At 56.8% G+C, this 55,702-nt stretch carries 60 protein-coding genes and 1 tRNA gene (2 of these 61 cut by a window edge); 14 read left to right on the forward strand and 47 right to left on the reverse strand.

Translation table 11 applies throughout. The features are described from left to right. The 4 genes from K5R89_RS10010 to yfbV form a co-directional block, all read right to left on the reverse strand. Positions 1 to 962, reverse strand: partial view of an SLC13 family permease gene (locus K5R89_RS10010; RefSeq protein ID WP_044524269.1) — the 5' portion only. It extends 871 nt beyond the left edge of the window; the window shows 962 of its 1,833 coding nt (coding positions 1–962); it begins with the start codon at positions 960 to 962; its stop codon lies off the left edge, out of view. 76 nt (positions 963 to 1,038) lie between these two features. Continuing rightward, positions 1,039 to 1,698 (reverse strand): sugar phosphatase, encoded by a 660-nt coding sequence (locus tag K5R89_RS10015; protein WP_023290514.1) that lies wholly within the window; start codon positions 1,696 to 1,698, stop codon positions 1,039 to 1,041. Between the two features lie 11 nt (positions 1,699 to 1,709). Continuing rightward, entirely contained in the window at positions 1,710 to 2,204 is a 495-nt protein-coding gene (locus K5R89_RS10020) for a YfbU family protein (RefSeq protein ID WP_023290515.1), read from the reverse strand. Between the two features lie 87 nt (positions 2,205 to 2,291). Then, entirely contained in the window at positions 2,292 to 2,747 is a 456-nt protein-coding gene (gene yfbV / locus K5R89_RS10025) for a terminus macrodomain insulation protein YfbV (RefSeq protein ID WP_002913194.1), read from the reverse strand. 338 nt (positions 2,748 to 3,085) lie between these two features. Here yfbV and ackA point away from each other — a divergent pair, with 338 nt between their 5' ends. Both ackA and pta read left to right on the forward strand, forming a co-directional pair. Next, positions 3,086 to 4,288, forward strand: a complete 1,203-nt coding sequence (ackA, locus tag K5R89_RS10030; protein WP_008803940.1) for an acetate kinase — start codon at positions 3,086 to 3,088, stop codon at positions 4,286 to 4,288. A gap of 199 nt (positions 4,289 to 4,487) precedes the next feature. Further along, positions 4,488 to 6,635, forward strand: coding sequence for a phosphate acetyltransferase (gene pta / locus K5R89_RS10035; protein WP_032453599.1), 2,148 nt, complete (start codon positions 4,488 to 4,490; stop codon positions 6,633 to 6,635). A 90-nt stretch (positions 6,636 to 6,725) separates the two neighbouring features. Here pta and yfcD read toward each other — a convergent pair whose 3' ends face one another. From yfcD to yfcF, 3 genes are read right to left on the reverse strand one after another with little or no spacing between them, the layout of a single operon-like run. Continuing rightward, positions 6,726 to 7,277 carry an NUDIX hydrolase YfcD gene (gene yfcD / locus K5R89_RS10040; protein ID WP_002913197.1) on the reverse strand — a complete coding sequence of 184 codons (552 nt, stop codon included), beginning with the start codon at positions 7,275 to 7,277 and terminating at the stop codon, positions 6,726 to 6,728. A 57-nt stretch (positions 7,278 to 7,334) separates the two neighbouring features. Continuing rightward, entirely contained in the window at positions 7,335 to 7,886 is a 552-nt protein-coding gene (gene yfcE / locus K5R89_RS10045; RefSeq protein ID WP_023290517.1) for a phosphodiesterase, read from the reverse strand. 56 nt (positions 7,887 to 7,942) lie between these two features. After that, complete coding sequence (gene yfcF / locus K5R89_RS10050) at positions 7,943 to 8,587, reverse strand: glutathione transferase (RefSeq protein ID WP_048336248.1); 645 nt, start codon at positions 8,585 to 8,587, stop codon at positions 7,943 to 7,945. 180 nt (positions 8,588 to 8,767) lie between these two features. Here yfcF and yfcG point away from each other — a divergent pair, with 180 nt between their 5' ends. From yfcG to K5R89_RS10065, 3 genes are all read left to right on the forward strand, one after another. Beyond that, positions 8,768 to 9,397 (forward strand): GSH-dependent disulfide bond oxidoreductase, encoded by a 630-nt coding sequence (gene yfcG, locus K5R89_RS10055; protein ID WP_023290519.1) that lies wholly within the window; start codon positions 8,768 to 8,770, stop codon positions 9,395 to 9,397. Between the two features lie 65 nt (positions 9,398 to 9,462). Further along, positions 9,463 to 9,825, forward strand: coding sequence for a dihydroneopterin triphosphate 2'-epimerase (folX, locus tag K5R89_RS10060; protein WP_002913200.1), 363 nt, complete (start codon positions 9,463 to 9,465; stop codon positions 9,823 to 9,825). A gap of 18 nt (positions 9,826 to 9,843) precedes the next feature. Beyond that, the gene (locus K5R89_RS10065; protein WP_017899519.1) at positions 9,844 to 10,737 is read left to right on the forward strand and encodes a TIGR01777 family oxidoreductase; all 894 of its coding nucleotides are present in this window, start codon (positions 9,844 to 9,846) and stop codon (positions 10,735 to 10,737) included. On the opposite strand, the gene K5R89_RS10070 is transcribed toward K5R89_RS10065, so the two are convergent. Continuing rightward, on the reverse strand, positions 10,717 to 10,824 hold the full coding sequence (locus K5R89_RS10070; protein ID WP_032429195.1) for a hypothetical protein: 108 nt from the start codon (positions 10,822 to 10,824) through the stop codon (positions 10,717 to 10,719). The two genes, K5R89_RS10065 and K5R89_RS10070, sit on opposite strands and share 21 nt — an antisense overlap. Positions 10,825 to 10,949: 125 nt before the next feature. Between K5R89_RS10070 and K5R89_RS10075 the strand changes: the two genes are divergently transcribed. Beyond that, positions 10,950 to 11,477, forward strand: a complete 528-nt coding sequence (locus K5R89_RS10075) for a GNAT family N-acetyltransferase (protein ID WP_023290520.1) — start codon at positions 10,950 to 10,952, stop codon at positions 11,475 to 11,477. Between the two features lie 5 nt (positions 11,478 to 11,482). On the opposite strand, the gene hisP is transcribed toward K5R89_RS10075, so the two are convergent. From hisP to argT, 5 genes are all read right to left on the reverse strand, one after another. Beyond that, on the reverse strand, positions 11,483 to 12,256 hold the full coding sequence (gene hisP, locus K5R89_RS10080; protein ID WP_002913206.1) for a histidine ABC transporter ATP-binding protein HisP: 774 nt from the start codon (positions 12,254 to 12,256) through the stop codon (positions 11,483 to 11,485). 7 nt (positions 12,257 to 12,263) lie between these two features. Beyond that, positions 12,264 to 12,980, reverse strand: coding sequence for a histidine ABC transporter permease HisM (gene hisM / locus K5R89_RS10085; protein WP_002913207.1), 717 nt, complete (start codon positions 12,978 to 12,980; stop codon positions 12,264 to 12,266). Continuing rightward, positions 12,977 to 13,663 (reverse strand): histidine ABC transporter permease HisQ, encoded by a 687-nt coding sequence (locus tag K5R89_RS10090; RefSeq protein WP_023290521.1) that lies wholly within the window; start codon positions 13,661 to 13,663, stop codon positions 12,977 to 12,979. Before K5R89_RS10090 ends, hisM begins: the two co-directional genes overlap by 4 nt. Before the next feature lie 66 nt (positions 13,664 to 13,729). Next, the gene (gene hisJ / locus K5R89_RS10095) at positions 13,730 to 14,512 is read right to left on the reverse strand and encodes a histidine ABC transporter substrate-binding protein HisJ (RefSeq protein ID WP_002913209.1); all 783 of its coding nucleotides are present in this window, start codon (positions 14,510 to 14,512) and stop codon (positions 13,730 to 13,732) included. A gap of 267 nt (positions 14,513 to 14,779) precedes the next feature. Continuing rightward, positions 14,780 to 15,562 (reverse strand): lysine/arginine/ornithine ABC transporter substrate-binding protein ArgT, encoded by a 783-nt coding sequence (argT, locus tag K5R89_RS10100; protein WP_048336249.1) that lies wholly within the window; start codon positions 15,560 to 15,562, stop codon positions 14,780 to 14,782. Positions 15,563 to 15,602: 40 nt separating this feature from the next. Between argT and K5R89_RS10105 the strand changes: the two genes are divergently transcribed. Next, positions 15,603 to 15,764, forward strand: a complete 162-nt coding sequence (locus tag K5R89_RS10105) for a hypothetical protein (RefSeq protein ID WP_032424512.1) — start codon at positions 15,603 to 15,605, stop codon at positions 15,762 to 15,764. Between the two features lie 65 nt (positions 15,765 to 15,829). On the opposite strand, the gene K5R89_RS10110 is transcribed toward K5R89_RS10105, so the two are convergent. The 10 genes from K5R89_RS10110 to pdxB form a co-directional block, all read right to left on the reverse strand. Continuing rightward, positions 15,830 to 16,414, reverse strand: coding sequence for a UbiX family flavin prenyltransferase (locus tag K5R89_RS10110; RefSeq protein WP_023290522.1), 585 nt, complete (start codon positions 16,412 to 16,414; stop codon positions 15,830 to 15,832). Between the two features lie 137 nt (positions 16,415 to 16,551). Next, the gene (gene purF / locus K5R89_RS10115) at positions 16,552 to 18,069 is read right to left on the reverse strand and encodes an amidophosphoribosyltransferase (protein WP_004180758.1); all 1,518 of its coding nucleotides are present in this window, start codon (positions 18,067 to 18,069) and stop codon (positions 16,552 to 16,554) included. A gap of 33 nt (positions 18,070 to 18,102) precedes the next feature. Then, entirely contained in the window at positions 18,103 to 18,591 is a 489-nt protein-coding gene (gene cvpA / locus K5R89_RS10120; protein WP_023290523.1) for a colicin V production protein, read from the reverse strand. 218 nt (positions 18,592 to 18,809) lie between these two features. Further along, positions 18,810 to 19,505, reverse strand: a complete 696-nt coding sequence (dedD, locus tag K5R89_RS10125) for a cell division protein DedD (RefSeq protein WP_023290524.1) — start codon at positions 19,503 to 19,505, stop codon at positions 18,810 to 18,812. After that, positions 19,495 to 20,763: a bifunctional tetrahydrofolate synthase/dihydrofolate synthase gene (gene folC / locus K5R89_RS10130; protein WP_217259342.1), complete on the reverse strand. Its 1,269-nt coding sequence runs from the start codon at positions 20,761 to 20,763 to the stop codon at positions 19,495 to 19,497. Before folC ends, dedD begins: the two co-directional genes overlap by 11 nt. A gap of 75 nt (positions 20,764 to 20,838) precedes the next feature. After that, positions 20,839 to 21,759, reverse strand: a complete 921-nt coding sequence (gene accD / locus K5R89_RS10135) for an acetyl-CoA carboxylase, carboxyltransferase subunit beta (protein WP_004201773.1) — start codon at positions 21,757 to 21,759, stop codon at positions 20,839 to 20,841. A 186-nt stretch (positions 21,760 to 21,945) separates the two neighbouring features. Further along, a complete protein-coding gene (locus K5R89_RS10140; protein ID WP_002913221.1) occupies positions 21,946 to 22,605 on the reverse strand; it encodes a DedA family protein in 660 nt (219 codons plus the stop codon). Between the two features lie 26 nt (positions 22,606 to 22,631). Then, entirely contained in the window at positions 22,632 to 23,444 is an 813-nt protein-coding gene (gene truA / locus K5R89_RS10145) for a tRNA pseudouridine(38-40) synthase TruA (RefSeq protein WP_032453605.1), read from the reverse strand. Then, positions 23,444 to 24,457 (reverse strand): aspartate-semialdehyde dehydrogenase, encoded by a 1,014-nt coding sequence (locus K5R89_RS10150; RefSeq protein WP_023290529.1) that lies wholly within the window; start codon positions 24,455 to 24,457, stop codon positions 23,444 to 23,446. Before K5R89_RS10150 ends, truA begins: the two co-directional genes overlap by 1 nt. Positions 24,458 to 24,520: 63 nt before the next feature. Beyond that, positions 24,521 to 25,657 (reverse strand): 4-phosphoerythronate dehydrogenase PdxB, encoded by a 1,137-nt coding sequence (gene pdxB / locus K5R89_RS10155; RefSeq protein ID WP_048297940.1) that lies wholly within the window; start codon positions 25,655 to 25,657, stop codon positions 24,521 to 24,523. Positions 25,658 to 25,767: 110 nt separating this feature from the next. Here pdxB and flk point away from each other — a divergent pair, with 110 nt between their 5' ends. Further along, complete coding sequence (flk, locus tag K5R89_RS10160) at positions 25,768 to 26,745, forward strand: flagella biosynthesis regulator Flk (protein WP_109547083.1); 978 nt, start codon at positions 25,768 to 25,770, stop codon at positions 26,743 to 26,745. A gap of 86 nt (positions 26,746 to 26,831) precedes the next feature. Here the strand turns inward: flk and K5R89_RS10165 are convergent, their stop codons facing one another. Then, positions 26,832 to 28,007, reverse strand: coding sequence for an MFS transporter (locus K5R89_RS10165; RefSeq protein ID WP_064157280.1), 1,176 nt, complete (start codon positions 28,005 to 28,007; stop codon positions 26,832 to 26,834). Positions 28,008 to 28,216: 209 nt separating this feature from the next. After that, on the reverse strand, positions 28,217 to 29,437 hold the full coding sequence (gene fabB / locus K5R89_RS10170) for a beta-ketoacyl-ACP synthase I (protein WP_002913291.1): 1,221 nt from the start codon (positions 29,435 to 29,437) through the stop codon (positions 28,217 to 28,219). Positions 29,438 to 29,595: 158 nt separating this feature from the next. On the opposite strand from fabB, the gene mnmC reads away from it, so the two are divergent. After that, entirely contained in the window at positions 29,596 to 31,584 is a 1,989-nt protein-coding gene (gene mnmC / locus K5R89_RS10175) for a bifunctional tRNA (5-methylaminomethyl-2-thiouridine)(34)-methyltransferase MnmD/FAD-dependent 5-carboxymethylaminomethyl-2-thiouridine(34) oxidoreductase MnmC (protein ID WP_217259343.1), read from the forward strand. A 159-nt stretch (positions 31,585 to 31,743) separates the two neighbouring features. On the opposite strand, the gene K5R89_RS10180 is transcribed toward mnmC, so the two are convergent. Genes K5R89_RS10180 through prmB form a run of 6 tightly spaced genes read right to left on the reverse strand, consistent with a single transcriptional unit; the run spans position 31,744 to position 36,301 of the window. Further along, on the reverse strand, positions 31,744 to 32,025 hold the full coding sequence (locus tag K5R89_RS10180) for a YfcL family protein (RefSeq protein WP_023290534.1): 282 nt from the start codon (positions 32,023 to 32,025) through the stop codon (positions 31,744 to 31,746). Positions 32,026 to 32,056: 31 nt separating this feature from the next. Further along, on the reverse strand, positions 32,057 to 32,605 hold the full coding sequence (locus K5R89_RS10185; protein WP_032453614.1) for an elongation factor P hydroxylase: 549 nt from the start codon (positions 32,603 to 32,605) through the stop codon (positions 32,057 to 32,059). Beyond that, entirely contained in the window at positions 32,605 to 33,414 is an 810-nt protein-coding gene (locus K5R89_RS10190) for a sulfite exporter TauE/SafE family protein (RefSeq protein ID WP_004201787.1), read from the reverse strand. Before K5R89_RS10190 ends, K5R89_RS10185 begins: the two co-directional genes overlap by 1 nt. Next, positions 33,414 to 34,238 (reverse strand): penicillin-insensitive murein endopeptidase, encoded by an 825-nt coding sequence (gene mepA, locus K5R89_RS10195; protein WP_023290536.1) that lies wholly within the window; start codon positions 34,236 to 34,238, stop codon positions 33,414 to 33,416. The genes K5R89_RS10190 and mepA overlap by 1 nt, the downstream gene beginning before the upstream one ends. 2 nt (positions 34,239 to 34,240) lie before the next feature. Then, on the reverse strand, positions 34,241 to 35,326 hold the full coding sequence (gene aroC / locus K5R89_RS10200; RefSeq protein WP_023290537.1) for a chorismate synthase: 1,086 nt from the start codon (positions 35,324 to 35,326) through the stop codon (positions 34,241 to 34,243). 42 nt (positions 35,327 to 35,368) lie between these two features. After that, entirely contained in the window at positions 35,369 to 36,301 is a 933-nt protein-coding gene (gene prmB, locus K5R89_RS10205) for a 50S ribosomal protein L3 N(5)-glutamine methyltransferase (protein ID WP_023290538.1), read from the reverse strand. A gap of 167 nt (positions 36,302 to 36,468) precedes the next feature. On the opposite strand from prmB, the gene smrB reads away from it, so the two are divergent. Next, a complete protein-coding gene (gene smrB, locus K5R89_RS10210; RefSeq protein ID WP_004201792.1) occupies positions 36,469 to 37,020 on the forward strand; it encodes an endonuclease SmrB in 552 nt (183 codons plus the stop codon). Positions 37,021 to 37,038: 18 nt separating this feature from the next. Here smrB and sixA read toward each other — a convergent pair whose 3' ends face one another. From sixA to K5R89_RS10230, 4 genes are all read right to left on the reverse strand, one after another. After that, a complete protein-coding gene (gene sixA, locus K5R89_RS10215) occupies positions 37,039 to 37,524 on the reverse strand; it encodes a phosphohistidine phosphatase SixA (protein ID WP_004201794.1) in 486 nt (161 codons plus the stop codon). Positions 37,525 to 37,733: 209 nt separating this feature from the next. Then, positions 37,734 to 39,878, reverse strand: coding sequence for a fatty acid oxidation complex subunit alpha FadJ (gene fadJ / locus K5R89_RS10220; protein ID WP_060590092.1), 2,145 nt, complete (start codon positions 39,876 to 39,878; stop codon positions 37,734 to 37,736). Next, the gene (fadI, locus tag K5R89_RS10225) at positions 39,878 to 41,188 is read right to left on the reverse strand and encodes an acetyl-CoA C-acyltransferase FadI (protein WP_087827436.1); all 1,311 of its coding nucleotides are present in this window, start codon (positions 41,186 to 41,188) and stop codon (positions 39,878 to 39,880) included. Before fadI ends, fadJ begins: the two co-directional genes overlap by 1 nt. Positions 41,189 to 41,346: 158 nt before the next feature. Next, positions 41,347 to 41,631, reverse strand: coding sequence for a YfcZ/YiiS family protein (locus K5R89_RS10230; protein WP_023290542.1), 285 nt, complete (start codon positions 41,629 to 41,631; stop codon positions 41,347 to 41,349). A gap of 373 nt (positions 41,632 to 42,004) precedes the next feature. On the opposite strand from K5R89_RS10230, the gene fadL reads away from it, so the two are divergent. Further along, on the forward strand, positions 42,005 to 43,327 hold the full coding sequence (fadL, locus tag K5R89_RS10235) for a long-chain fatty acid transporter FadL (protein WP_023290543.1): 1,323 nt from the start codon (positions 42,005 to 42,007) through the stop codon (positions 43,325 to 43,327). A 58-nt stretch (positions 43,328 to 43,385) separates the two neighbouring features. Here fadL and mlaA read toward each other — a convergent pair whose 3' ends face one another. Continuing rightward, a complete protein-coding gene (gene mlaA, locus K5R89_RS10240) occupies positions 43,386 to 44,147 on the reverse strand; it encodes a phospholipid-binding lipoprotein MlaA (RefSeq protein ID WP_032453618.1) in 762 nt (253 codons plus the stop codon). A 289-nt stretch (positions 44,148 to 44,436) separates the two neighbouring features. Here mlaA and K5R89_RS10245 point away from each other — a divergent pair, with 289 nt between their 5' ends. From K5R89_RS10245 to K5R89_RS10255, 3 genes are all read left to right on the forward strand, one after another. Further along, positions 44,437 to 45,366: a formate/nitrite transporter family protein gene (locus K5R89_RS10245; RefSeq protein ID WP_217259344.1), complete on the forward strand. Its 930-nt coding sequence runs from the start codon at positions 44,437 to 44,439 to the stop codon at positions 45,364 to 45,366. A gap of 89 nt (positions 45,367 to 45,455) precedes the next feature. Next, positions 45,456 to 45,527, forward strand: a tRNA-Arg gene (locus K5R89_RS10250). 165 nt (positions 45,528 to 45,692) lie between these two features. Next, on the forward strand, positions 45,693 to 46,853 hold the full coding sequence (locus tag K5R89_RS10255) for a tyrosine-type recombinase/integrase (protein WP_217259345.1): 1,161 nt from the start codon (positions 45,693 to 45,695) through the stop codon (positions 46,851 to 46,853). Positions 46,854 to 46,887: 34 nt separating this feature from the next. Here the strand turns inward: K5R89_RS10255 and K5R89_RS27400 are convergent, their stop codons facing one another. The 11 genes from K5R89_RS27400 to K5R89_RS10310 form a co-directional block, all read right to left on the reverse strand. After that, on the reverse strand, positions 46,888 to 47,574 hold the full coding sequence (locus tag K5R89_RS27400; protein WP_254242813.1) for a hypothetical protein: 687 nt from the start codon (positions 47,572 to 47,574) through the stop codon (positions 46,888 to 46,890). Positions 47,575 to 47,585: 11 nt separating this feature from the next. Continuing rightward, positions 47,586 to 47,903, reverse strand: a complete 318-nt coding sequence (locus tag K5R89_RS10265) for a hypothetical protein (protein ID WP_217259346.1) — start codon at positions 47,901 to 47,903, stop codon at positions 47,586 to 47,588. Continuing rightward, on the reverse strand, positions 47,903 to 48,142 hold the full coding sequence (locus K5R89_RS10270; protein WP_217259347.1) for a hypothetical protein: 240 nt from the start codon (positions 48,140 to 48,142) through the stop codon (positions 47,903 to 47,905). The genes K5R89_RS10265 and K5R89_RS10270 overlap by 1 nt, the downstream gene beginning before the upstream one ends. Positions 48,143 to 48,248: 106 nt before the next feature. Next, positions 48,249 to 49,016, reverse strand: coding sequence for a hypothetical protein (locus K5R89_RS10275; RefSeq protein ID WP_217259348.1), 768 nt, complete (start codon positions 49,014 to 49,016; stop codon positions 48,249 to 48,251). After that, positions 49,016 to 51,193, reverse strand: a complete 2,178-nt coding sequence (locus K5R89_RS10280; RefSeq protein WP_217259349.1) for an SGNH/GDSL hydrolase family protein — start codon at positions 51,191 to 51,193, stop codon at positions 49,016 to 49,018. The genes K5R89_RS10275 and K5R89_RS10280 overlap by 1 nt, the downstream gene beginning before the upstream one ends. Positions 51,194 to 51,261: 68 nt before the next feature. Next, the gene (locus K5R89_RS10285) at positions 51,262 to 51,894 is read right to left on the reverse strand and encodes a hypothetical protein (RefSeq protein WP_217259350.1); all 633 of its coding nucleotides are present in this window, start codon (positions 51,892 to 51,894) and stop codon (positions 51,262 to 51,264) included. Between the two features lie 55 nt (positions 51,895 to 51,949). Then, positions 51,950 to 52,654, reverse strand: a complete 705-nt coding sequence (locus tag K5R89_RS10290; protein ID WP_065801578.1) for a hypothetical protein — start codon at positions 52,652 to 52,654, stop codon at positions 51,950 to 51,952. Position 52,655: 1 nt separating this feature from the next. Continuing rightward, positions 52,656 to 54,074: a ubiquitin-activating E1 FCCH domain-containing protein gene (locus K5R89_RS10295; RefSeq protein ID WP_217259351.1), complete on the reverse strand. Its 1,419-nt coding sequence runs from the start codon at positions 54,072 to 54,074 to the stop codon at positions 52,656 to 52,658. Next, on the reverse strand, positions 54,071 to 54,403 hold the full coding sequence (locus K5R89_RS10300; protein ID WP_004884185.1) for a hypothetical protein: 333 nt from the start codon (positions 54,401 to 54,403) through the stop codon (positions 54,071 to 54,073). Before K5R89_RS10300 ends, K5R89_RS10295 begins: the two co-directional genes overlap by 4 nt. Then, positions 54,400 to 55,116 (reverse strand): hypothetical protein, encoded by a 717-nt coding sequence (locus tag K5R89_RS10305; protein WP_217259352.1) that lies wholly within the window; start codon positions 55,114 to 55,116, stop codon positions 54,400 to 54,402. The genes K5R89_RS10300 and K5R89_RS10305 overlap by 4 nt, the downstream gene beginning before the upstream one ends. Before the next feature lie 2 nt (positions 55,117 to 55,118). After that, positions 55,119 to 55,702, reverse strand: partial view of a hypothetical protein gene (locus tag K5R89_RS10310; protein WP_217259353.1) — the 3' portion only. Its footprint extends 385 nt past the window's final position; the window shows 584 of its 969 coding nt (coding positions 386–969); its start codon lies off the right edge, out of view; the stop codon is at positions 55,119 to 55,121.

The following is a 55,702-nucleotide window of genomic DNA, read 5'->3' on the forward strand; positions in this document are numbered from 1 at the left end:
GCCTGATCGGCAAAATACTCGCCGCGCAGCACCATCGGCTCGAGCATTTGCTCGCCGCAGAACTGGCGCAGGTCGACATCGGAGGCGGACATATCGATCAGCAGGACGTCGCGGGCGCGAAATTCCGATACCCCGTTGACGTTAACAATCACCCGACGGAACCGCCGCCAGCGCTCAACGCCGATGACGTTGGCACAGTAGCGCTCACGCAGCTTTAAATCATCCAGCCGCTGACCGATCATCGGCGAACCGGGTCGGATCGCCAGCCGGCGGGCGCGGCCGGTGAGGTGATATTCGCGAATCAAATCGCGGAAGGTGCTTCTTTTTCGTCCATCGCGCGCGGATTCGCCATTATCCGTCTTCAGCATAAAGCGCACCGCCAGCATATAGACGATGCCCAGGATCAGCACCACCAGGCCAATCGGCGTGACGCTGAAAAAACTGAAGCCGTGCAGCCCTTCGCGCAGCAGTTCGCTGTTGACCACCAGGTTGGGCGGCGTCGCCACCAGGGTCATCATCCCGCTGATAAGCCCGGCAAAGCTCAGCGGCATCATCAGCCGCGAGGGGGAGGTATTCATCCGCGCCGAGACGCTAAGGACCACCGGAATGAAAATGGCGACCACGCCGGTGGAGCTCATAAACGCGCCCAGCCCGGCGACGGTGAGCATCAGGTAGATCAGCATTTTGGTTTCGCTGTTGCCTGCTACGCTCACCAGCCAGGCGCCCATCTTGGTGGCTACCCCGGTACGCACGAGGCCGTCGCCGATAATAAACAGGGCGGCAATCAGGATCACGTTAGGATCGCTGAACCCGGAAAAAGCTTCGGTCAGCGTCAGCGTGCCGCTGAGGACAAAGGCGACAATGACCATCAGGGCGATAGCATCCATGCGCACCTTGCCGGTAGCAAACAGCACAACCGCGATGGCCAGGAGGGATAAAACCCAAATCAATTCACCGTTCACAACGTTTCCTTGTCACAAGTGGGAGTCGACATAGTGGCATAAAAAAGCCCCGACGACGCGGGGCGAAATCATGGGTTTACGCTTTAAGACGCACATTCACCACGCCGTCGGCCTGGCGTTCAACCAGCAGATCTTCCAGGCTGCTCAGCACGAGGTCGGCTTCATCCAGACGGGGGGCATCGGCAGGCACCTTGACCGCGATGGTGCGACAGCCTGCCGTCAGCCCGGAGAGCAGCCCCGCCGGCGCATCTTCCACCACCGCGCACTCCCCGGCAGGCAGCCCCAGCCGCTCGGCGCCCAGCAGATAGGCGTCCGGCGCCGGCTTGCCGTGCTTCACTTGCTCAGCGGTGACAAACACCTCCGGCATCGGCAGGCCCGCCGCGCGGTGACGCGCGTGCGCAACCGGAATCGAGCCGGAGGTGACAATCGCCCACGGGATCCCAGCCTCATTGAGCGAATTCAGCAGGGCTAACGCCCCCGGCAGGGCGACGATGCCTTCGATATCAGTGGCTTCCATCTGCTCGAGATAACGGAATTCGGCCTGGATATCCTCCTCGCTGCGACCCGGCATAAAATGGCGAATGGAGGTAATGGCCTGCTTGCCGTGAATAAAACTGAGAATTTCATCATGGTCGATGGCGAAACGATCCCCCCACTTGCACCATGAACGCTCCACCACCGGCAAGGAATCCACCAGCGTCCCGTCTAAATCGAACAGGAAACCTTTACACTGCACGGGCACCTCCCTCAGGCATTGATGATTTGGTTAATTTCGTTACTGCTCAGATGATACTGGCGCGGGCAGGCGTGCCAGACGCTCAGCATCCGCTGATATTTCTCCCACATCGGGGTCTGCGAGTTAAAGCCATGGGTGCCGGCGTCAAAGTGGCTGTAACGGCCTTCAACATTGACCATAAAGCGCACGTAGCCGAGAAAACGCGCTTCGGTGGCGGCATCAAAGCCGAGGAAGGTGACCCGACGCTCGTCGATACCCTCCGCGTCTTTCAGGTTGGTCCAGGAGACGTGTAGCGCGTGGTACATCTCCATGATGTCGATAACGGTACGGCAGGTTTCTTCCGTCAACTGGCCGAACTCGCGGTCCAGTTCACGCATCTGCAGCCCATACCCACGCTCAATGATGGTTTGCAGACGACGGTAGCGCTCCGCATTGTCCGGGTCGAGCATCGTCATCATTTTGTACTGATTGGATAAAATCAGACGCTGCGCATTGGTCATTTCCATGTTGTGACTCCTGTAGCACGGTAGGGCGTGAAATAAAGAAGGCGCATAAATCATGCGCCTTCTTTTATATGCGTTTTCCGTAGTGAATTACAAATCATCAAGGAAAGTTTTATCGAGTTGTTTGAAGGCGCGCTTAAGCGTGTCAGCCAGCGCCTGATAATCGGGCTTGCCTTCGACAGGCGCCAGCGCCTGCCCCGCCTCCTGCAGTTTGCCGCGTACTTCGTAGAACCAGTTAAGAATGGAAGGCGGCAGCGGCGTCACTGAACGTTTACCCAACCACCATAACCCCTGCATCGGCAGGCTCAATGCAAACAGCGCGGTGGCCACGGCGGGACCCAGCTGGCCGCCCAGCGCTATCTGCCAGCAGAGAGTGAAAATGGCGATCGGCGGCATGATGCGGATGGCGTAGCGGGTGGCACGAATGATGCGGTTTTCGATAAATACCGGCGCGAGGCGCTTGTCGAGAGGCCAGGTCTTGGCGTAGTGCTGCCCGCGGTTGAACAAGCTAAAGAAGCTAACGGGGCGTTTCTCAGGGGTCGACATGGCTTTACCTCAACTTTACATATAAAACTTAAAAAATTCGTGCAAAACACCAACTATGCATGACATCGTTCAAAAGATTTTGGCAAAGGATACCGCAATCAGGTATCCTGTGCCCGCCTGAAAGGGCGGATAGACTCTTTTGCCAGGCTAGTCAAATTATCGCATATTCTGCCATTGGCTGAAAATTATGCAAAATGGCATAAAATCAAATGTACTTATCTCATCGTGCCTGAAAACAGAACAAGGCATGATGTTAATCATAAATGTCGAGGTCATCCTGCGCTACGCTAATGACACACTGACGTTTTTTTAGCCACGTATCATAAAAAGGTACTTCCATGTCGAGTAAGTTAGTACTGGTTCTGAACTGCGGTAGCTCCTCTCTGAAATTTGCTATCCTTGACGCCGTGAACGGCGACGAATACCTGTCCGGTTTAGCGGAATGCTTCCACCTGCCGGAAGCCCGTATCAAATGGAAAATTGACGGCGGCAAACAAGAAGCCGAATTAGGCGCGGGCGCCGCGCACAGCGAAGCACTGAACTTTATCGTTAACACTATTCTGGCACAAAAACCAGAACTGTCTGCTCAGCTGACCGCAATCGGCCACCGTATCGTCCACGGCGGTGAAAAATACACCAGCTCCGTAGTCATCGACGAGTCCGTGATTCAGGGCATTAAAGACGCCGCGTCCTTCGCCCCGCTGCACAACCCGGCACACCTGATCGGCATCGCTGAAGCGCTGAAATCCTTCCCGCACCTGAAAGACAAAAACGTGGCAGTATTCGATACGGCGTTCCACCAGACCATGCCGGAAGAATCCTATCTCTACGCCCTGCCGTACAGCCTGTACAAAGAGCACGGCGTTCGTCGTTACGGCGCGCACGGCACCAGCCACTTCTACGTGACTCAGGAAGCCGCTAAGATCCTGAACAAGCCGGTTGAAGAGCTGAACATCATCACCTGCCACCTCGGCAACGGTGGTTCGGTTTCCGCTATTCGTAACGGCAAGTGCGTTGACACCTCCATGGGTCTGACCCCGCTGGAAGGCCTGGTGATGGGTACCCGCTCCGGCGATATCGATCCGGCCATCATCTTCCATCTGCACGACACCCTGGGCATGAGCGTTGACGCCATCAACAAAATGCTGACCAAAGAGTCCGGCCTGCTGGGCCTGACCGAAGTCACCAGCGACTGCCGCTACGTGGAAGACAACTACCAGGAAAAAGCCGACGCTAAACGCGCGATGGACGTCTACTGCCACCGCCTGGCGAAATACATCGGCTCCTACACCGCGCTGATGGACGGCCGTCTCGACGCCGTGATCTTCACCGGTGGCATCGGTGAAAACGCCGCGATGGTGCGTGAGCTGTCGCTGGGCAAACTGGGCGTACTGGGCTTTGAAGTTGACCATGAGCGTAACCTGGCTGCCCGCTTCGGCAAGTCTGGCTTCATCAACAAAGAAGGCACCCGTCCTGCCGTGGTTATCCCGACCAACGAAGAGCTGGTCATCGCGCAAGACGCCAGCCGTCTGACCGCATAATTCCACACCGCCAGCCCTGACCCGCAATACTTCGAGCTGCAGGAAGGCGGCGACACAGCAGATCCCCGGCGCGTACAGCGCGTACGCGACCGGGGTGAGCAAGTAGAGCCAACGCACGTGCAACGTGGAGTATGACGGGTCGCTGGTGGTGCTGTTTTGTATCCCGCCTGATACTGGCGGTAACGAAAGAGGATATACCGTGTCCCGTACTATCATGTTAATTCCTACCGGTACCAGCGTAGGCCTGACCAGCGTCAGCCTCGGTGTGATCCGCGCTATGGAACGCAAAGGCGTTCGTCTGAGCGTCTTTAAACCTATCGCCCAGCCGCGCTCCGGCGGCGATGCCCCGGACCAGACCACCACCATCGTTCGCGCCAGCTCCTCCACCACCACCGCTGCTGAACCGCTGAAGATGAACCACGTTGAGTCTCTGCTCTCCAGCAATCAGAAAGATGTGCTGATGGAAGAGATCATCGCCAACTACCACGCGAACACTCAGGACGCGGAAGTGGTACTGGTGGAAGGCCTGGTGCCGACCCGTAAGCATCAGTTCGCCCAGGCGCTGAACTTTGAAATCGCCAAAACCCTGAACGCGGAAATCGTCTTCGTGATGTCGCAGGGCACCGATACGCCAGAACAGCTGAACGAGCGTATTGAACTGACCCGCAACAGCTTTGGCGGCGCGAAAAACACCAGCATCACCGGCGTTATCATCAACAAACTGAATGCGCCGGTCGACGAGCAGGGCCGTACCCGTCCTGACCTGTCAGAAATCTTCGACGACTCATCCAAAGCGAAAGTCGTGAAGATCGACCCGGCTCAGCTGCAAAACGGCAGCGCGCTGCCGGTGCTGGGCGCCGTACCGTGGAGCTTCGATCTGATCGCCACCCGCGCGATCGACATGGCCCATCACCTGAATGCGACCATCATCAACGAAGGCGACATCAACACCCGCCGTGTCAAATCCGTGACCTTCTGCGCGCGCAGCATCCCGCACATGCTGGAGCACTTCCGCGCGGGCTCGCTGCTGGTTACCTCCGCAGATCGTCCTGACGTGCTGGTTGCCGCCTGCCTGGCTGCGATGAACGGCGTGGAAATCGGCGCCATCCTGCTGACCGGCGGCTATGAAATGGACGCGCGCATCAGCAAGCTGTGCGAACGCGCCTTCGCCACCGGCCTGCCGGTATTCATGGTCAACACCAACACCTGGCAGACCTCCCTGAGCCTGCAGAGCTTCAACCTCGAAGTACCGGTTGACGATCACGAGCGCATTGAGAAAGTTCAGGAATACGTCGCCAACTACATCAACGCCGACTGGATCGAATCGCTGACCGCGACCTCCGAGCGCAGCCGTCGTCTCTCCCCGCCAGCCTTCCGCTACCAGCTGACCGAGCTGGCGCGCAAAGCCGGCAAACGCGTGGTTCTGCCGGAAGGCGACGAGCCGCGTACCGTGAAAGCCGCCGCTATCTGCGCCGAACGCGGGATCGCCACCTGTGTGCTGCTGGGTAACCCGGATGAGATCAACCGCGTTGCGGCAGCGCAGGGCGTTGAGCTGGGCGCCGGTATCGAAATCGTCGACCCGGAAGTGGTACGCGAAAGCTACGTGGCTCGCCTGGTCGAACTGCGTAAGAGCAAGGGCATGACCGAAGCGGTCGCCCGCGAGCAGCTGGAAGATAACGTGGTTCTCGGCACCCTGATGCTGGAACAAGACGAAGTCGACGGCCTGGTGTCCGGCGCGGTACACACCACCGCCAACACCATTCGTCCGCCGCTGCAGCTGATCAAAACCGCACCGGGCAGCTCGCTGGTCTCTTCGGTGTTCTTCATGCTGCTGCCGGAACAGGTTTACGTTTACGGCGACTGCGCGATCAACCCGGATCCGACCGCAGAGCAGCTGGCGGAAATCGCGATTCAGTCCGCTGACTCCGCGATTGCCTTCGGCATCGAACCGCGCGTGGCGATGCTCTCCTACTCCACCGGTACTTCCGGCGCGGGTAGCGATGTAGAAAAAGTCCGCGAAGCGACCCGCCTGGCGCAGGAAAAACGTCCTGACCTGATGATCGACGGTCCGCTGCAGTATGACGCCGCGGTGATGGCTGACGTCGCGAAATCCAAAGCGCCGAACTCGCCGGTAGCTGGCCGCGCGACCGTGTTCATCTTCCCGGATCTGAACACCGGTAACACCACTTACAAAGCGGTACAACGCTCTGCCGACCTGATCTCCATCGGGCCGATGCTGCAGGGTATGCGCAAGCCGGTCAACGATCTGTCTCGTGGCGCGCTGGTAGACGATATCGTCTACACCATCGCACTGACCGCGATCCAGTCAGCTCAGCAGCAGAAGTAATCGCTCGCTGAGAGAAAAGCAAAAGGCAGCCAGATGGCTGCCTTTTTTTGTCAGGAGGCGAACAGCGTTTGCTGCCACGCGTTCGCGCGATTATTCGCGCTCGCTCTCTTCCGCGTCATCATACTCGTTACCGGCGTTGCGGGTCATCCACAGCGCCAGCGCTTTCAGGGAGTCGGGCGTGAACTCATCGCAGCGGGCGGTGATCTCTTCCGGCGTTAACCAGCACACCTCGCTTACCTCTTCTTCCTGCAGGGCAAACGGCCCGTGGGAAACGCAGCTGAACAGGCTTCCCCAGACGCGGCAGAATTTATCTTCGTAGTAGAACTGGCCGTGATCGGCGAACGGCACCCCGGCGATGCCTAACTCCTCTTCCGCCTCGCGGCGGGCCGACTCCAGCAATTGCTCATCAGCCTGCACGACGCCGCCGGCGGTGGCATCCAGCATGCCCGGATGAAAGTCTTTTGTCTCGGTGCGTCGCTGCACCAGAATTTTCCCCATTCCGTCGTGAACGACGATATAGGTCGCCCGGTGGCGCAGGCACTGCGCGCGCATCTGCTCGCGGCTGGACTGTGCTATCACCTCATTGTTTTCATTAACAATATCGACCCATTCTGTGCTTGCCAAATGATTCTGTTCCGCCATCAGGAAACCTTACTTTAAAAGCGCTCTTGCGGCGCGTCTTTATGATTGAGGGCTAAATTACGGGTAAATTGCGACCTCTGCAATAACCTGATTATCATTGAGTGCTAAAACCTGCAGACGCCCCTCATCCAGTAGCCCATAGCTGGCGGAATATCCCCCTTTCGGGATACTCACTGAGCCTGGATTAAACAGAGAGATCGCCCCGCGTTTTTCAGCAACCGGAATATGAGTATGGCCATACGCCAGGACATCGCCAGCGGCAAGTGGCGGCAAATTGTCCGGGCTATACAGATGACCGTGGGTCAGAAACAGGCGATAGCCTTCGCCAAGCACCTGCTGCCAGGGTGCGGTCATGGGAAAACGAAGCAGCATTTGATCCACTTCGCTGTCGCAGTTACCGCGGACGGCAATGATGCGCTCCGCCACGCTGTTCAGCCGCTCGGCCACCTCCGCCGGCGCATAGCCCTCCGGCAACGCGTTGCGCGGTCCGTGATTAAGCACATCGCCGAGGATGATCAGCCACCTGGCGCCACTTTGCGCGAACCGTTCAAGCACGCGTTCCGTGGCGGGCAGCGAACCATGAATATCGGAGGCAAACATCAGCTTCATAGGTTCCATCTCCACTGGTTACGATGCCTCTATGATAGCGGAAGCGCAGCGGGTTATCAGCCTCCGCGTTTGGCGGAAAGCGCCACGTAACGCTGGATTGAGGCCCGCTGCCACTGGAACGCCGCATAATCCGCCAGCGCCTCCGGCACCTCATCGCCATTGAGAACCAGACGATTGAGCATCAGCGCCAGGTCGGCGTCGGCTATAGACCATTCGCCGAATAAATTTTGCCCGCCGTGGGCCAGCAGTGTGGTCGCGGTGGCAAACAGTTTTTCCGCCGACCGCTTGCCTGCCTCGCTGAGCGCCGGCATTTTCACTCCGCCAAACACCACGGCGGTGGATCGCTCTTCACGAATGGGCACCAGATCGCTGCGCAGCCAGGCCTGGATCTGCCGGGCGCGGGCCCGCTTTTGCAGATCGTGTGGATAAAGGCGCTCCCACTCAGGCGGCGCGAAACGCTCATCCAGATATTCGGTAATCGCCGAAGACTCGCTCAGCGCGAAATCGTCAACCTCCAGCAGCGGTACGCGACGGGTGGCGGTATAGCCCGTCCAGCCGGCCTGCAGATGTTCGCCGCGGTTCAGGTCGATGGTTTTAAGGCTAAAAGGCAGGCTCTTTTCCTGCAGCGCGACATAGACAGACATCACGTACGGTGAGAAAAAATCGGCATCGGACCACAGGGTAATCACAGGCTGGCTCATAGCTTCCTCAGGGTTGGTAGACAGGGCAATAAACCAACATAGCCTGTCTTACAGGCGATGTCACTGCTCGCCCGCTGCGTGGCTGGCGACAGACCGACGCGCCGCTCGCGGATTTTCTCCCGGGTCGCGCAGCTTCACCTATACTCGATCAGTTTGCGACCCACGACGGCGGGAAATATTATGATCGATCTCTACTATGCGCCCACCCCAAACGGCCACAAAATCACCCTCTTTCTCGAAGAGGCGCAGCTGGCTTATCGGCTAATCCGGGTCGATATCGGTAAAGGGGAGCAGTTTCATCCGCAGTTTCTGGCGATTTCGCCGAATAACAAAATTCCGGCTATCGTCGACCACATGCCTGCTGACGGCGGCGCGCCGTTGAGCGTCTTTGAGTCCGGCGCCATTCTGCTCTATCTGGCGGAAAAAAGCGGCAAGCTGCTGAGCGGGGAGCTGCGGGCGCGCTATACCACCCTGCAGTGGCTGTTCTGGCAGGTCGGCGGCCTGGGACCGATGCTGGGGCAAAATCAGCATTTTTCCCACTCAGCGCCGCAAACCGTGCCCTACGCGATTGAGCGTTTTCAGGTGGAAACCCAGCGACTCTACGGGGTACTGAATCACCGCCTGGGATCCAGCCCGTGGCTGGGCGGGGACCACTACAGCATCGCCGACATCGCCGCCTGGCCCTGGGTGAACTGCCATGTCCGCCAGCGGATCGATCTGGCGAACTATCCGGCGGTGCATAACTGGTATGAGCGCATTAAGCAGCGGCCGGCGACAGTGGAAGCGATGCTAAAAATTCAGTCTTATTAACCCCCTGCTCGCCCGTCGCGCTTTGTTGTATGATTGCAGGACTTACACCACGGAGGAAGCCTGCAATGTCTCAACCAGACGCCATTATTCGTATTAAGAACCTGCGCCTGCGTACTTTTATTGGTATTAAAGAGGAAGAGATCGCCAACCGCCAGGACGTGGTGGTGAATGTGGCCATTCACTACCCTGCCGATAAAGCGCGCGACAGCGAGGACATTAATGATGCGTTGAACTACCGCACCATTACCAAACGCATCATCAGCCATCTTGAGAATGGTCGTTTTTCATTGCTGGAAAAATTAACTCAGGATGTGCTGAATATCGCATGCGAACATCACTGGGTCACATATGCTGAAGTGGAGATCGATAAACTTCACGCGCTGCGCTATGCCGACTCGGTATCCATGACCATGAGCTGGCGGCGCTAACCATGTCAGGGAGGTGGTATGAAGATCCTGCTTACTGGTGGTACCGGCCTGATTGGCCGACATCTGATACCCAGATTGCTGGAGCTCGGGCATAGCGTCACGGTCTCCACCCGGCATCCGGATACCGCCCGCGCCCGTCTCGATCCGCGCGTCACGCTGTGGCGCGATTTCGAGGGCCATCACCACCTCAATGACATCGATGCCGTCATCAATCTGGCGGGCGAGCCCATCGCCGATAAACGCTGGACCGCCGAACAGAAACAGCGCTTATGCCATAGTCGCTGGGATCTCACTCAGCGGTTGGTGGGCCTGATCCACGCCAGCGACACCCCTCCCTCCGTGCTGATCAGCGGGTCAGCCACCGGCTATTACGGCGACCTCGGCGAAGTGGTAGTGACCGAAGAAGAGCCGCCGCACAATGAGTTTACCCATAAGCTCTGCGCCCGCTGGGAGCAAATTGCCTGCGAAGCGCAAAGCGAGCGCACTCGCGTCTGTCTGCTGCGCACCGGCGTGGTACTGGCGCCGCGGGGCGGTATTCTCGGCAAAATGACCCCAGCCTTTAAGCTCGGCCTCGGCGGGCCTATCGGCAGCGGCAGACAGTACCTGGCCTGGATCCATATCGACGATATGGTTAACGGCATTCTGTGGCTGCTGGATAACGATCTGCGCGGCCCGTTCAATATGGTTTCGCCCTATCCCGTGCATAACGAGCAGTTCGCCCACGCGCTGGGTCATGCGCTCAATCGACCGGCGATTTTCCGCGTCCCCGCCGCCGCCATCCGCCTGCTGATGGGCGAATCCGCCGTCCTGGTGCTCGGCGGTCAGCGCGCGCTGCCTAAGCGGCTGGAAGCCGCCGGCTTCGCCTTCCGCTGGTACGATCTCGACGAAGCGCTAAAGGATGTGCTGAGTTAATGGCTGACACGGGGGAGCATTGGCTCCCCTGATTCCATTCTGCTGGCTAATGCCCCACGCCAGGATGGTCTCAGCCTGGCGCTGCAGCGTCGCCCTATCCCGGACAACCCGCGCCCTGAAGCGCCTGAGTTCATCGCCAGCGGGCCGGGCCGGTGTTAACAGGCGGAGTAAAGTGCTAAGGTAGGCCTTTCCTTCTTTGTATTGACTGCTTTATGACGACCATCACCACGCCTCGCCTTTCGCTTACCCGCTTTGTTACCGATGACTGGCCCTTTTTTCTGCGCCTGCGCCAGGATCCGCAGGTGATGCGTTTTATGGGCGAAATGTTAAGCGAGGAGGCGTTGCGCAGCGTGTTTGCCAGTCGCTGCGCCGATCCCGGCGTGTATGTTCTGCGTAATCAGCGCGGCGATGCGCTGGGCGATATTGGGCTTCGCGTCAGCCCTAAAAATCCGCACGAGGCCGACGTCGGCTATGCGCTGCTGCCCGAGGCTCAGGGAAAAGGGTATGCCAGCGAAGCGCTGCGGGCGATCTGCGATTATGGTTTCAGTACGCTGGGGGTGCGGGCTATCAATGCCTGGGTTTTGGCAGAGAATCGTGGCTCATCGCGCCTGCTGGAGAAGCAGGGCTTTGTACGCACGCAGGTGCTGGAGAAAGCCTATCATCTGAACGGCGTCGATTACGATGACTGGATCTACCGGCTGGAGCGTGGATCCCACCCGGCGCCCGCGGACGCCGGGTGAGCCGTTTATTTCAGCGACCCTTTCAGAAACTGCTGCAGGCGCGGGCTTTTCGGCGCGCCGAACAGCGCGTCCGGATGCCCTTCTTCTTCAATTTTTCCCTGATGCAGGAAAATGACATGCGAAGAGACGTGGCGGGCAAAGCCCATTTCGTGGGTCACCACCACCATGGTTTTCCCCTCTTCCGCCAGCTGCTGCATAATGCGTAACACTTCGCCCACCAGCTCCGGATCCAGCGCGGAGGTCGGCTCATCAAACAGCAGCACCTCCGGCTCCATCGCCAGCGCGCGGGCAATAGAGACACGCTGCTGCTGGCCGCCGGAAAGATGCACCGGGTATTTCGCCTGCTGACGTTCGTCTATCCCGACCTTGGCCAGGTATTTTACCGCCCGTTCGCGCGCTTCCTGTTTGCTTAAGCCCAGCACCTGAATCGGCGCCTCCATGACGTTCTCCAGCACCGTCATATGGCTCCACAGATTGAAATGCTGAAACACCATGGTCAACCGGGTGCGCAGCAGGCGCAGCTGGTTCTTGTCGGCTACCTTCAGCTGGCCGTCTTTATCCCGTACCAGGCCAATATTCTGGCCGCTGACGACGATCGTGCCTTCGCTCGGTTTTTCAAGGAAGTTAATACAACGCAAAAAGGTACTTTTCCCGGAACCCGATGAACCGATGATACTGATAACGTCCCCGGCTTTCGCCTGCAGCGAGACGCCCTTCAGCACCTCGTGTTCCCCATAGCGTTTATGCAGATCGATAACGTTTAATTTATTGTCGGACATGGCGTTCTCAATGCGTTGAAGAAGGTTTGATATGCTGCAACCAGCGCTTTTCCGCTTTGCGGAACAAGCTAATCAGCACATACGAGATAATTAAATAGAGCACCGCGGCGATGCCGAAGGCGGTGAACGGTTGATAGGTGGCCGAGTTGATATCGCGGGCGATTTTCAGCAGATCCGGCACCGTGGCGGTAAACGCCAGCGCCGTTGAGTGCAGCATCAGGATCACTTCGTTACTGTAGGCCGGCAGCGCAATCCGCAGCGCGGAAGGCAGGATGATGCAGCGGTACAGTTTGACCGAAGAGAAGCCGTAGGCCCGCGCCGCTTCAATTTCGCCCGCCGGTACCGAGCGGATCGCGCCGGCGAAAATTTCGGTGGTATAGGCGCAGGTGTTCAGGGTCAGCGCCAGCACCGTACAGTTTAACCCGCTGCGGAAAAAGGCGTTCAGCAGTTCAGTGCCTTTGACGATTTCCAGGGTGTACATGCCGGAGTAAAAGACCAATAGCTGCACGTACAGCGGCGTGCCGCGAAATATGTAAGTAAACAGCCAGATGGGAAACTGGATGAACTTATTGCTCGAAACGCGGCCGATTGCCAGAAAGACCGCCAGGATGCCCCCCATGACCACCGAAGAGATCAGCAACCATAAGGTAATCGCCACGCCGGTAAAGCGATAGCCGTCGGTCCACAGCAGTGATTTCCAGTACTCCTGAATAATTTCAATCACAGGTCAGCCCTCTTCACGCCAACGGTATAGCGGCGTTCGAGCAGCAGCAGTACGCCATTAGACAGGGTGGTAAACACCAGATAAATCAGACCGCAGACGATGGCGAAGTAGAACGGCTGCCAGGTGCTTTTGCCCGCCAGCTGCGTGGCTTTGACCACATCCTCCAGCCCCAGCAGCGAGACCAGCGCCGTCGCCTTGAGGATAACCTGCCAGTTGTTGCCGATCCCCGGCAGCGCGTAGCGCATCATCGCCGGGAACAGGATGCGCCGGAACGTCTGCCCGCCGCTGAAGCCAAAGGCGGTGGCCGCTTCGATATGCCCCTTCGGCACCGCCAGGTAGGCGCCGCGGAAGGTTTCCGTAAAATAGGCGCCATAGATAAAGCCAAGGGTAATTATCCCGGCGATCATCGGGTCAATATCAAACTGCGACATGCCCAACGCGTCGGTGACGCTGTTGAGCGCAATTTGCAGGCCGTAGAAAATCAACAGCATCAGCACCAGGTCGGGGACGCCGCGGATCAGTGTGGTATAGCCTTCAAACACCAGCGCCAGAGGACGGTTGCTCGATAGCTTTGCGCCCGCGCCCGCCAGCCCGATCAGGACGGCGAGAACGACCGAGCTGAGCGCAAGCTCCAGGGTGACGAGCGCACCCTGCAAAATAACCTGTGAAAACCCATACAGCATGCTGCCTACCCTGTCTGTCATCCACCACTGCGCGTGAATCGGACGCGCAGTGGTGAGGCGTGAGAATTATTCGCCGTATACGTTAAAATCGAAATATTTTTTCGCCAGCTTGTCGTAGGTGCCGTCCTTACGCATCTCTGCAAACGCCTTATTCAGCGCTTCACGCAGTTCGTTGTCTTCCTTACGCAGCCCCATACCGGTGCCGACGCCGAACAGCTTTTCGTCTTTAATCGACGGACCGCCAAACTGGTAATCTTTACCGATAGGCTGTTTCAGGAACCCTTCGCTGGCCGCGACCTCATCCTGGAAAGCGGCATCAATACGGCCGGCGGTCAGGTCGGAATAGATATTGTCCTGTCCCTGATAAGAGACAATCTCGATACCTTTCGGCGCCCAGTGCTCATTACCATAAGTTTCCTGCGTCGTGCCCTGCAGCACGCCCACGCGCTTCCCCTTCAGGGTGGCGAGGTCCGGCGTCACGGGGCTGCCCTTTTTCACCACCAGACGAGAATCAGCCGCATACAGTTTGTCGGTGAAAGCGATTTCCTGTTGACGCTTTTCGGTAATCGACAGCGAAGACATAATCGCGTCGATTTTCTTCGCTTTTAAAGAGGGGATCAGCGCATCCAGCGGGTTTTCCACAAAGGTACATTGGGTATTAATACGCTTACACAGCTCTTTTGCCAGATCGATATCAAAACCCACCAATTCCCCCTGCGCATTCTTCGATTCGAAGGGAGCATAAGTCGGATCGGTACCGATACGAATTTTTTGCGGAATAGCGGCAAAGACCGTGGAAACGCTGGAAAGGGCCAGCGCTAAAGAGAGAGACAACGCCAGTTTTTTCATAACTATCCTCGACAGACTGTCATTCTAACGGGTTTATTAGAACTATTAACACCAGTTATCGTGCCATTATTCGCCCCTTGAGGGCAAAGATTTATGCACCAGAAAGGCCATTTTTTTGCATCACAAACGCTTAACTATGCATTTTTTAGCCACAAAAGCGGCCGCCTTTGCACTAATATGATCCACAGCGTCTGGCGATGCACCTTTTCAGGGCTTTTACACGAGCATGGCGGCAGGCCCACCCGATAGCGCGGGCCTGCGGCAGTCTTAGTCGCCGTAGACGTTAAAATCGAAGTATTTCTTCGCCATTTTGTCGTAGGTGCCGTCTTTGCGCATCTCGCCCAGCGCTTTATCAAACGCGGCTTTCAGCTCGACGTCGTCCTTACGCAGGCCGATACCGGTGCCGTCGCCAAAGTACTTTTTGTCTTTAACCGACGGGCCGGCGAAGGCGAAATCTTTCCCGGCGGGCTGTTTGAGGAAGCCTTCGCTGGCGGCGACTTCATCCTGCAGCGCCGCATCCAGACGACCCGCGGAGAGGTCGGAATAGATCAGGTCCTGGTTTTGATAGGCCACCACGTCAACGCCCTGGCTGCGCCAGCGATCGTTAGCATAGGCTTCCTGCGTGGAGCCCTGCAGCACGCCGACGTGTTTACCTTTCAGCGCCTCCAGCGTCGGCTGGATCGGCGAGCCTTTGGCCGCGATCAGACGGGAGTCGGCGGCATAAAGCTTGTCAGAGAAGGCGATCTCTTGCTGGCGCTTCTCGGTGATGGAGAGCGAGGAGATGATGGCGTCAATTTTCTTCGCCTTGAGGGAGGGGATCAGGGAGTCAAAATCACTGCCGACCCAGGTACATTTCACCTTAATACGGGAGCACAGTTCATTGCCTAAATCGATATCAAAGCCAACAAAGTCCCCTTTCGCGTCTTTCGACGAAAACGGCGCATAGGTCGCGTCAGTGCCAATGCGAATGCTCTGCGGCAGAGCAGCGAACACGCTGGCCGTGCTGCTCATTCCCACGAGTAAAGAGAGAGCCAGAATCGTCTTCTTCATACAGTACCCTTAAGTGTCGTGATGTGGTGCGTTGCTTGTTATGGTGATTGCCGAGCAATCCTGCAGTTTTTGTGCCATCTTCCCGGTGCGTGCCGGGAACAGGGTTAAATTTGTTAAAATAAAGTTGCAGGATTGTCTTAAAAGGGAAGATACCAGCATTACTGGCGAAACCGCAGCGCCTGAGCGCAAAAAGACGAAATAAATGTCGAGGATTTGATCGGGGCGACAAATTTGCACCACCGCAGCGCAAGCGTACATTTCACGCACCTATTTGGTGCAATCCTGTGCCCCTTGCCAGCGAGTAAACAAGTCTTGTTCCAGGCTAATGTCGAACTGATCGAGCACCCGGTTGACGGTCTGGTTGATAACATCATCCAGGCTTTGCGGCCGATGGTAGAAGGCCGGCACCGGCGGCATAATCACCGCCCCCAGCTCCGCGGCCTGCACCAGCAGGCGCAGATGGCCAAGATGGAACGGGGTCTCCCGCACGCAGAGCACAAGCGGACGACGCTCCTTCAGCACCACATCCGCCGCCCGCGTCAGCAGACCATCCGTGTAGCTATGGACAATACCCGAGAGCGTTTTCATTGAGCAGGGTAAAATCACCATCCCGGCGGTTTTAAACGAGCCGGAGGAGATGCTGGCGGCGATGTCGCGGGCATCATGCACCACATCAGCCAGCGCCTGCACTTCACGCACGGTAAAGTCGGTCTCCATCGCCAGCGTCTGGCGCGCCGCCTGGCTGAGGATCAAATGGGTTTCAATATCCGGCACATCCCGTAGCACCTGCAGCATCCGCACGCCATAGATGGCGCCGCTGGCGCCGGAAATGCCAATAATCAGTCGTTTCACGTTCAGTTACCCCTTGCGCGTCGTGCCGCAGACTTTGCCGGATTATAGCCGTTGGCGCAACCATTGACGCACGGTTGCCGGGCGAAAAAAAGGCCCGCCGTCCATCAGGAACGGCGGGCCCGCGACGCGCGAACGGCTTAACCCTCGTTGTGCATCTCGAGGTTTTCGACTTCGTTCTGCAGCTGAACCGCTTTGGCATCATCGTTACGCAGGGAATCGAGGTAGTCGAGGTACTGCTGGTCGACATCCCGGGTGACGTATACCCCGTTGAACACTGAGCATTCAAACTGCTGAATATCCGGATTTTCCGCGCGCACCGCTTCGATCAGATCGTTGAGATCCTGGAAAATCAGGCCATCGGCGCCGATGATCTGGCGGATCTCATCCACTTCGCGGCCATGGGCGATGAGTTCGTTGGCGGTCGGCATATCGATACCGTACACGTTCGGGAAACGAATTTCCGGCGCGGCTGAGGCCAGATACACTTTTTTCGCCCCTGCTTCGCGCGCCATCTCGATGATCTGCTCCGAGGTGGTGCCGCGGACGATGGAATCGTCCACCAGCAGCACGTTCTTATCGCGGAACTCCGCACGGTTGGCGTTGAGCTTGCGGCGCACAGACTTACGACGCAGCTGCTGACCCGGCATGATAAATGTGCGGCCGACGTAGCGGTTCTTCACGAAGCCCTGACGATAAGGCTTGTCAAGGATGCGGGCGATCTCCAGCGCGATATCGCAGGAGGTCTCCGGGATCGGGATAACGACGTCAATATCCAGATCTTCCCACTCGCGGGCAATCTTTTCGCCAAGCTTAGTCCCCATATTGACGCGGGCGCTGTAGACGGAAATTTTGTCGATAAACGAGTCCGGACGGGCAAAATAGACATACTCGAACAGGCACGGGTTGCTGACCGGGTTATCGGCGCACTGACGGGTAAACAGCTGGCCCTTCTCGGTAATATAAACCGCTTCGCCCGGCGCCACATCGCGCAGGAATTCAAAGCCAAGGGTGTCAAGCGCCACGCTTTCCGAGGCCACCATATACTCGGTGCGGCCATCGCCTACGTCACGTTTGCCCAGCACCAGCGGACGAATGCCGTTCGGGTCGCGGAAGGCCACCATGCCATGACCGATGATCATCGCCACGCAAGCGTACGCGCCGCGGATCAGGCGGTTGGTCGCCGCAATCGCGGCAAAGATGTTGTCCGCTTCCAGTGGGTAGTGACGGAAGTTATCCAGCTCACTGGCGAAAATATTGAGGAGGATTTCGGAATCTGAGGTGGTATTGATATGGCGGCGTTTTTCTTCAAACAGCTTTTTACGCAGCTCATGGGCGTTGGTCAGGTTGCCGTTATGCGCCAACGTGATGCCATACGGCGAGTTGACGTAAAACGGCTGCGCTTCGGAGGCGCTGGAGCTGCCCGCCGTGGGGTAACGCACGTGGCCAATCCCCATATTGCCCTGCATACGCTGCATATGGCGGGCTTCGAATACGTCGCTTACCAGCCCGTTAGCCTTACGCAACCGGAAGCAGTTGTTGGCATCAATGGTGATGATGCCAGCGGCATCCTGTCCACGGTGCTGGAGCACCGTTAGCGCATCATAAATCGACTGGTTAACCGGCATAACACCGGCGATACCGACAATACCGCACATACGTCTTTTCCTCGTTCAGCAACGACCCAAAGTCTATACTTTAGGCAAGAAACTTGACGAGCTTTGCAGGTATTCAAAAAACCATCTGATGACGGGGGTAAAATAGGGAATAAACTGCGACTGCTGCCAGTCATCGCTCTTCGCCATCCCGGTAAAGGTGTCAAGGAAGAACAGGATAGCGGCGATGATCAGCACCCCACGTAGCGCGCCGAAGCAGATCCCCAATACCCTGTCGGTACCTGACAAACCGGTCTTCTCCACCAGCTGGCCTATCACATAGTTCACGATAGCGCCAACGATGAGCGTCACGATAAACAGCGCCGCAATAGCAATCCCATTTCGAACCCGTTCATCCTCAAAGCCCGTAAACCAGACAGACAGGTCAGCGTAGTAGTGGCTGGCGACATAAAACGCGCAACCCCACGTGACTAACGATAAAGCTTCGCGAACGAAGCCGCGGATCAGGCTGACCAGGCAAGAAAGACCCAGCACCGCCATAATGGCGTAATCAATCCAGACCATATACGTCCCACGATTTTACGCCCTGTCGTCCAGTTCGGGGCGCATTCTAACAGAAAAAGAAAACGTTTGCGTAGGGATTTCCTTGCCCTACAGAAATAAAAATGGCGCTGAAAAAACATTCAACGCCAGACTGCCTTTCGCCTCTTCAGGGCGGCTGAGACAGGGTTTACGGGGCGTTTAGCCCCGCCGCGTTCTCTCCGCATGGCGGAAAAAAACCATCAGTTCGGGGTGAAGCCCATCACCACCCCGCTGAGCCCGGAGATCTGTTGCAGATCGCCCAGCTGGCCCTTCAGCTTGTCTTTTGACGCATCCGGGCCGACGAGGATACGGGTAATTTTACCCTGTACCGGCGTCGAAGGCGACGTATAGACTTTGAAGCCCGATGCCCGTAGCTTACCGACGATCTCGTTCACCTTATCGGCGTTCTTCAACGCGCCCAGCTGGACCACATAGGCCTTGCCGGTCGGCGCCGGCAGGGCCGCCTGCTGCTGCGGTGGTTGCTGCTGCTGAGGCTTAGCCGGCGGAGGGGTAGGCGTCGCAGCCTGCTGTTGCGGCTTCGGCTGCGGCTTCGGCTGGGGTTTAGGCTGCGGTTTCGCGGCAACCACTGGCTCCTGAACGTCATCGAAGCTGTTGCTGTTCACCGGGATACGCGACGGATCTAACGATGGCGCAGCGGCATCGCCAGCCCGCACCTCCTCCGCCGCCCCTTCCGGCGGCTGCGAAGGCAGCGCCTGAGTCGCCGCCGGCAGCATATCCGGTTCATCGCGATCGCCGGGTTTCGGCACCAGCGGGATCGCGGCAAACTCATCCTGATAATGCTTTTTCTGCCCGTCCAGCAGCCCTGGCAGGATAATCACCCCCAGCGCCACCAGCACGATTGTCCCGACTAAACGGTTCTGAAACTTACTCGCCACCGATTCTCCCCGCGTCAATCTCTTCCATTACCTGCGCTACCGTGTGAAATGAACCACACACCAGCACTGTATCTTCCGCTTTAGCGTCAGCCATGGCCGCGCGCCATGCCTGCGCCACGCTGCTATAGACTGTGCCGCCACGCAAATGTTCCACCAGCTGCTCCGCCGTCGCCCCGCGCGGACCCTCCAGCGGCGCGCAGTACCAGACGTCAACTTCCGGCGTCAGATTGGCCAGCGTACCGGCGATGTCCTTATCATGCAGCATACCAATAACCGCCAGCACGCGTCCCGTTTTCGCTAACGTTTTGAGACGCCCGGCGAGATAAGCCGCCGCGTGCGGGTTATGCGCCACATCGAGGATCACCCGCGGGGCGTCGCAGATTATCTGAAAGCGTCCCGGCAGCATCGCGTCGCGGATCCCCGCGCGCAGGATAGCGTCATCCACGGCAAGGCCGCTGGCGCGCAGCGCCGCCACGGCCGTGGCGGCATTCGGCAACGGCACCTGAGGCAGCGGCAGGCGGCTTAACGCCCCGCCCGCGTCGCGGAAGGACCATGTCTCGCCTTCCACCTCATAGCGCCAGTCGACGCCGCGGCGCTGGAGCAGCGCGCCTTTCTCGCGCGCCACTTCAGCAATGGTGTGCGGCATATCCGGCTCCCCTACCACCGCCGGTTTACCGGCACGGAAGATACCGGCTTTCTCCCGGCCGATACTGTCGCGATCCGGTCCCAGCCAGTCGGTATGATCGAGGGCGATGCTGGTGACCACGGCGACGTCGGCATCCACGATATTGGTAGCGTCGAGACGGCCGCCGAGGCCCACCTCCAGGATCACCACATCCAGCTGCGCCTGCTTAAACAACCATAGCGCAGAGAGCGTGCCGTACTCAAAATAGGTCAGCGAGATGTCGCCCCGCGCCGCTTCAATCTCCGCAAACGAGGCCGTATGCGCCGCCTCCGGCAGTTCCGCGCCCTGAATGCGCACGCGTTCGGTGTAGCGCACCAGATGCGGAGAGCTGTAAACACCCACTTTATAGCCGGCCGCCATCAGGACCGTTTCCAGCGTGCGGCAGGTGGTGCCTTTGCCATTGGTGCCCGCGACCGTAAAGACGAACGGCGCCGGTTTGACGATATCCATCTGCCGCGCGACCTCGCTGACGCGCGCCAGCCCCAGGTCGATGGTTTTACTGTGCAGATGTTCCAGATAAGAAAGCCACGTAGCCAGGGGCGACGTGGCCTGAGGAAGAGGATCTTTTTCCATGATGCCCGCAAGAATTGACGGTTAACGCGTTTGAATAAAAAAGGGCAGCGCCGCCAGGCCCTGCCCTCTGCTTTATCAGGCCTCGGGTTCCTGATCCGGTGCCGGCGGCACCACCACGCCTTCATGAGGCGTTTCCGAAGCGGCAACCGGCGCCGGCAGGTTCATCAGCTTCGCCAGAATGCTGGCCAGCTTGAGACGCATTTCCGGACGGCGAACGATCATATCGATCGCCCCTTTTTCAATCAGGAACTCACTGCGCTGGAATCCCGGCGGCAGCTTCTCACGTACGGTCTGCTCAATGACGCGAGGACCGGCAAAGCCGATCAGCGCTTTCGGCTCGGCAATGTTCAGGTCGCCCAGCATCGCAAAGCTCGCCGATACGCCGCCCATGGTCGGGTCGGTCAGCACAGAGATGTACGGTAATCCGCGCTCCTGCATTTTTGCCAGCGCCGCGGAGGTTTTCGCCATCTGCATCAGCGACATCAGCGCTTCCTGCATACGGGCGCCACCGGAGGCGGAGAAGCAGATCAGCGGGCAGTTATCTTCCAGCGCCTGCTCCACCGCGCGCACAAAGCGTGCGCCAACGACGGAACCCATCGATCCCCCCATAAAGGAGAATTCAAAGGCCGCGGCCACCACCGGCATCGCGTAGAGCGTACCTTTCATCACCACCAGCGCGTCTTTTTCGCCCGTCTCTTTTTGAGCGGACGCCAGGCGGTCTTTGTATTTTTTTGAATCGCGGAACTTCAGCACATCTTTTGGCTCAAGTTCGCTACCCAGTTCCACCAGGGAACCTTCATCCAACAGGCTATGCAGGCGATTACGCGCCGACATGCGCATATGGTGATCGCACTTAGGACAAACCTCCAGGTTGCGCTCCAGCTCGGCGCGGTAGAGTACCTGACCGCAGCTGTCGCACTTGGTCCATACACCCTCAGGAATGCTCGCCTTGCGGGTGGGAGTGATGTTGCTTTTAATTCGTTCAATCCAGCTCATTGATAACCTTTCTGCCTGAACCTGGTCGATGCCAGTTTTGTCGTAAGGGGCGCATAATGCCATTTTTGCCTCTTACAGACCATGAATGTTGCACATTAAATCATATCATCCCGGAACATGGGATAAAAAAGTGGTCAAACCGCTGCGCGTGACGCTCGTGCACCGTCACGCGCAACGCAGGCTAAACTACTTCGCCTGCTTCGCCGCCGCCCGCTTATGGCGAATAATCTCAATCACGCCCGGCAGGACGGAAAGCACGATGATCGCCACGATCAGCAGCTTCAGGTTCTCCTGCACCACCGGCAGATCGCCAAACAGATAGCCGGCGTAGGTGAACAGCAGCACCCACAGCAGCGCCCCGACGACGTTATAGGCCGCAAAATGACGATAGGACATATGCCCCATTCCCGCCACAAACGGCGCGAAGGTTCGGACTATCGGCACAAAGCGCGCCAGGATAATGGTTTTTCCGCCGTGACGTTCGTAGAAGCTATGGGTTTTATCCAGATAGCTGCGACGGAAAATCTTCGAGTTCGGGTTGCTGAACAGCTTTTCGCCGAACAGCCGGCCAATGGTGTAGTTGACCGCATCGCCGACGATAGCCGCGATGACCATCAGCAATACCATCAGGTGGACATTCAGATCGTTGGTGGGCAGGGCCGAGAGCGCGCCCGCGACGAACAGCAGGGAATCCCCCGGCAGGAACGGCGTTACCACCAGCCCGGTTTCGCAGAACAGAATCAAAAACAGAATGGCATAAACCCAGACGCCATACTGGGCGACCAGCTCGGCCAGGTGCACATCAATATGCAGGATGAAATCAATTAAAAAGTGAATCAAGTCCATGTTTGTCTTTACCCTTAATGACCCTATTAGTCCGCCAGAAACAGCGGGCCCATTGGCAGCACCGGTAAATCATAATGGGCCGGGTAATCCACCGACACCAGATACAACCCTTCCGCTTTTGCCGTTGCCGCAGCGAGCGTCCTGTCTTTTGCTGCCAGCAGTTCTGCCATCCAGCTCTCCGGCTGGTTTCCGGCCCCGATTTCCATCAGGCTGCCCACAATATTCCTGACCATATGATGTACAAAGGCATTCGCTTTGATATCCACCACCACATAAGCGCCGTAGCGGGTAACGTTAATATGCATCACGTTGCGCCACGGGGTACGCGACTGGCACTGCACCGCGCGAAACGAGGTAAAGTCATTCTCCCCCAGCAGACACTGTGCGGCACGCTGCATGCGCGCGGCGTCGAGCGGCTGGTGAAAATGCGTGACGCCCTGACTTAATACCGCCGGACGCAGGCGATGATTATAGATGACGTAACGATAGCGGCGCGCCGTGGCGCTGAACCGGGCGTGAAAATCCGCCGGGACATGTTTGACCCAACGCACCGCGATGTCACCAGGTAAATTCGCATTTACCCCCAGCGTCCAGGCGGCATCTTTACGCTGCGCCCGGGTTTCGAAATGCACCACCTGGCCGGTGCCATGGACACCGGCGTCGGTGCGGCCAGCGCAAAAGACGGTAATGGGTTCGTTCGCCACCTGCGAGAGCGCCTTTTCCAGCTTCTCCTGCACGCTGCGTACTTCGTTTTGCCGCTGCCAGCCGTAATATTTGCTACCGTCGTACTCGATGCCCAGCGCGATTTTACAGACCGGCTGTTGCTCCATCTCAGACATCAGTACAGGTACTCCTCAATCAGCTTCTCGGCGATCTTCACCGCCATCAGCGCGCCGCCGAAGCGGACGTTATCCGCCACCGACCAGAACTGGACTTGCTCCGGCATGCCGTAATCATTATGCACGCAGCCGATGGAGAGACGGGCGTTGCCGGAGGCGTCGCCAACCTGAGTGGGGAATTCGCCCTCTTCAGAAAGTTCGATCTCCTCGCCGCGGGTAAAGGCGTCACGCGCCTCTTCCGCCGCCAGCGGACGCATCGCTTCAAAGTTCACCATCTGCGCATGGCCGTAGAAGACCGGCGACTGGACGACGCTGGCGGAGATCATCAGCCCGTCATCCTGAAGAATTTTGCGCGCTTCATCGACGATACGGCGCTCTTCGCGCACGCTACCTTCACGATCCGGCAGCAGCGGCAGCATGTTGAAGGCCAGCTGGCGGCCAAAGAAATCGTCTTCATCGATGGGGATGCCGTTCAGCAGCTTGGCGCTCTGCCCTGCCAGCGCATCCACCGCTTTTTTCCCCTGCCCAGAGGCGGAGAGCAGGTTAGTGACGCTAATGCGCGACAGTCCACCCTGATCGATAAGCGGCTTCAGCGCCGTCAGCAGCTGGCTGGTCAAACTATTGGGCACCGCAATCAGATTGCGGTTGCGGTAATCGCCTAACACGAACGGGTTCACGTCCGGCACCACCAGCGGTACGTCCGGCTCCAGCGCAAACAGGCCGCTGAGATCGATAACCAGACATCCGGCGTTTGTCGCATCTTCGACATACGCTGCGCTGGCTTCGACGCCTGCGGCAAAGAAAGCCAGCTGGGCCTGGGTCCAGTCAAACTCGGCGGCGTCCTTGACGATCACCGACTTGCCACCAAAACGCAGATGTTCGCCCGCGCTTTCGTTGCGCGCCAGAGCAAAAATCTCCCCCACCGGGAACTGGCGTTCAGCGAGAGTTTCGAGCAGGGCTTCGCCTACGGCGCCCGTTGCGCCCAGTACGGCAATATTCCAGCCTTCAGACATGGTGGTTTACTCCAGAAATAAAGCGGCCCTGCCGGAGTATCCGGCAGGGGCATTAAGAAGACATTAACGAACAGGATGATGCACGGCGTTAAAACCGAGCTGGCGCAACAGCGTCGCCGCCTGCTCATCGCTGCACTGCACGTACAGCGAAGACCATTCGCGACGTTCCTGATAATTTTTACGCAGCTTGTCGAATTCACCGGCGACGCCCGCCACCTTCCGCAGCGGCGCATCATCGCGGCGCACATCATACACCAAATGAACCAGTCTTTTCAGCGTCGGCTGATCGAGCGGGCCATGCAGGGTGATGCGGCCAAACTCCGGGGCCGGCAGCAGGGTGTCCAGCGCCACCTGCTGCGGATGACCGATAAAGGCGCTATAGGCTTCGAATACCTGCGTCGTCCCGCGCGCCTTCCCTTCAAGGGTGTAGCCGGCGATATGCGCCGTGCCGATATCCACCCGCTTGAGAAGCGCTATGTTGAGATCCGGCTCCGGCTCCCAAACGTCCAGCACCACGCTCAGGGACTGACCGGCTTCCAGGCGTTTCAGCAACGCGGCGTTATCCACCACCGGCCCGCGGCAGGCATTGATCAAAATCGTTCCGGGCTTCAGGCGGCTAATCAGCGCCTCATCCGCCAGATGCAACGTTTTATATTGTCCTTCTTTATACAGCGGGGTATGGAAGGTGAGGACATCGGCCTGCTGGACCAGATCGTCAAGGGAGCGGAAGTCGCCTTCGTCGCCGCGGTCAGCGCGCGGCGGATCGCAGAGCAGAGTTTTGATGCCCAGCGCCTCCAGACGCTTTTGCAGCCGCCCGCCGACGTTACCGACGCCGACAATCCCGACGGTGCGATCGCGCAGCGAGAAGCCGTCACGTTCGGCCAGCATCAGCAGCGATGAAAAGACATACTCCACCACCGCAATGGCGTTGCAGCCTGGCGCCGCGGAGAAACCAATCCCCGCCTGCTGCAGCCACGCCTGATCGACATGATCGGTGCCTGCGGTCGCGGTGCCGACGAACCTGATGGCCTTGCCGGCAAGCAATGCTTCATTGACCCGGGTGACCGAGCGCACCATTAAGGCATCCGCATCGGTCAGGGCATCGGCCGGGACCGGGCGGCCCGGGATCGCCTGCACGTCGCCTAAACGGCTAAAAAGCTCACGGGCATAGGGCATATTTTCATCAACGAGGATTTTCACAGTTCAGTACCTGTCTGAGAACGAGAGTTAACCGGGGAAGTGTGCCATAATCTGGCCGCCAGGCATACTCATCACCTGGTTCCAGCACCGCGATATCGAAAGGATGAATCATGACGCACCCCCTTGCAGATATGCCAGACCGTCCTCCAGGGCGAGGCCCATCAGGCACTGCCGCCACCGGCGAACCTTCGCTTTCCATGCAGCAACGCACCGTCCTGGAGCGACTGATCACGCGCCTGGTGGCGCTGACCTCGCAGCAGAATGCGGAAGTGTGGGCCTGCGTCAAACATGACCTCGGACTGAAAGGCGACACGCCCCTGCTGGCCCGCCATTTCAGCGCCGCCGAGGCCAGTCTCAACCAGCGCCTGGCCGCCGCGCAGGATAATCATCATCATCGCCAGACCCTGGCGCAGCTCAGCGATCTGCTCGGCCAGGGCAATAACCGCCAGGCGGTGAGCGATTATATTCGTCAGCATTATGGGCAAACGGCGCTGCATGCCCTCAGCCAGTCGCAACTGGAGAACATTCTGCATCTGCTGCAGCGCGGTCAGCTGTCGATCCCGCAGCCGCAGCAGCGCCCGCCGACCCTTCGTCCACTGCTGCCGGCCGAGCACAACACGCTCAATCAGCTGGTGACTAAGCTGGCGGCCGCCACCGGCGAACCAAGCAAACTGATTTGGCAGTCCATGCTGGAACTTTGCGGCGTCAAGTCCGGGGAGCTGATCCCGGCGACGCACTTCACGCCGCTTTCGTACTGGCTGCAGGCGCGGCAGACGCTCAGCGCGCAAAGCGCGCCCACGCTTACCTCGCTGCAGGGGGCGCTCAAGCAGCCGCTGGAGGCCGCGGAGTGGCAGAAGATTGTCGACTTTGCCCGTCGCAACTGGCAGGTCACGCCGCAGACCACGCTGAGCCCGGCGCAGATCCTGGCGCTGCTGAATAAGGTGTTTGTGCTGCGGGTGGCCCGCGCCCAGGAGACGCTGGCGATCCCGCAGGAGGAGCCCGCGCCCCGGCGGGCATGGGCCGCTAAGCCTTGGCAGCTGGCGCTGGGCGCGGTTGTCCTGCTCCTGGTGCTGTGGCTCCTGCTGTAGCCCAGCAGGCACTGGCGGCGTTCACGGCACCCTTTGATGCCAAACGCCGCAGTGTTTACTACGGCGGTTTCTGGTCTGACAACAACCTAGCGGCGAAATGAGATGAGGGTGACGAGGATCCCCAGCGCCGCGCAGAGGGCGCCGGCAAGGAATACCGACGAGTAGCCCAGCGAAGTGGCCAGCAGACCGGTCAGCGGCCCGGTCAGGCCATAAGAGATATCCTGAAAGGCCGCATAGCCGCCGAGCGCAGTGCCGCGCACCTGCGCCGGGACGCGCTTCACCACCTCCACGCCAAGCGACGGGAAAATAAGCGAACAGCCGCATCCGGTCAGCGCCGCGCCGGCCAGCGCCACCCAGACGCCGGGCGCCAGTCCCAGCAGCGTCAGACCGACCGCCTCTATCAGCAGCGAGACCATCGCCACTTTAACGCCGCCAAACCGATCCGGCATCCAGCCAAACAGCACCCGCATCAGCACAAAGGCGCCGCCAAACGCCGTCAGGGTAAATCCGGCCATCGGCCAGTTCTGGCTGGCAAAATAGAGAGAAACGAAGGTGCCGATCACCGCAAAGCCGACGCCCTGCAGGCCCAGGCCAATACCCGGCCGCCAGATCATGCCGATGACGCTCCACAGTGAAGGCCGCTCGCCGCCGTGCGCCGTCACTTTGCGCACCGTGCCGTTGATGAGCAAGGCGACAAGCGGTAGTCCCATGGTGACGCAGGCCAGGACCGCCACGCCAAAGTGGCTGTAAATTAACAATCCCAGCGGGGCGCCCACCGCCAGCGAGCCGTACATCGCCATGCCGTTCCATGACATCACTTTGCCGGAGCGGGCCGGCCCCACCAGCCCCATCCCCCAGCTCAGGTTGCCGGTCAGCAGCTGGCTTTCGCCAAACCCGAGGATCAGGCGGCCCAGCAGCAACAGGCCCAGCTTCGCGAACACCGGCAGCGGCAGCAGCGCAGCGGCCAGCCAGGCCGCGCCGGCCAGGGCGCAGGCCAGCATCCCTTGCAGGACGGAGCGTTTGGCGCCGTACTGGTCTGCCAGGCGCCCGGCGTAGCCGCGGGTAAGAACGGTGGCGAGGAACTGGATCCCCACCGCTACGCCGACCATGGTGTTACCCAATCCCAGCTCCTGATGGACAAACAGCGGGATCACCGGCAGCGGCAAACCGACGGTCATATAGGTCAAAAAGACGGCGAGCGTAATGCGAAAAAGCGACAAATTCGCGGATGAATGAGATGTTGTTTCAGTGACTGCGGACATGCATTACTCCAGATTCGCAGAGTAAGGCGAGCAAAGCGACACGCCCCCTCCACCTGACTATCAGGGTTAAGGCGCGTTGGTTGACGTTAAACGCTTACGCATTAGTGGAGAGACTAATGGATCCGCCAGCAGTGTGCCTGCGGGCTCTTACCCTGTCAAGATGACAAAAAAGGGGAGCCGGTGGCTCCCCTCAGTGCATCGCGTGCCGATTAGGCGTTGTATTTACGCATCACCAGCGTGGCGTTGGTGCCGCCAAAGCCGAAGCTGTTGGACATCACGGTGGTCAGCTTAGCGTCAGTCGGTTTGGTGACGATGTTCAGGCCGGCAGCCTGCTCGTCCAGCTCTTCGACGTTGATGCTCGGCGCGATAAAGCCGTGCTCCAGCATCAGCAGGGAGTAGATAGCTTCCTGCACGCCAGCAGCGCCCAGCGAGTGACCGGTCATTGCTTTGGTCGCCGAGATAGCCGGGCTGTTGTCGCCGAACACTTCGCGGATCGCGCCCAGCTCTTTCACGTCGCCGACCGGCGTGGAAGTACCGTGGGAGTTCAGGTAGTCGATCGGGGTATCAACGCCGTGCATCGCCATCTGCATGCAGCGCACTGCGCCTTCACCGGATGGGGCTACCATGTCTGCGCCATCGGAGGTTGCGCCGTAGCCGACGATTTCCGCATAGATGTGCGCGCCACGCGCCAGGGCGTGTTCCAGCTCTTCCACCACGACCATACCGCCGCCGCCGGCGATAACGAAGCCGTCACGGTTGGCGTCATAGGTGCGGGAGGCTTTTTCCGGCGTGTCGTTGTATTTGGTGGACAGCGCGCCCATGGCGTCGAACTCGCAGGCCATTTCCCAGCACAGCTCTTCGCCGCCGCCGGCAAAGACGATATCCTGTTTGCCCAGCTGGATCTGCTCTACCGCGTTACCGATGCAGTGTGCGGAAGTGGCGCAGGCGGAGCTGATGGAGTAGTTAACGCCGTGGATTTTAAACGGCGTGGCGAGGCAGGCGGAAACGCCGGAAGCCATCGCTTTGGTGACCACATACGGACCCACGGCTTTCAGACCACGCGGGCTGCGCATGGCATCGGCGCCGAAGACCTGGAATTTCGGGGAGCCGCCGCCGGAGCCTGCGATCAGGCCGACACGCGGGTTATTCTGGTATGCTTCCGGCGCCAGACCTGCGTCGGCAACGGCCTGTTCCATGGACAGGTAAGCATAGATGGAGGCGTCGCTCATGAAGCGCACTACTTTGCGGTCAATGAGGCCAGTGGTATCCAGTTTGACGTTGCCCCATACGTGGCTGCGCATCCCTGAATCTTTCAGCTCCTGAGAGAAAGTGATCCCTGAACGTCCTTCACGCAGAGATGCCAGGACTTCCTGCTGGTTATTACCGATGCTGGAAACGATGCCCAAGCCAGTAATCACTGCACGTTTCATTAAATACCTCTGTAAGTCGCACTATTTTAAGTTTCGTGTCGCACGATAGCGTACACTTGTACGCCGAACAAGTCCGATCAGACATTTTGTGTATAAATTTGCGCCCTCAGGCACACATCGCTAAGATCGCGCTACGCCTTGTGATTCGAGTAACTTACGTGAAACAAAACGCTATACAACCCGCCAACCTGGAATTCAATGCTGAGGGTACACCTGTTTCCCGAGATTTTGACGATGTTTACTTTTCCAATGACAACGGTCTGGAAGAGACACGCTACGTCTTTCTCGGCGGAAATCGCCTGCCGGAGCGCTTCTCCAGCCACCCTCGCCCGCTGTTGATCGTCGCGGAGAGCGGCTTCGGCACCGGGCTCAATTTCCTCACCCTCTGGCAGGCGTTTGACGTTTTTGTTCGCGATAACCCGGACGTTACCCTGCAAAGGTTACATTTCATCAGTTTTGAGAAATATCCGCTGAAGGCGGAAGATCTCCGCCTGGCGCACCAGCGCTGGCCAGAGCTGGCCCCATGGGCGGAACAGCTGCAGGCGCAATGGCCTTCGGCCTTCGCCGGATGCCATCGTCTGCTGCTCGACGGCGGACGGGTCACGCTCGATCTGTGGTTTGGCGATATCAACGAGCTGACCAGAGAACTGGATGATTCGCTGAATCAGCAGGTGGACGCCTGGTTTCTCGACGGCTTTGCCCCGGCGAAAAATCCCGACATGTGGACCCAGGATCTGTTCAATGCCATGGCGCGCCTGGCGCGTCCCGGCGGGACGCTGGCCACTTTTACCTCCGCCGGTTTTGTCCGCCGCGGCCTGCAGGAAGCCGGGTTCACCCTGCGTAAAACCAAAGGCTTCGGCCGCAAACGGGAGATGCTGACCGGCGAGATGGCGCAAACGCTGACCTTTCCGGCGCGCGCGCCCTGGTTCGCCCGCCCCGGGAGCGAGGCCCGCGAGGCGGCCATCGTCGGCGGCGGTATCGCCAGCGCCCTGCTCTCCCTGGCGCTGCTGCGTCGCGGCTGGCAGGTGACCCTTTACTGTGCGGACGACGCCCCGGCGCAGGGCGCCTCCGGTAATCGCCAGGGCGCGCTCTACCCGCTGTTAAGCCAGCACGATCCGGCGCTGGCGCGCTTTTTCCCGGCCGCCTTTACCTTCGCCCGCCGCACCTACGACGCGCTGCCGGTGCTGTTCGATCATCAATGGTGCGGGGTCACCCAGCTTGGCTGGGATGAAAAAAGCGCACACAAAATCAATCAGATGCTGGATCTGGAGCTGCCCCCTGATATCGCCTGCGCGGTGACGGCGGAGCAGGCCGAGGAGCTGACCGGCGTCGAGACCGGCTGCGGCGGCATAACCTATCCAGCCGGCGGTTGGCTGTGCCCGCAGCAGCTCACCGCCGAGCTGCTGGCGCTGGCGGCGACTCGCGGACTGCACGTGCATTATGGTTATCAGGTCGAGACGTTGAGCGCGGAGGGCGATGGCTGGCTGCTCAACCAGCAGCGCTATCATCAGGCGGTCGTGCTGGCCAACGGCCACCGCATATCGGATTTTGCGCAAACCGCGCCGTTGCCGGTCTACCCCGTTGGCGGCCAGGTCAGCCATATACCCACCACCCCGCGGCTTTCCGACCTGCGCCAGGTGCTGTGCTACGACGGCTACCTGACGCCGCAGAATCCGCAAAATCAGCAGCACTGCATTGGCGCCAGCTACCATCGCGGCAAAACCGACACCACCTTCAGCGAAGAAGATCAGCAGCACAACCGGCAACGGCTGATCGACTGCTTCCCGGGCGCGGAGTGGCCGCAGGACGTGGATATTAGCGCCAGTGACGCCCGCTGCGGCGTGCGCTGCGCCACCCGCGATCATCTGCCGATGGTCGGCAACGTGCCGGACTATGCGGCGACATTGACGCAATACGCCAGCCTCCACGAACGGCAGGATAACGCCGGTAGCGCGCCGGTCTTTCATAACCTGTTTATGCTTGGCGCCCTCGGATCGCGAGGCATTTGCACCGCGCCGTTAAGCGCTGAGCTGCTGGCGGCGCAGATGAGCGCTGAACCGCTGCCGCTGGATAGCGGCACCCTGGCGGCGCTGAATCCGAATCGGCTATGGGTGAGAAAACTGCTGAAGGGAAAAGCGGTGAAGTAACAGCGCAAGGGGAGAAAAATCCCTGGGAAGCGCGACATTCCCGGCCTCGTCCGGGCGACCAACACGGTAGCCCGGCGAAGCACAGCGCAAACAGGGTAAATCCTGGTTGCGCCGTTAGCGTGACGGATGGCGCTACGCTTATCCGACCTACATTATGGATTAGGCCTGATTTTTCGCCTGCTGATACAGGTTTTCCCACATGCCCTGCACCAGAATTTGGTCCGGCGGCGACAGTTCGCCAGCGCCGATGGCTTTCTCCAGGCTATGGCTGACTTTGCTGTGTACCGCTTCCGCTGAATGTTCGCCCTCACCTTCCAGCTCAGCCACCGCCAGCGTCAGGTGGCCGCGCAGATAACCGCCGGCAAACAGTTCATCATCACTGGCGTGGTCTACCATGTTGTCAATCAGCGCCAGAATGCGTGATTCAAACTCCGCGATCATCATCTTACCTCTTGTCATGTAATGTGTGGCCTTAGTGCAGGTCTTCCGGCCACGGAAAGTGTTCTGCCGTCAATGGCGGCGTTTGATAATAGTGTTGTAATGCGCGAATAAGACGCGCCGGACGTTCGGGGATCCCTTGCTCAAGCAGAGTCATCACCCGGGCATGTACCCGGCGCTGAAAGGCGATGCGATCGGGTTCAACGTCACCTTCCAGATTGTCGCAGCTGACGTTAAACGGAAATCCCGCCGCCACGCAGAACAGCCACTCCAGGGCCTGCGGTTTCACCTCCACGTCCTCAAACTGGCTTTGGGTCATCGCATCGCGGCCGTCCGGACAGTACCAGTAGCCAAAATCCACCAGCTCGCGGCGGGCTTTGCCGGCGATGCACCAGTGGGAGATCTCGTGCAGAGCGCTGGCAAAAAAACCGTGCGCGAAGACGATACGGTGATATGGCGTGTCATCGTCCGCCGGGAGGTAGATCGGCTCATCGTCGCCTTTCACCAGGCGAGTATTAAAATCTGCGGCAAAGCAGCTGTCGAAGAGGTCAATAAGCTGCTGATAATGGTGTTGCTGTTGCATTAATGAATTCCCAACCACTGCAAAATCTCAGCCCCGTGGCTGTCGTAGAGAAGTTTCGCGCTCATCACCGCCGAAACGATAACGATCATCGGTCGGATCAGCGATTGCCCTTTGCTCAGCACCAGCCGGGAGCCGGCGCGGGCGCCAATAAACTGGCCGGCCATCATCACAAAGCCGGTGGCCCAGATAACCTTTCCGCCGATAATAAACAGCAGCAGGCCGCCGACGTTCGAGGTGGCGTTGAGCAGTTTGGCGTGGGCCGTCGACTTCGCCAGGTTAAACCCGGCCAGGGTGACAAACGCCAGCGCATAAAACGAACCGGCGCCGGGGCCGAAAAAGCCATCGTAAAACCCGACGCTGCCGCCGGCGACCAGTGCAAACGGCAGGCCGTAGAGCCGACGCTGTCGGTCCGCTTCGCCCAGTTTCGGCATCAGCAGAAAATAGAGACCGATGCCGATCACCAGCAATGGCAGGATCTGCTTAAGAATATCGGACTGCACGTGCTGAACCAGCAGCGCGCCGGCGGTTGAACCGATAAAGGTCATCAGAATATTCAGCTTCTGATCGGCGAGATTGACCACCTTGCGGCGGACAAAATAGAGGGTCGCCGACAGCGATCCGCCGCAGGCCTGCAGCTTATTGGTCGCCAGCGCCTGGGCCGGCGGCATACCGGCGGCCATTAGCGCCGGCACGGTCAGTAAGCCCCCGCCCCCGGCCAGTGAGTCAATAAAACCGGCCAGGATGGCGACAAAGAAAAGCACCACCAGCACCAGCGGCGATACGGAAAACAACTCAATAAAACTATCCATTACAGCACATGCTCATCCAGTAGCGCCTGGCAGGAAGGCGGCAACGGCGGCGGCGTCTTCTTCACAGGTGGGGTAGACCCGGGTTTAGGTGGCTCGAACCAGCTCTGCAGCTCCGCACCGCAGCCATCGCCGGCCGGCGGCGGCGCCTGATCTTCGCACTCCAGGCTGCCCGCCGGGCAGCGCAGACGGACGTGCATATGGGCGCGATGCTGGAACCAGGGACGAACTTTGCGCAGCCACTGGCGGTCGTTGCCCGCATCCAGACACAGCTGCTGTTTAATCGCCGGGTTGACGAAGATGCGGGTCACTTCGCTATCTTCCGCCGCCAGCTTGATCAGCTGGCTGATTTGCGGACTCCACAGCGACGGCACCACGCGTTTGCCATCGCTGGCGACCAGATCCAGGGCCTGCGGCTTCAGCAACTGGGACGAAGTCCAGCGCGTCTGCGGCAGCTGGAGGAAGATATCGACATCGAGGCCCGTCTGATGGCTGGCGTGGCCGCCGTTAAAGCGGCCGCCTGCCGGCATCCCCATGTCGCCAATCAGCACGGTCCCCATGCCTTTATTGTGCACCTGATTGCTCAGGCGCTGAATAAACTGAACCAGATCCGGATGACCGAAGTAGCGACGCTGATCGGTTCGCATCACCTGATAGCCGGCGGCGTTCAGCGGCAGCGCCTCGGCGCCAACGATACAGCCATTGGAGAACGCGCCAATCGACTGCGCGCTGCCGCCAATTGGCTGGGATATCTTCTGCCATGGCGTGGCGGCCAGGCTGCCGGCGCTGGCCAGCAGCGCCAGCAGGGCGATAACGGTGTTTTTCATGGTTACCAGCGTGGAATTGTCGTCGTCACGTCGCCATTCTGCGCGCGCTGACGCATAAAGTGATCCATTAAGACAATCGCCAGCATCGCCTCAGCGATCGGTACGGCGCGTATGCCGACGCACGGATCGTGACGCCCTTTGGTGATCATCTCCACCTCTTCGCCAAAGCGGTTAATGGTATGACCGGGAACGGTAATACTGGAGGTCGGCTTCAGCGCGATGTTGGCAACGATCTGCTGACCGCTGCTGATGCCGCCAAGAATGCCGCCGGCGTGGTTGCTCTGGAATCCGGTTTTGGTGATCTCATCGCGGTTTTCGCTGCCGCGCAGCTTCACCACGTCGAAACCGTCGCCAATCTCCACGCCTTTCACGGCGTTGATGCTCATCAGCGCGTGGGCGATATCGGCGTCAAGGCGGTCAAAGACCGGCTCGCCAAGGCCCGGCGGTACGCCGTCGGCGACGACGGTCACTTTGGCGCCAATGGAGTCGCCCTCTTTTTTCAGACCGCGCATCAGTTCATCGAGAGCGTCGATTTTCTCCGGGTCCGGGCAGAAGAAAGGATTCTGTTCAACCTGATCCCAGTCTTTAATAGCCAGCGGAATGTCGCCCATCTGCGTCAGGCAGCCGCGAATGACGATGCCGAACTTCGCGGCGAGGAATTTTTTGGCAATCGCCCCGGCCGCCACGCGCATCGCGGTTTCGCGGGCGGAGGAGCGACCGCCGCCGCGATAGTCGCGCAGACCATACTTTTGTTCGTAGGTGTAATCCGCATGGCCAGGACGGAACAGATCTTTGATCGCGCCGTAATCCTGCGAGCGCTGATCGGTGTTCTCAATCAGCAGCCCGATACTGGTCCCGGTGGTGACGCCTTCGAAGACGCCGGAGAGGATTTTGACCTGATCCGGCTCGCGACGCTGCGTGGTGTAACGCGAGGTACCCGGGCGACGACGATCGAGGTCGTGCTGCAGATCGGCTTCGGTCAGCGGAATGCCCGGCGGCACGCCGTCAACGATGCAGCCCAGCGCCAGGCCGTGCGACTCGCCGAAGGTGGTGACGCGAAAGAGTTGTCCAATTGTATTTCCTGCCATCACGGCTCCATTCTTTGTCGTTATGTTGGCGTGTTGTTTTTTTTAGTCTTTATAAATACCGAAGTGCGCGCGAGCGTCAATCAGCTGCTGTTTGGTCAGCATAAAGACGCCGTCGCCGCCGTTATCAAACTCAAGCCAGGTAAACGGCACGTCCGGATACTGCTCCATCAGATGTACCATGCTGTTACCGACTTCACAAATCAGAATCCCGTCGTCGCTGAGATAATCCGGCGCATTGCCGAGGATGCGGCGCGTCAGCTTCAGGCCATCGCTTCCTGAGGCCAGACCCAGAACCGGCTCATGCTCATACTCTTCCGGCAGATCGGCCATGTCCTCTTCATCGACATACGGCGGATTAGTGACGATCAGATCGTACTGTAGCTTCGGCAGGTCGCGGAACAGGTCAGAACGGATCGGCGTCACGTGATGGATCAGGCCATGGGATTCCACATTGTGCTCGGCGACGGCCAGCGCGTCCGGGGAGATATCCACGGCGTCGACTTCGGCTTCCGGGAAGGCATAGGCGCAGGCAATGGCGATGCAGCCGCTGCCGGTGCACATATCAAGGATATGCTGCGGCTTATGGGTAATCAGCCCGGCAAACTGGTTATTGATCAGTTCGCCGATCGGGGAGCGCGGCACCAGCACTCGCTCATCGACGTAAAACTCATGGCCGCAGAACCACGCTTTGTTGGTCAGATAGGCGACGGGAATACGCTCGTTCACGCGGCGAATCACCCGCTCTACAATGCGGTGTTTCTCGCTGGAGGTCAGGCGCGCAGTGCGCATATCTTCCGGAATATCCAGCGGCAGATACAGCGAAGGCAGCACCAGCTGTACCGCCTCGTCCCATGGGTTGTCAGTCCCGTGACCGTACCAGATATTAGCAGCGCTGAAACGGCTTACCGCCCAGCGCAGCATGTCCTGAATGGTATGCAGCTCATTGACTGCCTCATCAACAAAAATTTTATCCACGACATCCTCCAGGGCACACTCTGCTATAAATTCGGCGGCTAGTGTGCCATGAAGACGGCGATAAATCAGCATTCTTGCGTGGGGTGGCGGGGGAAAAAACAGGTTTTCCTTGCCCGAAGGGATATTGAGTCGGGTAAACTAGCGCAAAGTATTAATGAGAGCGGACAATGAAAAAGAAGACATCGCTTAGCGAGGAGGATCAGGCGCTGTTCCGTCAGCTGATGACCGGCACGCGGAAGATCAAACAGGACACCATCGTTCACCGCCCGCAGCGCAAGAAAATCACCGAGGTTGCCCCTAAGCGTCTGCTGCAGGAGCAGGCCGACAACAGCCACTATTTTTCCGATGAGTTTCAGCCGTTACTGAATACCGAAGGCTCGACAAAATATGTCCGCGCCGACGTCAGCCATTTTGAGCTGAAAAAGCTGCGTCGTGGGGATTATTCGCCGGAACTGTTTCTCGATCTGCATGGGCTCACCCAGCAGCAGGCCAAACAGGAACTGGGCGCGCTGATTGCTGCCTGCCGCCGCGAGCATGTGTTTTGCGCCTGCGTGATGCACGGGCACGGGAAGCACATTCTCAAACAGCAAACCCCGCTGTGGCTGGCGCAGCATCCGCACATCATGGCTTTTCATCAGGCGCCAAAAGAGTACGGCGGTGACGCCGCACTGCTGATTCTGATTGAGGTCGAGGAGTGGCAACCGCCGGAGCTGCCTTGACGGCGAGCTCCGGGGTCGTCAGATGGCGTTGGCCATCTTGAGATTGCAGGGGCTTTTCTGCCAGAGGTATTCACCCTTGCCGTCGGCGTCCAGATTAACGCAGGCGATAGCCGAGGTGGTGAACATCGGGGGCGTTTCCCCCGGGCACAGCTCTGAGACCAGGTACCCCACCAGCGGCAGGTGGGAGACGACCAGCGCCGTCGCCACGCCTTCATTTGCCAGCGCCTGCAGATAGGCGCTCACCATTCCCACATCGCCGCACGGCGTGAGTTCCGGCATCACGTCGACATGTTTCGGCAGGTTCATGCACTCCCCAACAATATCCAGCGTCTGTTCCGCACGCAGATAGGGACTGACAAGAACGCGCTCAATATCCACTTTTTGACCTTTCAGCCAGGTTGCCATCTGACGAGACTCATCACAACCGCATACGGTTAATGGACGAACCGAGTCGCTGGCTGCATCGAGGGCAGCGTCGCCGTGACGCATAATAAAAACTTGCATATTGCACCGCTTTTGTTAACCAGAAGCACCGTAGTTTGGCCTGCGAAGACAATACGCAGGTGACCCGGTGGCCGGGCATTGTGCCTGATCCATTCAACGAATGAAACGCTGTTTTTTACCTCAATGGCGTAAGTATAGTCAATGATTGTTTACAAAACAGCCAATCAACAGCGTCATCCGCAGCCGGATTTACCTTCTTTGACCATAACTTAGGTCATCCGTTCATCCGCTGGCCAAAAGGTGGTCCCCTGTTCGGCCATGCGTAATAAAGTGTCACAGGGTGTAAAACGTGGGCCGTACTGGGCGGCCAGGCGCTGCAGGATCGCGGCAACTTCACCCGCGCCGATAGTATCCATATACCGGAACGGGCCGCCAAGAAATGGCGGAAACCCTATACCAAATACGGCGCCGATATCACCATCGCGCGCGCTACGGATAATCTGCTCATCAAAGCAGCGCGCCGCCTCGTTAAGCATCATCATCACACAGCGCTCCGCCACCTGCTGCGCAGACAACCGCGACTGGGGGCGGTCGATGCCCAGCAGCGGATAGACTGCCGGGTCGGGCCGTTTTTTGCTTTTACGCCCTTTTGTCTCATAAAGATAGAAACCACGATTATTTTTTCTACCTTTGCGATCGTCCTTCAAAATCGCGTCAATGATGTTTGCAGGCGGGCTGAAACGCTCTCCAAAGGCATTCTCCAGCACGGGAATAATTTTGGTGCCGGTATCAATACCTACTTCATCCAGCAGTTGAACCGGTCCCACCGGGAAGCCGAATTTCACCAGCGCCTTATCAATCACCTCAACCGGTTCTCCCTCCACCAGCAGACGCATCGCTTCATTTATATACGGCGCGAGGATGCGGTTTACATAGAAGCCCGCTTTGTCCGCCACCACGATCGGCGTTTTCCCCTGACGTTTAGCCAGTTGCACCACCGTGGCGATGGTCTGCGGATCGGTTCCTTTATGCGGGATCACCTCAACCAGCGGCATTTTCTCCACCGGACTGAAAAAGTGCAGGCCGATCACCCGCTCAGGGTGGCTGGCATGGGCGGCTATATCGCCTATCGGTAACGACGAGGTATTCGAGGCAAAGATAGTCTGCGGCCCGCCGTTTTGCTCCACTTCACTGACCATCCGCTGTTTCAGCGCCAGGTCCTCGAATACCGCCTCAATCACCACGTCGCGATGGGTAAAGCCCTGATAGTCGGTAGTGCCTGTGATCAGCGCCAGTTGACGATCGCGCTCGCTGGGGCGCAGTCGACGCTGGCGAACCTGTTTGTTCAGCAGATCCCAGCTGTACTTTAAGGCGTGGTTGATCCCGCCCGGCTGAATATCTTTGATTCGCACCGGCAGTCCGCCTTTACAGGCAGTCACATAGGCGATCCCCCCGCCCATCAGGCCGCCGCCCAGGACGGCAACGCTTCTCAGCGGAGCGGGTTCCGCCTCGGCGCCACGGTCTTTTTTCAGATCGGTACTGGCAAAGAAGATCGATCGCAGCGCCTGCGACTGCGGGGTCATCGCCAGTTCGCCAAACGCGCGGGCCTCTTCGGCGTAACCGCTGCTGCAGCCATGGGCCAGACCATTCTCGACGACCTGCAAAATTCGCTTCACCGCCGGGTAGTTGCCCTGGGTCTTGCGCTGCGTTTGCTTGCCGACGTACTGGAATAACAGATGGCGACCCAGGGGGCCCGCCAGCACGCGTTCGCGAACAGGCACCTCGCGGCTGGCCGGGCGCCCCTTCAACGCCAGCTCCACCGCCGCCTGCAGTAAAATTGTCTGCGGCACCACCTCGTCCACCAGACCGGCCTTCAGCGCCTGGCGCGGCCGTAACTGCCTGCCGGTGAGCATCATATCCAGCGCCGTGCTGACGCCGATCAGCCGCGGTAAACGCTGCGTCCCGCCGGAACCCGGCAGCAGGCCAAGCTGTACCTCCGGCAACCCGAGTCGGGTTTTTTCGTCATCGCTACAGATGCGGCCATGGCAGGCCAGCGCCAGCTCCAGTCCGCCGCCCAGACAAGCGCCATGGATGGCGGCAATGACCGGAATCGACAAGCCATGGATCTCGGCCATAATCTGCTGCCCCTGGCGCGCCAGCGCTTCCGCCTCCTGCGCGCTGCGGCAGCGGGCAATCATGTTGATATCTGCGCCGGCGATAAAGTTATCGGCTTTGGCGGAGATAAATACCACGCCGCGCACCGACTTATCGTCGCGTATCTGGCGTATCAGTCCCCGCACCTGATTGCCGAACTCGGCCTTCAGGGTATTCATTTTTTCACCCGGGGCATCGATGGTAATCACCGCGATGTTGTCCGCACGGACCTCAAGCTTAAAAGCGGAAACCGTATCCATTATTCAGCCTCCACAATCATCGCCGCGCCCAGACCGCCTGCCGCGCAGGCCGTCACCAGACCAAATCCCCCTCCCCGTCGCCGCAGCTCATGCAGCGTCTGGGTGATCATCCGCGCGCCGGTGGCGGCAAAGGGATGACCGTAGGCGATAGAGCCGCCGAGGACGTTAAATTTACTCTCATCCACCTCACCGGTGGCTTGCGCACGCCCCAGCACCTCGCGGGCAAAGCGGTCGCTTGCCAGACACTGAAGATTGGCCAGCGTCTGCGCGGCGAAAGCTTCATGCATATCGATAAGCGTGAGATCCGCCAGCGTCAGGCCAGCGCGCTCCAGCGCCAGCGGCGTGGACCATGCGGGCCCCAGCAGCATATCCTGCCAGACGTCGATGGCGGTAAAGGCATAGCTGCGCAGATAACCCAGCGGCGTCAGACCCAGCTCTTTGGCCCGCGACTCGGTCATCAGGATCACCGCCGCCGCGCCATCCGTCAGCGGCGTGCTGTTGGCGGCGGTAACGGTGCCATGTTTACGGTCGAAGGCCGGGCGTAACTTTTGGTAATCTGCGAGGGTTGAATTTTTACGGATGTTGTTGTCCTGCTCCAGCGGCTGGCGGAAGGGGGGCGCATAGGCGGTCATCACCTCCGCGGACAGCTTTCCCTCTTCCCAGGCTTTAGCCGCCAGCTGATGTGAACGATGCGCCAGCGCATCCTGTTGTTCCCGGCTGATCCCCCAGCTTTTCGCCATCTGTTCGGCGGTATCGCCCATCCGTAAGCCGGTTGAATATTCCGCCACCGCCGGGGGGACCGGTAGCAGGTCGCGCGGCCGCAGGCGGGAAAACAGCTTCAGTTTCTGGCTCAGCGTGCGGGCTTTGTTCGCATCGACCAGCGCGCGGGCCAGCGTTTTGCTGACGCCGACAGGCAGCACAGAGGAGGAATCGGCACCGCCGGCGATACCGGCGCGGATGGTGCCGGCCATCAGGCTTTCAGCGACATTCGCCACGGCCTGGAAGCTGGTGGCGCAGGCGCGACTGACGCTGTAGGCGTCGGTGTGCACGCTCATTCCGGTACCGAGCACAATTTCCCGGGCGATATTCGGCGCCTCCGGCATCTGCACGACCTGACCGAAGACCAGTTGCTCAATGGCTTCCACAGGAATGTCGCTGCGCGCCAGCATTTCGCCAACCACCATTTTTCCTAAATCAACGGCAGGAACGCCATGAAATGCCGTCGCCTGACGCGCAAACGGCGTGCGTAACCCTGTGATAATGGCAATGCGATCGCCCTGACGGGTGATAAGCGGTAATGCCTGACTCATAACTCTCCCCTGTTAACCAAGACAACCAAGTGGTCTGACCTGATAGCATTGTTAACTAATTTTTTACATTAAGCCAATCGGGGAAGCGAAAAATTGCGAGCCAAAACACATTGAACAGAAAAGATAACGCCCCGTTCACGGGGCGCTAAGCGGAGGGATTAACGCAGACCCAACTGGAATATGAGGGATTCGGCTTCACAGCTAAATACAAAATCGATATCCAGCTTTACGCCGCCGTCAACGTCGGCGAAGACGGGATTAATTTTGCACGGTTCAGATTCCACACTGCGGGCTTTTTCGCTCAGCGCGGCGAGCATTTGCTCTGCTTCCGCGCGGTTGGCGAATACGCGGCTGTATGAGGCGGTGCAGTCGGTGTTGTCGACAATGGTCCCAACATCCATACAGCAGCAAACCGGGGTTTCATCAGCGCTACATTTACTCATCGTAGATTTCCTCTGGATATGCACCTGCGGTGCCAGACAATTAATGTGCCTATTTTACGCCCGCCCTCCGGTTTGCCTCCAGCCGAGAATCGCTATCACGGCGTTAAGTGACAGAAATCACACTTAAAAATGATCTAAAACAAAAATCACCTTTTCTCCGTCGCCTTCCCCCCGACAATTTTGCCAGCTGGATCGCGTTTCTGTTATCACAATTGAAAAACTTCATAAACAAACTTGCAACAACTCATCTGGTCAGACCTATACTCAGCGCACTGGTCTGATTTCTCTGTTGTACCGCAGACCCTACACTTCCGCGCTTCTGTTACGGCATGTAACATAGTTTAAAAAAAAATAACTCAATGAGGTTATGGGCATGAGCCAGAAAACCCGCTTTACCCAATCTGCCCTTGCAGTGGCTGTCGCACTTGTTTCCACCCAGGCCTGGTCAGCAGGCTTCCAGCTCAACGAATTCTCTTCATCAGGGCTGGGTCGGGCCTATTCCGGTGAAGGGGCTATCGCAGACGATGCAGGCAATGCCAGTCGTAACCCGGCATTAATTATGATGTTTGACCGTCCGACTATGTCGGCGGGCGCCGTTTTTGTCGACCCGGGCGTCAATGTCTCCGGGACTTCCCCCACCGGCAAAAGCCTGAATGCGGACAATATCGCCCCGACGGCGTGGGTACCCAACTTCCACTTTGTCGCGCCGATTAACGATCAGTTCGGTTGGGGGGCGTCCATCACCTCCAACTACGGCCTGGCAACAGAGTATAACGATGATTATGCGGCCGGCAGCATGGGCGGTAAAACCGACCTGACTACGGCTAACTTCAACCTGAGCGGCGCCTATCGCCTCGACAGCAACTGGAGCTTTGGCTTAGGTTTCGATGCGGTCTACGCTAAGGCGAAGATCGAGCGCTATGCAGGCGATCTGGGCCAGATTGTCGCTGGCTCTGGCGCGCTGCCGCCGGCGCTGGCAGGCCAGGTGGCGAAGATCCCAGCCGACACGCAGATCGCCCATCTTAACGGCAATGCGTGGGGCTTTGGCTGGAACGCCGGTATCCTCTATGAGCTGGATAAGAACAACCGCTACGGTTTAACCTACCGTTCCGAGGTCAAGATCGATTTCGACGGTAACTATCGCAGCAGTCTGCCAGCGGCCTATAACCAGATCCTTGGCAACTTCGGTCTGCCGGCGGGTACTAACGGCCAGACCACCGGCGGTTCACTGACCCTTAACCTGCCGGAAATGTGGGAACTGTCGGGCTATAACCGCGTGGCGCCGCAGTGGGCGGTCCACTACAGTCTGACCTACACCAGCTGGAGCCAGTTCCAGGAGCTGAAAGCCACCGGCAGCAACGGCCAGACGCTGTTCTATAAAGAGGAAGGCTTTAAGGACGCCTACCGCGTAGCGCTGGGGACGACCTATTATTACGACGATAACTGGACCTTCCGCACCGGTATCGCCTTCGACGACAGCCCGGTACCGGCCAACAATCGCTCCATTTCCATTCCGGACCAGGATCGCCTGTGGCTGAGCGCGGGTACCACCTACGCGTTCAACAAGGATGCGTCGGTTGACGTCGGGATTTCCTATATGCACGGGCAGCATGTGGAAATCAAGGAAGGCCCGTATACCTTCCGCTCCGAAGGGACCGCCTGGCTGTACGGCGCCAACTTCAACTACCGCTTCTGATAAGCAGCGCGCAACAAAAAAGGGTGAACATTATGTTCACCCTTTTTTTATTCGCAGATTACTGTGAATCGATATCTTTCAGTTCATCCTGAATGGCCTGGGCGTTCGGATTGTCCGCCGGGGTCAGCTTACCGCCGTTGGCGATAAAGTCATGACGCTGGAAGTAAGCCTCACGCACCAGAATGTAAGGATCGGAAGACTGACGCAGCAGGCCGTCGGAATCCAGCAGCTGAGCGCGTGTCTCAATCCCTTCTACCGCCCATTTGCCGATCGACATCGGCCAGGTCAGCCAGGAGAGCACCGGATAGAGGCCATCGGCCATATCGCCACCTTCGTCACGCAGGGTAAAGCTGCCGTAGAATGGCAGTTGCACATACGGGCCATAGCCGACGCCATAGTGGCCGAGCGTACTGCCGAAACGATGCGGTTCAACGCGCTGCAGCTGCGGATTAGCCATCCCGGCGACATCGATCAGCCCCCCCATCCCGAGGATGGTGTTCAGGAAGAAGCGGGTAAAGTGGACCATACCTTTATACGGGTCGCCCTGCAGGAAGGAGTTCACCATCACCGCCGGCTCTTCCAGGTTGCTGGTGAAGTTGCTTAAGCCATTGCGCGCCGGCTGCGGAACATAGTCACGCCATGCCACCGCGACGGGACGAAGCACGTAAGGATCAACCACGTTAAAGTTGAAGTCAAACATCGTGCGGTTAAACCCTTCTAACGGGTCTGAGCGCCCCTGCGGCCGATCGCCAGAGCTGGAACTGGCACATCCCACCAGCAATGTGGCGCCAAGCGCAAGCGCCGACAGGCGATAATTCATAGATGTCTCCCTGGTTTTTATGGCTATCGCGAGTTGCCATCCATGACGGAAAGACAACGTTTCCGCCCGTACAGATGTGAGCGATTGTAACAGCACGTTGAACGATGTCTATATCACCCAAGTTGTTGATTTGATCATAGCCTGGGAATAACGAGATCGCGGGGCTCCTATTCTAGCGGAGCGACAAAAATCTGACGTTACCATTTTTGCGATTTCAGAGTATGCCCAGCCAGACGCCAGGTAAAGCCGCTACGCTATTACTATACAGAGTGATAGCGAGGGCCACGAAATGGATGAACTTGATGATAACAAATTAAAGCCAGCGGACGACGAACGTGAGGTCGAAAGTGAAGAAAAGCAGCGCGGGGAGGAGATAGAAGTGGATGAAGACCGTCTTCCCTCGCGGGCGATGGCGATCCATGAACATATTCGTCAGGAAGGGGAAAAAGAGATGGAGCGCGATGCGCTGGCCCTGCTGTGGTCTGCGATTGCGGCCGGTATGTCGATGGGCGCCTCGTTGCTGGCGAAAGGGATTTTTCACGTCAAGCTGGAAGGGATCCCGGGAGGGTTTTTACTCGAGAACCTCGGATATACCTTCGGCTTTATTATCGTGATTATGGCCCGCCAGCAGCTGTTCACGGAAAATACGGTCACCGCCGTACTGCCGGTGATGCACAATCCCACCCCCGGAAACGTCGGTTTACTCATGCGGCTATGGTCTGTGGTGCTGGCGGGCAATCTCATCGGCACCGCGGTGGCCGCATGGGCCTTCAATTATATGCCTGTTTTTGATGAGCCGACCCGCCAGGCCTTCGTCAGCATCGCCGAAGATGTGATGAAAAACAGCCCGACGGAGATGTTCGCCAATGCGATTATTTCCGGCTGGCTGGTCGCCACCATGGTCTGGATGTTTCCCCTCGCCGGCGCAGCCAAGATCGTGGTGATCATTCTGATGACCTGGCTTATCGCCCTGGCGGATACCACCCATATCGTGGTGGGCTCGGTGGAGATCCTCTATCTGGTATTTAACGGAAGCCTGCCCTGGAGCGACTTCATCTGGCCTTTCGCCCTGCCGACGCTGGCGGGTAATATCTGCGGCGGGACATTCATCTTCGCACTGCTGAGCCATGCGCAAATCCGTAACGACATGAGCAACAAGCGAAAAGCGGAAGCCCGCGCGCAGGCTGCTGCAAAAGCCAAAAATGCCGACCGGGCATAAAAAAAGCGCTTAGAATGGCGAGGGTTTAAGCAGTCAGACAGTATAGCTCTTACTCAGGCGGGCGAAAAACGCTATACTCGTGCCGCCTTGTCCCCTTAGTTAAATGGATATAACGAGCCCCTCCTAAGGGCTAGTTGCAGGTTCGATTCCTGCAGGGGACACTTTTCTCTAGTCTCCCATAGTCTCACTTGGTTCACGAATCATCAGTAAAATCGCCGCCCTCGCTACCACAACAGTCTCCTGTAGTTTTTCTTAGTGCATTGACAGCCACACCTTTTGGCGGGTAAAAAACGAGTAAAACAACTTTACCCACCGGAATTTTACCCATGCTCACCGTTAAGCAGATAGAGGCCGCCAAGCCTAAAGACAAACCATACCGCATGCTCGACAGCAATGGCCTGTACCTGTACGTTCCGGTGTCTGGCAAAAAGGTGTGGCAGCTGCGATACAAGCTCGACGGCAAAGAGAGAGTGCTGACCGTGGGCAAATACCCACTCATGTCATTGCAGGAAGCCAGAGATAAAGCGTGGACCGCAAGGAAGGATGTTTCTGTCGGGGTCGATCCGGTTAAAGCCAAAAAGTTGTCTGTGAAGGACAATTCATTTTCAGCTATTTATCATGAATGGTACGACCACAAGCGGCAGGTTTGGTCAGAAGGATATGCTGATGAGCTTTCTCGCATGTTCCGTGACGATATTCTGCCAATGATCGGATATCTGGAAATACAGGACATTGAGCCGATGCAGATACTGGAGGTGATCCGGAGGTTTGAAGAACGTGGGGCAATGGAGAGGGCAAATAAAGCCAGAAGAAGATGTGGCGAGGTATTCAGGTATGCAATCGTTACAGGCAGGGCCAAATATAATCCGGCTCCTGACCTTGCTGATGCCATGAAGGGATATAGAAAGAAAAACTACCCTTTCCTTCCTGCAGATCAGATACCGGCATTCAATAACGCGCTATCTGGCTTTTCCGGAAGTATTATTTCGAAAATTGCCACACAGGTTTTGCAATATACTGCGCTGCGTACAAAAGAACTCCGTTCTATGCAATGGGAAAACGTCGACTTTGAAAACAGGATAATAACCATCGACGAAGAGGTAATGAAAGGGCGCCGTGTTCATGTAGTTCCGATGTCAGATCAGGTAATAAATCTTCTGAATACTCTCAAACCGATCACAAGCCCTGTTTCCTCTTTTGTGTTCGCCGGGCGGAATGATAAGAAAAAGCCCATCAGCGAGAATGCCGTATTATTAGTTATCCGACAGATTGGCTATGAGGGGCTGGCGAGCGGGCACGGATTCCGCCATCAGTTCAGCACAATAATGAATGAGCATGGCTGGCCAGCGGATGCGATTGAAAAACAACTCGCGCACACCGCCAGCGGGTCAATCCGTGGAATTTACAACCATGCTCAGTATCTGGATAAACGCAGGGAAATGATGCAGTGGTGGGCTGATTACATCGATGGTCGCGCAGGCGAGTAATCAATCATGCACAACCTGCCTGTAGCGTGAGCCATCAGTTACCGATGGCTATCCAGTTGAAGTTATCGACGTTCGCTGTAGTGGTCCCTCCGGCTATCCAGCCATAAACATCCACTCCCGTTTTGGTCAGGTTTGAGAAAGACACAAAACGAGCTGCTGCATCAGAGTTTTTTACAGGCACAAAAACCAAAGCAGAGTTTGGGAATGGCGTAGGGAAGACAACGCTACCTGAAGGTGAATTAATAACTCCAGAGCCAAACTGAATAATCAGCCCGCCATCAACATCTGGAATCCTTATATAATCAGAGGCGCCGAATATTCTCTTTGCAAACCCTAAGTTTGATAACGCCTGGTCGACGGCTTCGCTACCAGCGTCTTTTATTTCTGAGAGGTTATTAGCAATTTGCAAGCAGGATGTGAAAGTTCCTGCGGTCATCAAGTTCGCAACAATATCGTTTGTTGACCATACTCGCGGAGTGGTCCCCTCCTGCCCACGAATTACCGTCATCACATCACCAGAAACAGACGTGACGTGCATGATTTCGGAAATGGTTTTTGTGGCTGCATCGGTTATCGTTAATTTGAAATAACTCTGGCCAGATACCGGAACGGGGAATAAAGCCCCCGCTCCCGTACCGACGGTAATAACTGTAGCGGACGCGCTAATACCAGCAGCGAGAACACTTTTTGCGTTATTATTGGCTAATAGAGTCAGCGCCATATATACCCCAGTTAAATAATAGAATTATCAGAACGAACATCGCATATAGTGAACGTCACGACGCCGATGACAGTAACATCGTCCAGGGCTGCACCCTCGATCACTTCACCATCTTCGGTAATCAGCGACCTTCCTCTCAGCGTGGCAAGTTCCGTCGCGCCTCCGTGCTGGATCAGAACCTGGCTCCCCTGTTTTGGCTTCAGGGAGATATCCAGCACAACGTAACCGCCAGACCGTTCGAAGAGCAACGTATTAGGCCCAACATTGCAGATCGAATTGACAGACAGTCGCTGCTCGACGTAATCCGTCGCGGGTGAAGGAAAGCCCATTAGATCACCCTCCCCATGTTGGCCATCATCCACAGCCTGTTTTCGCTATGGTCCGGCGTCTTATCGACAAAATACGTCTGTTCGCGTGCGATCCAGGAGTTCGCCTCCACCTCGGTAAAGTGAATGCCGCGCCGGCGAAGCGCAGTAACGAAGTCTCGGGTGTACAGGTACTGGTAGCCTTTGGCGTTGCACAATACCGCCTCGCGGAAAGCCGCGGCGATGTCTGACTCTCGAAGCATGATCTTCCCTCCGATAGATACTGTTTTTATATACAGTATTTTTCCCGGAGGTTCAGATCAAGAGAGATAGCGCCTATCAATTTTACCATCAGGCGCAACTCAATGATTATTTTGGCCCAGGCCAAATACCAGCCGCAACTCCCACTGAGTTCCTCAGCCAGTTCATCACCGCTGTCATATTGCTGCTGCCGACATTGCCGCTGTAAATCAATACCGCAGACAGGTCTATAGTGGCAGTTAAGAAATCCGTGTCTGAATAGGTTGTGCCAATCCTTAACGTTCTTGATGACACCGACCTTCCTGACATTACCACGTCAGTATGACCGGGGTCGGTTGTCTCGCTCATTGTCCAGGTACCAATGGTCAGCCCACTATCTGTGATTAGTGCCCCATACACGTGGTACCCGCCGGCTACAACATCAGTAGTCCTGCTGGCCTGAGTTACGGCATTTGCAGATGACTGCGCGTAGAAGGACACCTGAGCCGTAGACCCAGACCAGCGGTCCATCAGCGTATCGCCTGTGGTTCCGCTCCCGTCTTTCTGGTACGACGAGACGGCGATCCCTGTAACACCAGATGCAGGCTGACGCCCCATCGCTATAATCGTAACTGATGTCTGAGATGGAATTTGCGTGTCGTAATAACCAGCCCTAGTTAGAGTTGCATATTTGTTTTGCGTTGAAATTTCGCCAACTGGTAGCAGTGGCAATGAGTTATTAGCAAAATTGAATGTGGGGTCTGCATTTCTGCTGCCCAAAAAATATGAGCCCAGCAATCCTGTTTTATAAGGGACATCATTCATTATGCTGAATAACTCAAAATCGCTAACCAGCGGGCCATTGTAGAAATTAGCGCCAGGGATAACTAGAGCCATTATCTTATCTCCAGGAAATGTTCATTAATTTGATTCATGAGAAATCTCGCGCCATTTGCATTAAAGTGAAGAGCGTCGTTCCATAACCCTTGCGCATTGCTTTTTGCGTAAGGAACGTTCAGAAAATCAAACAAAGAATAGAATTCAACGCCTAAAGTTGTAGCCACTTCCTGCATTATATTTTTGAATTCAGATAGTGGGTTATCCCCTGTCGAGTTGGTCTGCGGAGGGGCCACCAGGATAATTCCAGAATCTGGACACGCCGCTTGCCACGACTGAACCCATAGAGTCAGGCTGATTTTGAAGGTATCCAATGATTCATTTAACCGATAATCATTAGTGCCAATTATCAGGACAAGCAGATCAGGATTAACAAACGACGCTGTCTGAGACAGATATGGCAAAGTTTTAACGTATTGCCCGGCAGTAATGCTGCCGTTACCCATTTTATTTATTTCAATACCATTACCTGAACCGACGCTGTAAAATCCATATATAACTACAGTTCCTACATTTCCTATCAGGTCGATGTTTATCGTCGTTGCCGAACTGATTGTAAGACCTGAAATCAATACGCTAACTATTGCATTAGTCCCACCTCCTGAAATCACCACCGGAGAGCCACCGTTAACTGTATAACGGAATGTTCCATTTCCGTCGTAGTAAAATATCCTGATTGATGTAGCAAACAGATTCCCGACGCTCATCACGGCTGCAGTGCCTGTCGCATAACAGTATTGACCGTCCATTGATGTTGGAAATGGCGGATTTGCCGTTGTTCCAGACGCATCATAAACAGTCCATCCGTTTTTGGTTAGCGTTACGTCATTTAACAAGCTGTTGCCAGTTACGTTCAACTGCAACCACCCCTCACCAGATTTACCATATTTCCCCTGTAGATAGGTGGCGAATTGCTGAGGGATAGCTCTGTTCTCTGCCCAGGAATCTCCGCTAAACCCAATTTTTAAATTAGTTGATACTGAATTATCTAATTTTGATTTTTTTGCACGATACAGCCAGAGTGTTTTACCTGAACTAACAACTTGTTGCGGTATTTTCGATAATGTTTCATCTACAATGGGCCCCGTAATATCCGGATGTAACGGGATGCTATTCCACAACCCATCCTCTTGCCAGGCAGCAGCGCGAGGCTGAGGTGAATTATCCATAATTAAAACGGTTTTGTTTGGCGCTGTCGTTGGGCTAGCCAAATTCTCAGAAACGAACTCCTCGCTAGCCATACCCTCCTGCACCTGATCAACTAAATCCTGATGTAACGGGATGCTATTTAATTTTCCTTCTTCCACCCAAATCGCAACGCGGGGATTGGCAGAGTCATCTATTATTAGCGGGGTCTTTTCTGGTGGTGAATCAATTATTTTTAATTGTTCCCTGGCAAAAGAGTCAACACTCTCAACGAAAGATTGAGATGGCATTTTACGGCCGGTTGCTGTCAACGTTCCGGAATTATTTATTACCTCAATGGCCAATGCGCTATCATCAGGGCTACGGTAAAATGCAGTAGAGCCTGACAGAATATTTCCAGCGTCTGCATCAGCCTGCGCAGCCGCCAGCGTAGGGAATTCGCGGATTGTACCTGTTATGGCCGCTGTACCAGGCTGCTTCGCCTGCAATACGGCCACGCCTGCTTTGTTTTGATACTGACATGCAGCAGAAAGCGCATCTGGCCCCTGGGCTACCCAGAAAGACTGGCCGTCAGTAGTCGCTGCTAAGCCTGCAATGGTGCCATCGGGATCGCTAGCGGTCTTATAGAACGTGAACTTATTCCGTGCGTAGTCAGAAGCATCACCTGCGTACTCTCCAGCCTGCTCCGCTGATGCAGCTGCCTGCTGGGCATATTGAGAGATAATGTTCAGCGTATCTGCCGTCATCATGTTGGCAACCATATCATTGGCCAGCCATGCGCGCGCCAGTGTTCCTTCCTGCGCACGTTCAATCGTGAAGATGTCCCCAGCCTTGGCTGTCACGTTCACGATCTCAACCTGTGAGCCAGTGGCGGCATCGGTGAGCGTAAGTTTAAAGTAGCTCTCGCCTGCCACAGCATCAGGGAACTCGGCACCAGTTCCAGCGCTAACGATCAGCGACGTGTCGGTAGCGCTGATAGCAGAAGCCAGCGTGCTTTCTGCGTTGTTTGTAGCCAAAAGGGTTAGTGCCATGTCTCCTCCGGGATATAGGCATAAAAAAACCCGCCGAAGCGGGTTATTTTTTGTTGATTACTCTTGTTTTAATATGCGTTTCGTATCGTTGTTGTTGCATCATCAATTCCGTTCTTGCTTAGAATCCAACATGATCTTGCAACATCAGCAAATTGACTTCTTACTTCAGGTGATAACCCTGGCTCTTGGTTAACGTCATTTAACATTTGCTCCAAAGAAATCCCTCGCCTCTGACCGATACCAGCAGCACGGCAAAGGTTCCTTATATACAAATCAAACTCAGCTTGGTCATATTTATTTCTGGCCATAACCAAGTAATAAACGCTATTGAGTTCATTCGATGCATTCATTACTTCCCTGCTTCTAACACATGAAACGTCTTTGTCGCACTTCTGATTATTTAGCCTATCAACCTCTTTTGAATAGTAATCATAAGTGCAACTTTCATCTTTTGAGTTGAAGCAGGTTAAAACAAGACCATTAAGAAATGCTTCATTCTCGCCATTCAAACCAATTAACTCATTCCTTATTTTTGGGAAATTTTGCAATTGATTATTATATGATGGCATCCATTTAATTAAGGCATCTCTTTTTTCTTGCAAAGTTTCAGCAGAAGAGAAATCTCTAGATTTTTTATAAGCATTCGTTCCACATCCAGCAAGAAAAAATGAAATTGTTAATACAAGTATCATTCTTTTCATAACGACCCCGGAGAATTTTATTGACTCATAAATTCTACACTATTAGTGCATTGCATCAATCAATAATCTCAACGGTTACTGTCTGATAGAAAGGCATGTGCAGCAGGCCGCTATCCATGGCCTGCTTGAAGAAAATGGCGAACTCGAAATCCTCGGTGATCACAAAGGCCGTGTCCTTCTGGTTGTACTTCCTGGAGTTATAGGCAGATGCGTTGTAGATAGCGCTCCGCGTGAACCTGCGGCGCCCCTTATAGATGGATATCACGATCCCGCCATCCACAAACTGGATCGATATACTCCACCGCTGGTCATTGAGGATATCGGTGCCATTCACTCCCAACAGGAACCGCAGAACACGCCGCTTTATCCATGGAATAGAGAAATAGAAGCCGTCACCTTTGTAAAAATTCCAGGTCATGATCCGCTTAAAAAGGTCATCGGAGACAACAACCTGGTTCGACTGGTCAATCACCCGGTACTCATTGAATGCCAGCTGGTTAAATTCGAAGGTGTTATATGGGCCTATCTCCTGCTGTTCGCTGCTGGAAATCACCGGCGGCAACACGCCATAAATGCCATGGGCAATCCATCGGAGTTGATCTCCGGTGTTGTAGTCACCGATGAAAATCGGCAGGTTGGCATTAACCATCCAGTCATAAATGCCCTGCGCCATCGAGTTATACGCAGTAAAAAACGCCCGCAGATTGTCATCGTCGTTGTATTGCGTATACATATACGACCGGATGATATCGTCCAGCATGCTACGCCCCTGTTACGATCACGCCATCCGACGCGATATAAAAATAACTGAACTTATCGCCGCTGATGATATTCGTCCCGGCATCCGGTGGCGTTATCACACCATTGATGGTGACCACGACGTTTAAAGTGCTGATCAGCCCCATGTCGATTGTCGAGTTAATCGCCTGTAAGAATGCGTCTTTCAGGTTGTTAACGTTCAGCGGTTTCCCGGCGAATATGCCATTCACATACTGAATCGTAGGCGCCGAGACCAGAGAGGCGACCGTGGCATCAGTCAGGTAGTTAACGCTTTCAGTGCCCCACTGATACGTCACTGTTACGCGCTGCAGCAATGGAGTCACGAATGGGATCACGTAATTATCAGGCCAGTCATTCACCGTCACGGTATTGTTTCTGACGTTCGGCGTCACCTCGCCGCCGCCTCCCCAGGTCCCGGATGAAGTGGTGTCAATCCCGATGGAAAACGTGTGAGGAGACAGTACCGTCACGGTCAGAGGGACGTCATTAATACCCGTCATCCCGGTAACGCCAGTGATCCGGATAACCTGACCGTCAGTGTAACCATGAGTCAGGTCTGTGCTGACGACGCCAGGATTTGCATTCGTGATCCCCGTTACGTTCAGTGAACACCCTTTCAGCCGGCTGATATCCCCCGCAGACTTATAGAGCGCGCCAGCAATATCGTAAATATCACCGCCGGCACACATGACTATCCACTTATCCCCGTCCTGAATGACAGAAACCAGGCGCGCCTGCACGTTATCAAGGCTGGTGAGATATTGCCGGATAAATCCAGGATATCCCTGAACGGTAGCCATCTGCGCCTGCCATACGCGATCACGAAACTGATAGTTCGTTTCTGGGTCAGCACCCGGAGTGCCGGCGATCGGGTTGGTGCAGGTAATGGTGACGTCAGACGGTAGACTGGATATGATCTGGTTAACCGTATTTACCTGCACCGCCCAGGTCCCGATCTCCGTTCCCTCGCATGATACGCTAGCAGATACACCGGACGACGAGATTATCGTCGCATCACTAACGGAATACGTATGTGTGCCATCAGAAACAATAAACCCCTGTGGGATAACAAATCCCGCGGGGCCGGAAAACTGAACCGGAACTGTTGTTGTGCCAGCCGTTTTCTGCCCAGGGATACCAGCCTGCTGTGCGAGAAGCTCCAGCATGGCCAGGTTAGCCTTTAGTGGCCCCACCGAGTTAATCAGGTCAACCCTCGCCTGATCGCAGACGATAAGTGCGCCGACATCAGTGCTGGCCACGTCTTCAATCAGAGAGCCAGGCAAATCCGTGGTGAGTCCCGGAGATAACGCAATTGCCTGTGAAACGAGCTGTGCTCTTAGTTCTTCCGGCGTCAGAGGAACCGGGCCTGCTGACGTATAGCTGACTGGTAAATCGCTCATACGGCCACCTGTGTAATTATTTTTGAACCTGCGTTTGTGATTGCCGAGATGTTATAAACAGGCGGGTCGTCGCTGATTAGTGCAATCTGCAGCGAGGAAAAATACTGGCTGAACTGTTTTTGAATACGGTTTACGTAATACGTCGGCAGGATTTGCTGGATCACCGACCCGGCGGCCGGTATTCCGTTGTTCGCATAAAAGGGCGACTCCTGCGGCGCCAGTTTCAGATTCTGGATCAGAGTGGTCAAATACACCGAGTCATTAAACCCATTTTCGTCGGTTTCCACCAGGACCCACTTCCCCTCAGAGTTTCGGCCATAGGTTCTCACTCGGTGATACTCCCGTTAAACGTTGAAGTCGGCCCCCCGGTATCATTTCCATCGTTGCCGTTTGAATGTTCATGGCTGTTCAACCAGGCCAGAAGCGATTGCCACCCGGCGTGCATGATTGCCGGGCTGGTGCTGGCCACAGAGTCCTGCAGATGCCCTGCCTCGCCTGAAATGCTCCATTTTGTCCCGATTAGTGAGATGACCGTCCCGCCAACGGTGACGGTGAAGCTGTCAGGTGTGGAAATAGCGATGCTGTCAGGCTTCAGGAGAAAAGTAGTATTGCTGCCGCTGTCGCGCAGCGTTACACCCTCCGGCCCGTATACCGTCACCACCTGTCCGTCGACGTCCTGCCACTCGGTATTGCTGATCGGCAGATAAACCAGTGCGCTGAGGTTCGTCGGCTGAGTCAGATCGGCAACGCCGCCACCCAGGCCGCTCATTCCGCCGATATAGGTATCAGCAGGGATCACAATCCCCCGATCTCCTGGCTGCATTGGATAGCGCACATACTCCGGGCCAAAGAGAGGAATGGTTACCTGTGGCAAGGTGAATGGGATATTAGTCAGGCTGAACGAGACAGTGATCATTTTCCCTGACTGCCTGACGACAGTTGCAGGCAATACCTTCCCGACCAGCTCCATTGCTTCGGCAATTTTCACTTCAGCGAAATTATTCATGCTCTTGGCGAAGTTAAGCCGCTGACTAATAGTCATGATCAGGCCTCCTGCGTCACATACGCCTCGAAGATGGTTACCCAGCTTGCAGCGTCTGGCTGCCTGCTGTTTCCTACACATCTGCAGGTCTGCACAGCGAACACGCCGGAAAAGGCGCTTTTATTGCGATACTGAGAATATGATGAGGCCTGCGTTACTGCCATTGCGCCTGCAGGCATCCTCACGTAGTCACCCACCTGAATATCAGCCCTCATTACGCAGGTGATCATTACCCGGTTGTATTCAATCCACACCGGCTGGCCGACGAGATCGGTAAACTCGAGCTGAATGGGAGTTTTCTTTTTCTCAGTAGCGGCGCTGTCCCATACCCTGATCTCTTTCCCCGGGAACATGGCCATTTCCACGCCGAGATAATTCTCATCACGGATAATGCTACGGCTCAGGTTTTTCAGGTTCGACGCAAGCTGCTGCATGGTCGAGCAGTAAATCGGGGAATCGTAGTTCAGAACAAGCAAATCGCTGATGTTGATATTTATTTTGTATTCCGGGAAAGCGCGTTGAAGCGCAAAAAACAGTGCCACAGACAGTTTTTGCCCCTTTATCCACGGCATTGTAATGTTCGCCG

Origin of the sequence: Klebsiella sp. TF21-TM (assembly GCF_019753495.1) — a bacterium.
GTDB lineage: Bacteria > Pseudomonadota > Gammaproteobacteria > Enterobacterales > Enterobacteriaceae > Klebsiella > Klebsiella quasipneumoniae.

What these genes read in the sequence shown, in the direction of transcription:
- K5R89_RS10020 (WP_023290515.1), bottom strand. Translation starts at nt 2,204, where the DNA reads ATGGAAATGACCAATGCGCAGCGTCTGATTTTATCCAATCAGTACAAA.
- yfbV (WP_002913194.1), bottom strand. Translation starts at nt 2,747, where the DNA reads ATGTCGACCCCTGAGAAACGCCCCGTTAGCTTCTTTAGCTTGTTCAAC.
- ackA (WP_008803940.1), top strand. Translation starts at nt 3,086, where the DNA reads ATGTCGAGTAAGTTAGTACTGGTTCTGAACTGCGGTAGCTCCTCTCTG.
- yfcD (WP_002913197.1), bottom strand. Translation starts at nt 7,277, where the DNA reads ATGGCGGAACAGAATCATTTGGCAAGCACAGAATGGGTCGATATTGTT.
- yfcE (WP_023290517.1), bottom strand. Translation starts at nt 7,886, where the DNA reads ATGAAGCTGATGTTTGCCTCCGATATTCATGGTTCGCTGCCCGCCACG.
- yfcF (WP_048336248.1), bottom strand. Translation starts at nt 8,587, where the DNA reads ATGAGCCAGCCTGTGATTACCCTGTGGTCCGATGCCGATTTTTTCTCA.
- yfcG (WP_023290519.1), top strand. Translation starts at nt 8,768, where the DNA reads ATGATCGATCTCTACTATGCGCCCACCCCAAACGGCCACAAAATCACC.
- folX (WP_002913200.1), top strand. Translation starts at nt 9,463, where the DNA reads ATGTCTCAACCAGACGCCATTATTCGTATTAAGAACCTGCGCCTGCGT.
- K5R89_RS10065 (WP_017899519.1), top strand. Translation starts at nt 9,844, where the DNA reads ATGAAGATCCTGCTTACTGGTGGTACCGGCCTGATTGGCCGACATCTG.
- K5R89_RS10075 (WP_023290520.1), top strand. Translation starts at nt 10,950, where the DNA reads ATGACGACCATCACCACGCCTCGCCTTTCGCTTACCCGCTTTGTTACC.
- hisP (WP_002913206.1), bottom strand. Translation starts at nt 12,256, where the DNA reads ATGTCCGACAATAAATTAAACGTTATCGATCTGCATAAACGCTATGGG.
- K5R89_RS10090 (WP_023290521.1), bottom strand. Translation starts at nt 13,663, where the DNA reads ATGCTGTATGGGTTTTCACAGGTTATTTTGCAGGGTGCGCTCGTCACC.
- hisJ (WP_002913209.1), bottom strand. Translation starts at nt 14,512, where the DNA reads ATGAAAAAACTGGCGTTGTCTCTCTCTTTAGCGCTGGCCCTTTCCAGC.
- argT (WP_048336249.1), bottom strand. Translation starts at nt 15,562, where the DNA reads ATGAAGAAGACGATTCTGGCTCTCTCTTTACTCGTGGGAATGAGCAGC.
- K5R89_RS10105 (WP_032424512.1), top strand. Translation starts at nt 15,603, where the DNA reads ATGGTGATTGCCGAGCAATCCTGCAGTTTTTGTGCCATCTTCCCGGTG.
- purF (WP_004180758.1), bottom strand. Translation starts at nt 18,069, where the DNA reads ATGTGCGGTATTGTCGGTATCGCCGGTGTTATGCCGGTTAACCAGTCG.
- cvpA (WP_023290523.1), bottom strand. Translation starts at nt 18,591, where the DNA reads ATGGTCTGGATTGATTACGCCATTATGGCGGTGCTGGGTCTTTCTTGC.
- folC (WP_217259342.1), bottom strand. Translation starts at nt 20,763, where the DNA reads ATGGAAAAAGATCCTCTTCCTCAGGCCACGTCGCCCCTGGCTACGTGG.
- accD (WP_004201773.1), bottom strand. Translation starts at nt 21,759, where the DNA reads ATGAGCTGGATTGAACGAATTAAAAGCAACATCACTCCCACCCGCAAG.
- K5R89_RS10140 (WP_002913221.1), bottom strand. Translation starts at nt 22,605, where the DNA reads ATGGACTTGATTCACTTTTTAATTGATTTCATCCTGCATATTGATGTG.
- truA (WP_032453605.1), bottom strand. Translation starts at nt 23,444, where the DNA reads ATGTCTGAGATGGAGCAACAGCCGGTCTGTAAAATCGCGCTGGGCATC.
- K5R89_RS10150 (WP_023290529.1), bottom strand. Translation starts at nt 24,457, where the DNA reads ATGTCTGAAGGCTGGAATATTGCCGTACTGGGCGCAACGGGCGCCGTA.
- flk (WP_109547083.1), top strand. Translation starts at nt 25,768, where the DNA reads ATGACGCACCCCCTTGCAGATATGCCAGACCGTCCTCCAGGGCGAGGC.
- K5R89_RS10165 (WP_064157280.1), bottom strand. Translation starts at nt 28,007, where the DNA reads ATGTCCGCAGTCACTGAAACAACATCTCATTCATCCGCGAATTTGTCG.
- fabB (WP_002913291.1), bottom strand. Translation starts at nt 29,437, where the DNA reads ATGAAACGTGCAGTGATTACTGGCTTGGGCATCGTTTCCAGCATCGGT.
- K5R89_RS10180 (WP_023290534.1), bottom strand. Translation starts at nt 32,025, where the DNA reads ATGATCGCGGAGTTTGAATCACGCATTCTGGCGCTGATTGACAACATG.
- K5R89_RS10185 (WP_032453614.1), bottom strand. Translation starts at nt 32,605, where the DNA reads ATGCAACAGCAACACCATTATCAGCAGCTTATTGACCTCTTCGACAGC.
- K5R89_RS10190 (WP_004201787.1), bottom strand. Translation starts at nt 33,414, where the DNA reads ATGGATAGTTTTATTGAGTTGTTTTCCGTATCGCCGCTGGTGCTGGTG.
- mepA (WP_023290536.1), bottom strand. Translation starts at nt 34,238, where the DNA reads ATGAAAAACACCGTTATCGCCCTGCTGGCGCTGCTGGCCAGCGCCGGC.
- aroC (WP_023290537.1), bottom strand. Translation starts at nt 35,326, where the DNA reads ATGGCAGGAAATACAATTGGACAACTCTTTCGCGTCACCACCTTCGGC.
- smrB (WP_004201792.1), top strand. Translation starts at nt 36,469, where the DNA reads ATGAAAAAGAAGACATCGCTTAGCGAGGAGGATCAGGCGCTGTTCCGT.
- sixA (WP_004201794.1), bottom strand. Translation starts at nt 37,524, where the DNA reads ATGCAAGTTTTTATTATGCGTCACGGCGACGCTGCCCTCGATGCAGCC.
- fadJ (WP_060590092.1), bottom strand. Translation starts at nt 39,878, where the DNA reads ATGGATACGGTTTCCGCTTTTAAGCTTGAGGTCCGTGCGGACAACATC.
- fadI (WP_087827436.1), bottom strand. Translation starts at nt 41,188, where the DNA reads ATGAGTCAGGCATTACCGCTTATCACCCGTCAGGGCGATCGCATTGCC.
- K5R89_RS10230 (WP_023290542.1), bottom strand. Translation starts at nt 41,631, where the DNA reads ATGAGTAAATGTAGCGCTGATGAAACCCCGGTTTGCTGCTGTATGGAT.
- fadL (WP_023290543.1), top strand. Translation starts at nt 42,005, where the DNA reads ATGAGCCAGAAAACCCGCTTTACCCAATCTGCCCTTGCAGTGGCTGTC.
- mlaA (WP_032453618.1), bottom strand. Translation starts at nt 44,147, where the DNA reads ATGAATTATCGCCTGTCGGCGCTTGCGCTTGGCGCCACATTGCTGGTG.
- K5R89_RS10245 (WP_217259344.1), top strand. Translation starts at nt 44,437, where the DNA reads ATGGATGAACTTGATGATAACAAATTAAAGCCAGCGGACGACGAACGT.
- K5R89_RS10255 (WP_217259345.1), top strand. Translation starts at nt 45,693, where the DNA reads ATGCTCACCGTTAAGCAGATAGAGGCCGCCAAGCCTAAAGACAAACCA.
- K5R89_RS27400 (WP_254242813.1), bottom strand. Translation starts at nt 47,574, where the DNA reads ATGGCGCTGACTCTATTAGCCAATAATAACGCAAAAAGTGTTCTCGCT.
- K5R89_RS10265 (WP_217259346.1), bottom strand. Translation starts at nt 47,903, where the DNA reads ATGGGCTTTCCTTCACCCGCGACGGATTACGTCGAGCAGCGACTGTCT.
- K5R89_RS10270 (WP_217259347.1), bottom strand. Translation starts at nt 48,142, where the DNA reads ATGCTTCGAGAGTCAGACATCGCCGCGGCTTTCCGCGAGGCGGTATTG.
- K5R89_RS10275 (WP_217259348.1), bottom strand. Translation starts at nt 49,016, where the DNA reads ATGGCTCTAGTTATCCCTGGCGCTAATTTCTACAATGGCCCGCTGGTT.
- K5R89_RS10280 (WP_217259349.1), bottom strand. Translation starts at nt 51,193, where the DNA reads ATGGCACTAACCCTTTTGGCTACAAACAACGCAGAAAGCACGCTGGCT.
- K5R89_RS10285 (WP_217259350.1), bottom strand. Translation starts at nt 51,894, where the DNA reads ATGAAAAGAATGATACTTGTATTAACAATTTCATTTTTTCTTGCTGGA.
- K5R89_RS10290 (WP_065801578.1), bottom strand. Translation starts at nt 52,654, where the DNA reads ATGCTGGACGATATCATCCGGTCGTATATGTATACGCAATACAACGAC.
- K5R89_RS10295 (WP_217259351.1), bottom strand. Translation starts at nt 54,074, where the DNA reads ATGAGCGATTTACCAGTCAGCTATACGTCAGCAGGCCCGGTTCCTCTG.
- K5R89_RS10305 (WP_217259352.1), bottom strand. Translation starts at nt 55,116, where the DNA reads ATGACTATTAGTCAGCGGCTTAACTTCGCCAAGAGCATGAATAATTTC.